The following is a 57,671-nucleotide window of genomic DNA, read 5'->3' as shown; positions in this document are numbered from 1 at the left end:
TCGATCCGTCCGTCCAGCTCGTGCTGTGCGCCGGCGCCGCCGACACCCCCGAGCTCGGTGCCGAGGTCAACCAGCTGATCGACGAGCTCAAGTCCACCCGCGACGGCGTGGTCCTGATCGAGAAGATGCTCCCGCGCCGGGAGGTCATCCAGATCCTCTCCCACGCCACCGCCTTCGCCTGCCCGTCGATCTACGAGCCGCTGGGCATCGTGAACCTCGAGGCCATGGCCTGCGGCTCCGCCGTGGTGGCCACCGCCACCGGCGGCATCCCCGAGGTGGTCGTGGACGGCGAGACCGGCCGCCTGGTCGAGATCGAGCAGGTCGACGACGGCTCCGGCACGCCCCTGGATCCCGAGAAGTTCGTCTCGGACTTCGCCGCCGCGCTGACCGACGTCCTCTCGGATCCCGAGCGCGCCCGGGAGATGGGCCGCGCCGGGCGCAAGCGCGCCGAGGAGCACTTCGCCTGGGAGGCCATCGCCGAGCGCACCCTGGAGGTCTACCGGGCCGCGATCGAGCGCGCTTGATCGTCTTCGCGCTGCGGGCCGTCGACTCCCCGCGGGGGAGTCTGCGGCCCGCTTTCATTCGCGGGCTCCGGTGCTGCGGCGTGATCTGATGCCGAGGGCGTCCTCTGCTGCCGCGTCGTACGTTGGATGCCTGTCCGGCACCGAGAGGACTCGTATGCCGTCCTTCAGCGCCTGAAGGACGGCACAAGCGTCCCGTCGGGGGTGGCATCCAGGGGTCTCGGCGTCGAGGGGACCCACTTGCCGCCTTTCGGGGCGGCGACTTCAGATGGCTAGCGCAACACCTCCACACACAGCTGGAGGTGGCTGCCTTGGCCAAGAAGGTCCCCTGGAAAGCCCGTCAGGAAGTCCTGCACCTGTTCCTCGACGGGCGCACCGGCCCAGAGATCGCCAACGCGACGGGGAACAGCCTGACCACGATCAAGCGGTGGGCCAGGATTGCGGGCATGGAACTGCATCCAGGGCCTCCCGGAGGCCTTGCCGTTGAATTCCCAGAGACTGACCCGGTCGTGGATCCGTCCCGGGCCTACCGGCGTCTGACCTTCTCGGATCGGTCTTACATCCACGCGGCCAGGACTCTGCCCGAGCCGTTGTCGATCCGTCGGATCGCCCGGGAGCTCGGGGTGAGTCCTTCCACGATCTCTCGAGAGATCCGAGCTCACCGCACCAGGTTCTGGGGCAAGGACGAGTACGACGCCCGCCTCGCGCACTATCAGGCGCGCAGCGCACGACGACGACCGCGCCCGGGCAGACTGGAGTCCAATCCGAGGCTGCGTGCTGAGGTCGTGGCCGGGCTGAGTCATCGCTGGTCACCGGTTCAGATCTCGGCCCGGTTGAAGCAGGACTTTCCCGGTCAGGAGGAGATGCAGGTGTCGCACGAGACGATCTATCAGGCGCTCTACGTCCAGGGAAAGACCGGGCTGCGGCACGAGCTGGCGGTCGTGAAGGCCCTGCGTTCCGGGCGCACGACCCGCAAGCCGGTCTCGAAGCTGCCCCGGCGCACGAACCGTCCCTGGCTCGACGGAGCCCGGATCACGGATCGCCCGCCCGAAGTCGAGGACCGGGCGGTGCCCGGGCACTGGGAAGGCGATCTGGTGGTGGGCCCGGCCCAGTCCGGGATCGTGACCCTGGTGGAGCGCTCGACCCGCTACGTGCTGCTGGGGCGGCTGCCCGGGGTGCGAGACAGCACGACGGTGATCGAGGTTCTGCAGCGAATGATCCAGGCCCTGCCGGCCATGTTGCTGCGCACGATCACCTGGGATCAGGGCACAGAGATGGCCCAGCACGCCCGCTTCACGATGGCCACCGACTGCAAGGTGTTCTTCTGTGATCCGCATTCGCCCTGGCAGCGGGGCACGAACGAGAACACGAACGGGCTGATCCGGGACTTCTATCCCAAGCGCACGAACTTCAACGAGATCACGGATGAGGACCTCGCCGAGACACAGGACCTGCTCAATGGGCGGCCTCGTCAGACCCTGGGGTGGGCGACACCGCATGAGAAGCTGACCGAACTCATCACAGGTGTTGCGATAGCCCCTTGAGACCGCCGGCCTGGAATCCGGCGGATGCGTCCCCTCGAGGGCGTTCATGGCGTCGCCATCGCATCCGAGTCGTCTCCGTAGTCCAGCTGCGCCATCACCGCGTCGTCCGCCGGCGGACCACGTCGGGCTGCTGGCTGTGCTAAGGTTGTCCGCGTTGCTCAGCGACCCGGCCGTTTCCTGGCAGGACGTTGGAGTCACCCGCGCGGGTGGCGGAATAGGCAGACGCGCTAGCTTGAGGTGCTAGTCCTCGTATTAGAGGGTGGGGGTTCAAGTCCCCCTCCGCGCACAGTGTGATGTCTCAGTACATCGGAAACACCCCGAACCCTCAGGTTCGGGGTGTTTTTCGTTGTGGCTGGTACTTCCGCGTGGGGTCCAGGGTGAGCTCGCGGAGGATCTCTCCGGTGGCCTTGGCCACGATGGTGATCTCGCGGTCCTCAACGATCAGAACGACGTGGGTTCGGGCGTGGGCTCGGCCGATGCCGATGTGGAAGAGCTGGCCGTCGTAGCGCAGCGTGACTTTGCCCGTGGCGTCGATCTTGTCGGTGCGGAACCGGGTCGTGGCCGGTGCCAGGGGCCCTGGGGTGTCCTTCGGTGCGGCGATGTAGGCGGCGTACGGGGTGGTCTTCTTCGCTGAGTGGATCCGCTGAGTGTTGTAGATCTCGCGGAACTGATCGAGCAGGGCCTGCAGGCCCGGCAGGTCTGCTGGTGGGGGCTGGGCTGCCAGCCACTTCTTCAGGGTCTGCTGGAAGCGCTCGACTTTGCCCTGGGTCTGCGGGTGGCCTCCGCGGCCGTTGCGCTGTTCGATGCTGCGGGAGCGCAGCAGCTTCTCGAAGGCGTTGACTCCGCCGCGGTAGCGGGCAGTGTAGACCAGCCCGTTGTCGGTCAGGGTCGAGGCCGGGGGCCCGTAGATCTTGGTGGTGGCGGTGAAGGTCTCGACCACGATCGCGCCGGTGATGCGCTGGTGAGCCGAGATGTGCAAGGCCATGCGGGAGTAGTCATCCAGCCAGGTGATGATCTCCACGTCGTGCTCGCGCCAGGCCTGCGCTGAGGGTCGAGGTGGTGTTGCCGGAGCTGGGGGCGCTGGTGGGGTCAGGGCGGTGTGGGTGAAGTCGGATTGCCAGCAGGAGTTGGGCAGGTCGGCTTCGAAGCGGTGCAGCGAGGACTTGGGACGCTTGCGGGGTTCGGCGGTGATGAGTCCTTCGCGCTGCAGGATCCGGGCGATCGTGGCTCGGGAGGGGATGGGCAGCTCGGGTCGGGTGGTGGCCAGGGTCGCGGCGATGGTGGCCGGGCCGGCGTCGAGGCCTTGGGTGGTGAGCTCGGTGCGCAGGGCGGTGATCGCGCGGATCGTGGCTGGTGGGGTGGCTGCGGGGTGTCCGTGGGGTGTGGAGGGCTTGGTGTAGTAGGCGGCTGTGCCTTCGCGGGCCCACTGTCTCAATAGCTTGGAAACCATCGAGGGTGAGACGCCGTAGGCCCGTGCTGCTTGGGCTTGGGTGAGGGTTCCGGTGGTCACGGCGGTGATGATCTGGCGGCGACGGGTCATGTCTCATCGTGGGTCCGGTGGTGTTGCTGGGGTATTGAGACATGTGGTGACGAGGTATTGAGACTCAACACCCCTCCGCGCACAGTTGTCCCAGGACATGAGAAGCGCCCCGAACCATTGAGGTTCGGGGCGCTTCTCATTGTGCTCTGCGGGCTATAGGCGAAGGTGGGGTTATAGGCAGGAATGTGTGTATGGCCCGGGCGTGTCCAGGGGCTCAGGGCCGTGATCGTCCGCCCCGGCCGTGCTGGATCCCGTTGCCGTCCTCCCAGCTGAAGCCCAGGTCATAGAGCGCCGGGCACACCGGTTCCTCCGGTGTCGGGGCAGCCGGCTGTGGTGGTTCAGCTAGCTGTGCTCGAGCGATCTCCCATGGATCTCGTGGGTGCTCGGTGGCCGATTCCAGCAGCTAGTCCACTGCGGTGCGGGCATGGGCTTCGGGCATTCCGCGATGGGTGCGCAGCAGCTCTTTGATCGCCTTGTTCGGCCCGCCCTCCAATGGCGAGGTCGTGCGATGCAGGAGGTGGCCGGTCGCGCTGGTCAGGGCGGGGTCCAAGAATGTGAAGAGGTTCTCGTGACCGATCAGAGAGCGGAACAGGCCGCGGACTCGGCGCAGTGAATCGCCCCGGGTTTGTTAGAGGCTGGCAAGTGCCGCGTCGGCGGTCGCCGGCATGGTCTGGTGGTGATGGTCGTTCTCCTCGAGCTCGACGGGCGGGATCATGCCGATCTCGCCGTGGAGCCGGTGATGGTTGAACCAGTCGATGTACTCAGCGGTCGCGATCTCAAGCTCGTCAATGCCCGTCCAGGGCCCGCGGTTGCGGACCAATTCAGCCTTGTAGAGACAGTTGAAGGCCTCGGCCAGGGCATTGTCGTACGAATCGCCGGTCGAACCGACCGAGGCCACGGCCCCAGCCTCGGCGAGGCGCTGCGTGCAGCGCACGGCGACGTACTGGATGCCCTTGTCGCTGTGGTGCCTGAGCCCGCAGACGTCGTGGCCTGCGTGCTCGCGGGTCCCGATGCCCGTCTCCAGCGCGTCCAGGGCGAGGTCGCTGCGGCAGCGACGTCGACAGCTGCCAGCCGTCCACACGGCGGGAGAATACATCGATGACGAACGCGGCATAGACCCAGCCCGCGAAGGTGCGGCAGCAGGTGATGTCCGCGACCGGCAGCTGGTTCGGGGCGGTCGCGGTGAAGTCCCGTTCGACCTGGTCAAGGCGAGTGTCCGGGCCGTCGCCGGCAAGCGTGGTCCGCGGGGCCTTCTCTCGAGTGCTCCCGCGAAGTCCTTCCGCCGGCATCAGTCGTTGCCCGGTGCAGCGCGCGACCATGACGTCTTCTCGGCGCAGCTGAGCGTGGAGCTTCTTCGCGCCGTAGACCCCGAAGTTCTTCGCATGGACACGGCGAATCTGGACCAGCAGCTCCTTGTCCCGAATCGTGCGCTTCGAGGGCGGGCGGGTCTTGAAGGCGTCGTAGGTGCTCGGCGCGATCTTGGTGCCCGCTGCGGTGAGCGTGCGGCAGATCGGTGTGAGCACCGAACTCCTGTTTGTGCTGGTCGATGACCTGAACGATCAACGCGGTGGGCGCTCGAGCTCCGCTGCGAAAAAAGCCGAGGCCGACTTCAGGATCGGCGGATTCAAGCGGTGAGCGCAAGGAACTCTGCGAGCTTCTCTGATGGTGTCAGATAGCCCAATGTCTTCCGAGGGCGTCCGTTGAGACTGTCCTGGATCATGTCGAGTTCCCTGCGGCTGAGGCCGCTGAGGTCGGTGCCTTTGGGGAGGTACTGGCGCAGCAGGCCGTTGGTGTTCTCGTTGCTGCCGCGCTGCCAGGGCGAGTGAGGATCGCAGAAGTAGATCGGAATGCCCGTGGCGGTAGTGAACGCAGCATGCTTGGCCATCTCCGCGCCCTGGTCCCAGGTGATCGTTCGGGCCAAGGAGGACGGCAGCTTGCTGACCGCCTCGCGCATTGCTGCCTCGACCTGCTCGGCGCTCTTGCCATCGGGCAGGTGCAGCAGCAATGTCATCCGTGTCGAGCGCTCGACGAGCGTCCCGACAGCGCTGCGGCTGCCCTGACCAAGGATGAGGTCACCCTCCCAATGCCCGGGCACTGCACGGTCGTCGGCTTCGGCAGGGCGCTGGCTGAGCATCACCATGCCGGGGATGCGGCCACGACCCTCGATGGCCCCGCGAGGCTTGCGAGCCGTCCTTCCGGACCGCAGGCACCGGGCCAGTTCACGGCGCAACTCGCCTCTGCCCTGCACGAACAGCGACTGGTAGATCGTCTCGTGGCTCACACGCATCTGCGGATCATCGGCATGATCCAACCGTAGGCGCACCGCGATCTCGTCGGGCGACCACAACTGCTCCAGCCGACTGGCGACCTCCTCGAGCAGTCGGCCGGGCCTGAGCTTGAACGGCTTCGGCCGACGAGTCTGCTGGCGGGCACGTTCATGTGCGCGCCAAGCCGAGTATTCGCAGCGGCCTCCGCCGCGCTTGACCTCACGGCTGATGGTGGACACCGTTCGCCCCAGCTGCCCGGCGATCGCGGTGAATGTGTCGCCACGATTGATCCCCAGAAGGATCTGCTCGCGCTCATCGATCGTCAGGCAGCCCTGGCGTGGTTTCCAGCCGAGCGGTTTGGCATCGAGGTGCCTGCCGCTCCGGGCCATGACCCCGACCATCGGCGCGCTGCAGCCGATCTCCTTGGCGATATCGACCAGCCGCCAGCCCCTCGCGTGCAACCTGAGCGCCAGCTGCTTCTGCTCCCGGCTGAGATGACCGTGCTTGCCCTGCATCCGGATCCTCCTGTGGTCAGTGACTGTCCCATCTCACAGGAGATGTTGCGCTGACCGCTTGAATCCGCCATCGAGTTCGCTCGACGCGGCTCGCGCACTTCCTTCTCCAGCTCAGCGAGGAGCTGCGCATCGCTGGTCGTGGTCCCGGGCCGGTGGCCCTCGTCGATCTCAGCCTGCCGGACCCATATCCGCAACGTCTCCGGATGGATCCCGAGCTGCTCGCCCACACGGCCGAACGCACCCGGCCTCGCCGGCTGGATCCAGCAGCGCGGCCACAGCCATCCTCGTGGCCCTTTCCCGGAGCTCGTCGGGGTACTACTTCTTCGGTGCTGTCATGGTGCTCATCCTCCCGTGGGATCACAGCCTCCACCAGACCCGGGGCGATTCAGACTATGGTTTGGACTTCAGTTTGTGAGCACCAACGGAACCTGCGGAACCGTCTCCGTCAGCTCCTCCCACGTGGACCCATCCACCACCGCCTCGTACAGCCGGCGCATGGAGGGCTTGTCAGGGATGACGTGCCGTCCCGGAAGATCTGTGGAGATCGTGAGCACTCGGTTCTGCGGATGAAGGGCCTTCAGGAACGGCTCCTGGTGGTTCTCGATATGAAACGTATCGCTGCGGTTCTGCACGTAGACGACGTTCGCTGGGACCGGTCGTGCGAAGGCATCGACCACGCTGTGGTTGAAGGGCATCTGCGCCGGGCTGGGTGCAAGCTTCTTCATGCTCCAGGCGCGGGCCAGGTACTTTCGATACGCGGATTCGAGATAGCGGCTCACGTCCGTCTGCGGATTCATGGCCAGGACAGTGGAGCCCGGCACCCGAGTCGACTGCTCGAGGGCTGCAAAGCCTCCGCCGGAGGCACCGAAGAGAACCACGCGAGTGCCTGCCGCCAGCGAGGTGATGATGTTGGTGAGCTTCATCTGCAGATTGCGCTGCAGACTCGACCCTGCATACCAGGCGAGACTCAGGTCCTTGCTGATCTTGATGGTCGGGTCGGACAGCAGCAGGCGGTTGGCCTTGAGCCCGTCGGTAGTGGTGAATCCGGTGTAGACGGGGACGGTAGTGAATCTGGCATTCACGTTTCCCTGGAAGGTGACGAAGGTGCAGTCCGCCCCGTTGTCCTCCCAGTAGAACTGCAGCGGCAGCCCGTGCTCGATCTGGATGTTGCCCTGCGGCGTCTGCTCGCGCGTGAGGAATTCGCTCAGCGAGCTGAAGATCGTCGGTGCATCGCCGAACGCCCAGCGCACACCGCGTGCTGACGCGGCAGCAGTGACCGTCTTCTTCGCCGCGGCTGCAGGTTTGGCTGCTGGCTTCAGCGCTGCGGTATCGAGTGTCATCTCCGCCACGCGAGAGTTCAGGACTACCTTGTCGGGAGTCTTGACCGCCGCGGTGATCAGCCGCCGGAAGGCTTCTCGGCTGCCAGGAGCATGCCCCGGGCCGAAGTCTGCGCTGCGCTGGATCAGCCGAGTGGACGAGTCGATCGCGGCTAGGAAGGGACGCTGATGATGCGTGATGTGGTGCGCATCCTGGGCGCCCTGCACGTAGATGACGTCGCATTCGACCGGATCGCGATAGGCATCGACCATCGAGATGCTCGGACCGTCAGGACCGGACGGAAGCTGGTCCAGATGCTCGAGATCCGCGTACCAGGCCGTTCGCAGGTATTCGTTGACGGGCGACGGCCAATAGCGGCGCAGATCTGTCTGGGGATTGCTGGCGATCGCGGTGGAGCCCGGCAGTCGCCTGGCCTGATCCAGTGCCGCGTACCCTCCCCCTGAGGAGCCGAACAGCACGATCCTGTCGTCACCGGCGACCGAGCGGATGATGCGGGTGATCAGCTGGGGCAGTTCCGGCTGCGCGAGGCTGCCCTGGTACCAGGCGAGCATCAGGGACCGGTCGAGGATCAGCGTCGGGTCGGAGATCATGAGGATGTTTGCATCGATCCCGCGGGACATCGTGTAGCCGGTGAACGACGGAACATGCTCATGATCCTTGGAGACCGAGCCTGTGAAGGTCACCACAGTGACGTTCGAATCCTTGGGCGTCCAGTGCAGGTGGATCGGCAGTCCCTCGTCGATCTGGATGTTGCCAGGGGGAGTCTCCGTGCGGTCCTCGAAGCTCTCCAGGGACGGGAAGACCATGGGGTCCCCGTCGAATCTCCATCGCATAGTCCGCTCAGTCATGCATGGAAGTGTAGGCGGATCAGTGGACGGCGATGGAAGGGTGAGCACGGGAAGGTCGGTCCGGGCGCATAAGGCCATCAGGTCCGCGATGGCGTCGTGGATGCGGCTGGGCTGCGGCGGGACGAAAGTCGCGGTGTGGGCAGTGGGAGCATGACCGCCGATCCACACGGCGGATTCCCTCCAACGACCTGGGCTGGCATGGGGCTGGTCGTGCATCAGCGCCGCATGAGCAGCCAGAACCGATTCCGGTGCGAGGTCCGAGGCCAAGCGCCCGGCCGCGAGCATCGCCTCCACATTGGCTGCGACCTTGGCGGCGTTCGGCCCAGCGCGCTCGCCCATGCTGGCCAGGGCCAGCGCCTTGGCTCCCGCGGTGATGTCCTCGATCTGCGACGACGACGCGGACTCGGTGCGCAGCAGGATCGTTGAGAGGGGACCCAGCTCCTGCGGCTCCTCTTCCACCCTGGCGCTCGCCCCTGAGCCGCGCCCGGGCGCAGACATCGCGGCCGTGGCGGCAGCATCGAAGCGGGAGATCGCCAGCACGGCATCCTCTGCCGCAGCCGAAACCTCCGGAGGGAGCGTCAGCGGGAGCCGGGCGATCTGGGCGGGGATCGCTGCTCGGTAGGTTCCACGGGCTGCCAATCGAGCCCGATGCGACATCATGGCGTCCCTGGCCGGATCACGCTTCCACTCGACGGATTCCCACCTGACGGCTGTGGACCGCCAAGTCACCGTTTCGGAGGGTTGGTCATATGAGCATCTTCTATAACTTTAGGTGTCTATCGTTATATAGAGAGGATTCAGTTCATGGGTCAGTCCAGATGCGCCTGATGAGCCTCGACCAACGCCAACGGCCGCCGTCTCGCTCGAGGCGAGGCGGCGGCCGTCGTGGTGGCAGAGGACTCAGTTCTGCGTGTCCGGCTCCCGTTCCTGGTCGTCGGTCATGGCGCCGACGCCCTCATCGGCGGGCTCCTGGGCCTCGTCCATCTCCTGGATGTTGCGGGCCTCCTCGACGGCGTCGTCGGCGCCGCCGGTCAGGGCCGGGTCGGAATCCTGGTTGCGAGGGGACATCGTGGTCCTCTCCTTTCGGTTCGCGGGGCAGATCGGGATCAGCTTAGGCCCGCCGCCAGGCGCCAGACAGGGGCCTCAGGCGGATTCTCAGGCATTCTCCGGGGCGAGCACGATGTCGAACCGCGCCCTGGCCCAGGTCTGATCGCCCAGGTCACGGCCGTCCGGACCAGGCGTGCCCGCCGGCTGCTCCACGAAGTCCTTGATCAGCGAGTCCTTCACGCCGAAGACCGAGTCGCCGATCTCCAGCTGAGGGTCCCCGGTCACGAAGATGTGCGTGACCAGCGTGCGCAGCTGCGGTGCGGTGACCATGAAGTGCAGATGCGCCGCCCGCACGGGGGAGCGGCCGACCCTCTCCAGCAGCTGTCCGACCGGACCGTCGTGCGGGATGGGGTACGGGGTGGGCGTCAGGGCCCAGAACGAGTAGCGGCCCTCGTCGTCGGCCTGCAGGTGAGCGCGCCCGGCCACGCGGCCGTCGGTGTACTGGACGTCGTAGAACCCGTCGTCGTCGGCCTCCCAGACCTCGATCCGGGCCCCGGGGACGGGCTGGCCCGACGTGTCTGTGACCGTTCCCTCGACCCAGCAGGGCTGACCCGAGGCACCGCCGGCGATATCGCCGCCGATCGGGATCTCCGGGGCGTCCTCCACGAAGAACGGTCCGAAGACCGTGGCCTCGGTGGCGTTCTCGTAGGCCTCGTTGTTGACCGCGATGGTCTGCATGGAAGCCCCCAGGACATCGGAGAGCAGCACGAACTCCTGGCGTCGGTCATCGGTGATGTGCCCGACGGCGGTGAGGAACTCGATCGTCGCGTTCCACTCGTCCTCGGTGAGGCGCACGTCGCGGATGAACGCGTGCAGGTGCCGGGTCAGCGACTCCATCACGGTCTTCAGGCGCGGATCCTGCGTCTGGGCGAAGGAGGCCAGGACGCGCTCGATCAGGTCCTCCTCGACCGCGGTCTGCTCGGGGCTGATCTCGGGCTGGGTGCTCATGACGGGTCTCCTTCGGTTGCGCCGGTCGCGGAGACCAGCGTGTGCGGGTCGTCGCCGTTCAGGGCGGCGGTGAGCAGCTCGCTCAGGTTCTCCTGCGTGACCGGGCGGGGATTGTCGGCGGGGATGGCTGCCAGGGCGATCTCGACGGCCTCGGGGATCCCCTCGGCTGTGAAGCCCAGATCCGAGAGCCGCTGCGGGGCATCGAGCACCCGTCGCAGCTGCTGCAGGCCCTCGAGCGCGGTGGAGCTGCCGAAGGCCGCCGCGATCCTGTCGGCTGCCTCCGGGGCATGGGACATGTTGACGGCCAGCACGTACGGCAGCACCGTCGCGTGCGTGGGGGCGTGCGGCAGATCGAAGGTCCCGCCCAGGACGTGGCAGATCTTGTGGTGCATGGCCGAGCCGGCCGAGGCGAAGGACACCGCCGCCAGGTAGGCGCCGTAGAGGGTCCGATCGCGTCCGTCGACGTCCTCGCCGTCGGCGGCCACGGCCGGAAGCCCCTGGCTCAGGGCCCGGATCGCCTCCCCTGCCAGCGCGGCGTTGATCGGATCGGCCCGCGGTGCCCACAGGGAGTCGATGCAGTGCGCCAGGGCATTGAGCCCGGAGGCCACGGACAGCTCGGTCGGCATGGACATGGTCAGCTGCGCGTCGTAGATGACCGCCTGCGGCAGCACTCGCTGATCGACGCCGGTGGTCTTGCGGGCGCTCTCCGTCAGCCCCCAGACGTCGGTGGCCTCCGAGCCGGCGTACGTGGTGGGCACCGCGATGATCGGCACGCCGCTGGTCAGCGCGATGGCCTTGGCCAGCCCGGTGGTGGACCCGCCGCCCACGCTGGCCAGCAGGTCGATCCCGTGCTCGGCGGCTGCGGCGCGCCCGCGCTCGGCCACCTCGACGGGCACGTGCATCACGACCTCGTCGTGCCACAGGGCCACGTCGATCCGCGCGGCGATCCCGCGGGCCATCTTGAGCTCGCGCTCACCGGTGATGACCATGACCCGCTGCGCGTCCAGGCGCCGGACCTCGGTCTCCAGGTGCTCGGCCCCGCGACCGGCGCCGAAGAGCACGCGCTGGGGAAGTGTGGTGTGGGTGAACTCCAGGCTCATGCGCCGGCTCCTTCGGTCGTCACGGACAGGATCGAGGCCAGGGCATCACGCAGGGCCGCGGCAGGATCCTCGGGGAGGTTCTGGCTGCGCCAGCCGATGTGCTTGTCGGGCCGGACCAGGACGGCGCCGTCCTCGTCGACGCCGCGCAGGCGCTCCCAGTCGCAGTACAGGTCGGTGACCTCCTGGCCCGGTCCGATGACCACGGTCTCGAGGTCGATCCCCAGCGACGATGCCGCCTCCTGCGCGGCCTCCGCCCACCCCGGGCCGGTCACGCCCGTGAACAGGGTGAAGCGCCGGTAGGGAGCGAGGTCGTGGGTCGAGACCTTGGTCATGGCATCGCCCACCCATGCGTGCGGCAGGCGCACGCCGGGGCGGGTCGAGGGCTCGTAGTACAAGTCGGGATCGCGCGTGGGCTCGGGGGCCGGGGTCCCGTCGCCGAGGACGGCGGAGGACTCGTAGGCCTGACCGAGCTCCACGCCGTGGGCGTTGAACTCGTAGTCCTTCAGCTCCAGGGCCCTGCGCACGGCCTCGCGGGTCGCCCTGCCCTCAGGGGTGGCGTCCTTCCGGGACTCGATCCGAGCGCGCATCTGCTCCTCCGACAGACCCGGCTCGGTGATCCCGAGCGCCTCGAACAGCTGCGCGGACTCGCGTCCGGACTGATTGGCGCGCGTGACGATCTGACGCGCCACGGGGGCGCGCTCGTCGTCGTAGGTCTCGAGCAGGTCCGGGCCGGCCTGCTCGCGCAGCACGGCGGCCAGCTTCCAGGCCAGGTTGTAGGCATCTCCCACCGACGTGTTCGAGCCCAGGCCGTTGTTCGGCGGGTGCTTGTGCACGGCGTCCCCGCCGCAGAAGACCCTGCCCCTGTGCAGCTCGGTGGCGAACTGCTCGTTGTTGCCCCACAGCGAGATCCCGGTGATCTCGACCTCGAGGTCAGGGATGCCCACCAGGGTGCGCACGATCTGGCGGGCGTCGTCCTCGGAGACCTCCGGCGTGCCCTGGGCGATGTCGAAGCCCCACACGATCAGCCACTCGTTCCAGGGCCGGACCATGCGCACCAGGCCGGCGCCGATGCCGCCGACGTTCGCCCCGGGGGAGAGCACCCAGTACAGCGCCGAGGGACGGTGTCCGACCAGTCGCGAGAGATCCGCGGTGAAGGTGATGTTCATGGACCCGGCGATGTCCATCTGCCCCTCGAGCGGCAGGCCGATGTCGGCGGCGACCTGCGAGCGCGCCCCGTCGGCGCCGATCAGGTACTTGGCGCGAATGGTGTGCTCCGTGCCCGTCACGCGGTTGAGCACCTTGGTCGTCACGCCGTCGTCGTCCTGGACGTGGGAGACGTACTGCACGGAGAACTGCATCTGCGTGCCGCGGCGCGTGGCATGGCTGACCATGATCGGCTCGAGCAGGGTCTGCGGGATATCGCAGTTCAGCTCGGGGGAGGCCAGCTCGTAGTCGGCGTGCCGGGAGGGATGCGTGCCCCAGGAGGGGACGCGCCCGATCTCGTCGCCGGCGATCGAGGTGCAGAACACGGTGTCGCCGATCATCTCGTGCGGCACGGCCTGCGCCTTGACCTCGGAGACGATCCCGACGTCGCGGAAGATCTCCATGGTGCGCTGGTTGGTGATGTGCGCTCGCGGCGTGTTCGCCGTCCAGCGGTACTTGGTGACCATGATGTTGCGGACCCCGAGCTCCGAGAGGAACAGGGCCATGGAGGCCCCGAACGGCCCGGAGCCGATGATCAGCACATCGGTCTCGATGTCCTTGCTCACGGGCGTCTGGGTCACGGCGACCCCGTCGTTGAAGATGACCATCTCAGCTCCTCGCTGCTGGCGGTGCACCGGCTCAGCCGCCGGTGCCTCATGTGGAGCCAGCCTGCGATGTGAGCGGCGTCACGGGAATCTTAGTTGGCAGAGATGGCGGAAATCCGCAAGAACGACGACGTCCTCCTCAGCTCTGGAGCAGGTCCCGACGCAGGCGCAGCGGCGTGGTCCCGAAGCGCCCCCGCACGGCACGCTGGTGCCCGCCGCGCCCAGCACGCGGGAGAGCTGCCGGGTCGAGATCCCGGCGGCCTCGGCGATCCGCGCGGCATCCAGCGCGGGGTCGGCGCATCGGTCCTCGATGGCCCGCGTGATGATCGCCAGGTGGTCCGCAGCCGGGGCCTCGACCGCCAGCAGCGCACTCAGATGCTGCATCAGCCCGTCCTCGAGCGCTTCCGGATCCGTGGGAATGCCATGCATCGCAGCGCCCATCCGCTCGGCCACGGCGCGGGTCGCCGACGACTTGCCCGCAGCATCGCCGGGCGTGCGCGCGAAGCCGAGCACCCGCGGCTGCGCGAGAGGCCCGAGTGCCCCCAGCTCGGGAGCGACTCGGCCTGGTGCCGCTCCCAGCTGCTCAGCGGATCTTCACCGGCGGCCGAGGCCGTGGAGAACCGCAGGATGCCCGGGGCGCGCGGCGCGCTGATCACGGACGGCCCCTCCGAGCACCGTGATGAGAGGTGCGCGATCGCTGCCGGGGGATCATCTGCTCACCACGCGCGAGCCGCCCCTCCGCCTCCGCGCACCGTCTCGGCGGCCGCTACCAGCCAGATCGCCTCCCGGCTGATCCCGGAGGCGTTGCCGATCCAGTCCTTCTCCTCGCGCGGGGCCAGGTGGTGCCCCAGTCCGGTGAGTCCGCGCCCGGCGGGGGATCCGGCCAGACCCAGGTCGGTGTCCTCGCCGTCCTCGTCATTGCGCGAGCTCAGTCGCGGGGCGGCGATCGCGTCTACGAGCGGTAGCCCCCGCTCGAAGTGACCCGCGATGATCTGGGCCACCGAGGTGATGATCGTGGCCCCGCCGGGGGTGCCGACCACCAGGCGCAGCCCCGTGGCGTCGGTGATGATCGTGGGTGCCATGGACGAGCGGGGCCGCTTGCCGGGCCCCGGGAGGTTCGGATCCGGAACCCCCGGAGTCACCGGCACGAAGTTGAAGTCCGTCAGCTCGTTGTTCAACAGGAACCCGTGGCCGGGCACCGTGATGCCGGAGCCGCCCGTCTGCTCGATCGTCAGCGTGTAGGACACCGCGTTGCCCCACTGATCCACGACGTTGAGATGCGTGGTCGACTGCCCCTCGTACGGCTCCGGCTGCGCTGCGCCGGCCGGCGGGGCCGTCGTGTAGTCGCCGTCGGGCCAGCCGAACGGGATCGGACGGGGCCGGGCCGACGACGGCCGCATGATCTCGGCGCGCTCGGCAGCGAAGCCGTCGCCGAGCAGCTCGGCGTACGGCACGTCCGCGACATCGCCCACCCAGCGGTTGCGATCTGCGAAGGCCGTGGCGCAGGCCTCCGAGAAGCGGTGCAGGTAGTCGGTCTCGCCGAGCTGGGCCAGGCCGACCCCGGTGCGCAGCTCGTAGTGCTCGAGCAGGTTCAGGATCTCGCCCACGGCCACGCCTCCCGAGCTCGGCGCCGGCATCCCGAAAACGGTCATCCCGCGGTACGCGCTGACCGTGGGCGCTCGCAGGACGGGGGAGTAGCAGGCCAGATCCGCCGCCGTCATGGGGCTGCCCTGAACCTCCTGACCGGACACGGCCGAGGGTGCGTTCGCCTCCGCGAGGATCGCGGCCCCGATGTCGCCGCGGTAGAAGACGTCGATGCCCTCGGTGCGCAGCCGCCGGTAGACCTCGGCCAGATCGGGATTGGCGAACGTGCTCCCGACCTCGGGGGCGCTGCCGTCGCGCAGGAAGACGCGGGCGGTCTCCGGGAACCGGGAGAAGCGCTCGGCGTTCTCGTCGGTCTGGGAGTGGAAGTGCTGGTCCACCACGAAGCCGCGCCGGGCCAGCTGCTCGGCCGGCTCCAGCAGCGCACCCAGCGGAAGCGTCCCGAAGCGCTCGGCGGCAAGGGCCCACATGGCCGGGGTGCCTGGCACCCCGATGGACAGACCGGAGTTCACGACGGCGTCGAAGTCCAGCTCGGCGCCCGAGGCGTCGGTGAACTGGGTCTCGGTATAGCTCATGGGGGCCGTCTCGCGGCCGTCGATCGTGTGCACCAGGCCGGTGGCGGCATCGCGGTAGAGCAGGAAGCCGCCGCCGCCGATCCCGCACGAGTACGGCTCGGTGACCCCGAGCGCGGCTGCCATGGCCACGGCGGCATCCATCGCGCTGCCGCCGCCCTGCAGGATGCTCAGGCCGATGTCGCTGGCGTACGGGTCCACGCAGGACACGGCAGCGGTGGTGCCGACCGCCTCGTTGAGCTTCAGCGGCTCGGGCGCGGAGCCCAGCCCGGGATCCGACGGGACTGGTGCCTCAGGCCCTGGAGCTGCCGCCATCGCCTGACTCGCACCCAGGGCACCGGCCCCCAGTGCCGCCCCGGCTGCGAGGGCCGATCGTCGGGTGATCCGTCCGGTGCTGTGCTGCGTCATCTCCGCCTCCGCTGAGCACTCGTTCCTCGGGTGTGATGCAGAACACCCTACGCTCCGACGGCGAGCAGGGCGGAGGACGGCTCAGCGCGAGCGCTCCTGCCGCGCCAGCACCAGGGCGCAGGCCAGGCCCAGGACGATCCACACGCCCATCATCCCCAGGACCCCGAACCAGCCGCCGGCGCTCCAGATGTGGGTGGACAGCGTCCCGGAGACCGAGCTGCCGGCGTAGTAGAAGATCAGGTACAGGCTCGAGGCGCGCGCGGTGTCCAGACCTGCGCGGTGCGCGCCGTCCACCGCCCATCCGCTGGCCACGGAGTGGGCGGAGAAGAACGCGAAGGTCAGCAGGCCCAGTCCCAGCAGGATGGGCAGCACGGCATCCGGGGTCGTGAGCGCGGTGCCTGCGGCCATGGCCGCGATGCCGAGCATGACCGCCACAGGCCGCCCCGTGCGCTCGGCCAGACGCCGGGAGAAGGCGGGTGCCAGCAGACCGGCCGGGTAGGCCAGGTAGAGCACTGCCGCCTGCTCGGGGCTCATGGCGAAAGGCTCGGCCTCCAGCCGCAGCGACACCGCGTTGTAGACCCCCACGAACACGGCCATGGAGGAGAAGCCGAGGCCGCACACCAGGGCGATCCGTCCGCTGCGCAGCAGGCTGAACGTCCCCGTGGCGATATCGACCACCGAGAAGGGGAACCGCGTGGGTCGATCACCCGGCAGCAGGACCACCACGGCCACTCCGACGAGCACCGAGAACACCCCGAGCACCAGGCTCACCAGCTGCCAGCCGCCGAGCCCGGACAGCGGTCCCGGCAGCAGCCGGCCGGCCGCTCCGCCGAGGCCCGTGCCCATGATGTAGATGGCGTTGGCCTTGGCGTGGGCGGAGGCGGCCACCTTCTCGCGCAGATACGCCAGCGCGATCGCAGGCAGCCCGGCCAGGGCGATGCCCGCGGCGGCGCGCAGGATCAGGAAGACCTCCCAGCTCGGGGCCACCGCGCACAGGGCGCTGAGCGCCCCGGAGAGGATCAGCGACCCGGCCATCACCCAGATGCGCCCCAGATGATCGGCCAGCGGCCCCGCCATGAGCAGTCCCAGGATCATCGCCAGGGTCGTGGCGGACAGCGCGGCCCCCGTGGCGCCCTCCTCGACGCCGAACACGCGCGCGAACTCGGGAAGCAGCGGCTGCACGAAGTAGATCAGCGCGAAGTTCGCCAGACCGCCCAGCGCGAGCACTGCGAGCACTCGGCGATAGCCCGACGACCCCGCCGCGAACCCCTCCTCAGGTCGGCTCACCGACATGCGAGCTCCCCTCCCTGCCTCGTGTCCTCCTCCGGCAGAGGCCGGAGATCGATACGCCTGATCGAATCAGTGCTGGCGACTGTGTCAATTGCTGGTCTCAGTGTGACGCAGGGCATGGACAGGCATAAGGTGAACCTTAGACACATGCTCGGCAGTGCGGCCGCGAGCCGGCCGCCCCAGCACCCACAGCACCGTACGCCCCTCACGGCGAGATCAGGATGACCTTCGACGATGACCGAATCGACCTCCGGAGCAGACCCCCACGGCACGGCGCAGGACCATGCGCTGGCCACCGCCCGTCGGCAGGTCGCTCTGGTCCGGGACGAGAAGCGCAATCTGGACCGGCAGCTGGCCACGGCCGGCGATCAGAACCAGAAGCTGCGCACCGCCCTGGAGTCCGCCCGCGGCCAGATCGAGCAGCTCAAGAAGTTCCTGGCCAACGAGGTCGAGGTCCCGCTGACGATCGCCACTCTGGTGCGCGTGGTCCCGCCGTCCACCACGGTGGGCTCGGCGACCCTGACCGCTGACGTCCACATCTCCGGGCGGCTCGTGCGCTGCCCCGTCTCGCCGCTGATCGCCACGGCGGGACAGCTGGAGCCCGGTCGCCAGGTGCTCATGAACGAGAACTCGACCGTGGTCGCCGTGCTGGGCTACGAGCAGTCGGGCGAGCTGGCACCGGTCCAGGAGGTCCTTGACGCCACCCGGCTGGTCGTGGGCGGACGCTCCGGCGACGACCGCGTCCTGCGCATGTCCGGCGCCCTGCGCAAGGCCAAGCCGCGCCCGGGCCAGATGGTCTCGATCGACTCCCGCAACGGGATGGCCTTGGAGCTCGTCGAGCGCCAGGAGATGGAGCAGCTGGTCCTGGAGGAGGTCCCGAACATCCGCTACACGGACATCGGCGGCCTGGGCCCGCAGATCGAGGCGATCCAGGACGCGGTGGAGCTGCCCTTCCTGCACCCCGAGCTCTACCGCCAGCATCAGCTGACCCCGCCCAAGGGCATCCTGCTCTACGGGCCTCCCGGCAACGGCAAGACCATGATCGCCAAGGCCGTGGCCCGCTCCCTGGCCGAGCGCGCCGCCGAGCAGTCGGGGCGCAAGGAGGCCAAGGGGTACTTCCTGAACATCAAGGGCCCGGAGCTGCTGGACAAGTACGTGGGCGAGACCGAGCGCCAGATCCGCCAGATCTTCTCCCGCGCCCGCGAGCAGGCCGCTTCCGGCGTGCCCGTCGTGGTGTTCTTCGACGAGATGGAGTCGCTGTTCCGCACGCGCGGCTCGGGGGTCTCCTCGGACGTGGAGACCACGATCGTCCCGCAGCTGCTCACGGAGATGGACGGCGTCGAGAAGCTCGACAACGTGATCATCGTGGGCGCCACCAACCGCGAGGACATGATCGACCCGGCCGTGCTGCGCCCCGGCCGACTCGACGCCAAGATCCGCATCGACCGCCCCACCGCCGAAGGCGCCCGGGAGATCTTCGGGCTCTACCTCACGGAGACGCTGCCGCTGCGCCAGGAGGAGGTCATCGCCGCAGGCTCCCGCGAGGCGGCCCTGGAGCAGCTCATCGAGGTGGGCGTGTCGTCCATGTACGCCCAGGACGACTCCACGCGCTTCCTGGAGATCACCTACCGGGACGGCTCGCGCGAGACCCTGTGGTTCTCGGACTTCACCTCGGGCGCGGTCATCCGCAACGTGGTGGACCGCGCCAAGAAGATGGCGATCAAGGACCTGCTCACCGATCAGGTGCGCGGCCTGTCCCAGGAGCACCTGCGTCGAGCGGTGGCCGAGGAGTTCCTGGAGCAGCAGGACCTGCCGGATACCTCCGATCCGGAGGAGTGGGCCCGGATCTCCGGGCGCCGCAAGGACACCATCGCGGACCTGCGCTTCGTGCTGCACCGCGGCTCGCGCGCTGCAGCCGCTTCCGCACCGACCGCCCGGGCAGGAGAGCAGTCATGACCGTGCGCCGCATCATGGGGGCCGAGACCGAGTTCGGGATCCTGGCACCGGGCAACCCCAAGGCCAACTCGACCCTGCTCTCCACGCGGGCAGTGACGGCATACGCAGCCCTGGTGGCCCGCGAGCTCGGCTCGCGCGCGGACCGGACCGTGGACTTCGACTACAGCTCGGAGACGCCGCTGCGCGATGCCCGCGGCTTCGAGATGTCCCGGGCAGAGGCTCACCCCACCCAGCTCACGGACGTGGCCCCGGTGCTGACCTCGGAGGAGATCGCGGCCGAGGCGCTGACCGAGTCCGGGCTGTGGTCCGAGCAGACGCCGCAGGTCGTGATGAACACGGTCCTGCCCAACGGCGCCCGGCTCTACGTGGACCACTCGCATCCCGAGTACTCCTCGCCCGAGGTCCTCACCCCGCGCGATGCAGCCCTCTACGATCTCGCCGGAGACCGTGTGGCGGCCGAGATCGTGGCCACGCTGCAGGCCACCGCCGAGGTCGGCGACCAGGAGCAGGTGCTGCTGCACAAGAACAACACCGACGGCAAGTCGTCGTCGTACGGAACGCACGAGAACTACACCGTGCCCCGCGACATCGACGACGACGCCCTGACCGCCGCCCTGCTGCCCTTCTTCGCCTCCCGCCAGGTCATGTGCGGCGCCGGGCGCGTGGGGCTGGGCCCCGGCAGCGAGCGGGCGGGCTTCCAGATCAGCCAGCGCGCGGACTTCTTCGAGCGGATGGTGGGCCTGGAGACCACGGTGCGCCGGCCCATCGTCAACACCCGCGACGAGCCGCACGCGGATCAGAAGCGCTACCGTCGTCTGCACGTCATCATCGGCGACGCCAACCTGTCCCACTGGGCGCAGGTGCTCAAGTTCGGCACCACCTCGCTCGTGCTGCGCCTGGTGGAGCAGGGCCTGCAGCCCAGGATCGAGCTCACCGAGCCCGTGCTCGCGCTGCACCGGATCAGCCACGATCCGTCGCTGCAGGCCGCGGTGGGCCGTCGTGACGGCGAGCCACTGACCGGGATCCAGATCCAGCGGATGTACCTCGAGGCAGCCGAGGCCATGGAGAGCGCCGACGGAGCGAGCCCCGATCCGGAGACCGCCGAGATCCTGCAGATGTGGCGCGAGACCCTCGATACGCTGGAGACCGACCCCATGGCCATGGCGGACCGCCTGGACTGGCTGGCCAAGCTCAAGCTGCTGCTGGGCTACCGCGAGCGCGGCGGCCTGCGCTGGGACGACGCCAAGCTGGCCATGATCGACCTGCAGTACCACGACGTCCGCCCGGACAAAAGCCTGTACGGCAAGCTCGAGGCGGCCGGGCGGATGCGGCGCCTCTTCGACGAGCAGGAGATCCGCCAGGCCATGTGGACCCCGCCGGCCGACACTCGCGCGGACTTCCGCGGCCGCCTCGTGGCGCGCTTCCCCGACGACGTCATCGCCGCCGGCTGGGAGACCATCGCCGTGGAGCTCCCCGGACTGCGCCGCGGTGCGCGGATCACCATGCCCGAGCCGACCGAGCTGACCCGGGAGCAGACGCAGGACTGGTGGGCCGCAGCCGACATCGAGGAGTTCATCGAGCGGGTGCAGCGGGATCGACCCGATCTGGTGGAGGTCTCCGCCCGCATCGGCTGACACAGCCTCCGTGGTCCTTGGCCTCAGCCGGGGCGCATGGCACCGCACACGCAGCGACCGCCCGACGGCCGCGCACAGCAGCGAACATCGAAGGAGAACGAACATGGCAGAGCGCATCCAGCACAACGAGCCGCAGCGTCGCGACGAGGACGTCGAGCCCACGGGCCCGGCCCCCAGCGGCGGCGGGGCGCCCTCGGAGGCCGCCCAGGCCCGCAGCAGCCAGGCCGATGACTTCCTGGCGGACATCGACTCGATCCTCGAGGCCAATGCCGAGGAGTTCGTGAAGGGCTTCGTCCAGAAGGGCGGTCAGTGATCCGATGGATCAGCGGATCATCGGCGTCGAGACCGAGTTCGGGATCATCCACACGCCGCGCGGCGACGCCCCCTCCGGGGAGCCTGCGCGCACGCTGAGCCCGGATGATGCGGCCCGACTGCTCTTCCACCCGATCGTGGAGTGGGGCAGGTCCTCGAACCTGTTCCTGCCCAACGGCGCCCGGCTCTACCTGGATGTCGGCGCGCACCCCGAGTATGCCAGCGCCGAGTGCGCGAACCTCCAGGACATCGTGGCGCAGGACCGCGCCGGCGAGCTGATCGTCGACCGGATGCGCCAGGCGCTGGAGGCCAAGCTGGCCGCCGACGGCACCGGGGGATCGGTCTACCTGTTCAAGACCAACGTGGACAGCTCCGGCAACTCGTTCGGCTCCCACGAGAACTACATGATTGGGCGCGACACCCGCTTCGCCCGCCTCGTGGCCAGCCTGATCCCGTTCCTGGTCACCCGGCAGCTCTACTCGGGCACCGGGCGCATCCACCCGAACGGGCCCGTCGGCTTCGGCGAGGGCCAGACGTTCGGCGGCGGGCAGGGCGAGGCCTCGTACTCGTTCTCGCAGCGCGCCGATCACATCTGGGAGGACGCGTCGTCCTCGACCACGCGCGCCCGGCCGCTGATCAACACCCGCGACGAGCCGCACGGGGACTCCGAGCGCTTCCGCCGCCTGCACGTGATCGTGGGGGACTCGACCATGTCGACGACCACTACGGCGCTGCGCCTGGGCGTGACGGATCTGATGCTGCGGGTGATCGAGTCCGGTCAGCCGCTGCAGGACCGCACGCTGAACTCGCCGGCCATGGCGCTGCGTCAGATCTCGCATGATCTGACCGGCACCTTCCAGGTGGCCATGCGCGAGGGCGGCACCCGCTCGGCGCTGGACCTGCAGCGCGAGTACTGGGAGGTGGTCTCCCGCTTCGTGCAGGCCAACGGCGCGCACCACGACCGAGTGGACTGGCTGCTGGAACTGTGGGCGCGGTCCCTGGAGGCCGTCGAGAGCGGGGACCATTCGCTCATCGACACCGAGATCGACTGGGCCATCAAGAAGAAGCTCATCGACTCGTGGGCCGAGCGAGCCGGTGCGGACTACAGCCACCCGCGCGCCGCCCAGCTGGATCTGACCTACCACGACATCGCCCCGGGCCGCGGCCTGTTCCGCATGCTGGAGGAACGGGGCATGGCAGCCAGGCTGCCGGGCACCGACGGATCCGAGGCCGAGGCGGCGGTCGACCAGCCCCCGGCCACGCGCGCGGCCCTGCGCGGTGCGCTCGTGCAGGCGGGCATGGAGGCCGGCGTCCACTTCACGGCCGACTGGGTCAACATGAAGGTCAACGGGCCGGCCCAGCGCGTGGTGACCCTGCGGGACCCGTTCGCCACGCACGACGAGGCCGCCGAGCAGCTGCTCGAGCGGCTGCGCGCAGAGCGCACCACCGCGGTCACGTCCTCGCCGCTGCCGCCGGCCGTCTGAGCCGAGCGGCCGATCCTGGGCCACCGCCGCCCGGGCTGGACACCTGCTCCGGCCCGGGCGGACGATGACCTCAGGTCCCTCACGTCCCTCGAACCCCTCAGGAGCTCTCCGTGAACACCCCGAACCCCTCGACCACCCCCGCCGGCTCAGCGGGCACGGCCCATGACGAGGCCGCCGAGATCTGCCGGAACCTGATCCGGATCGACACCTCCAACTACGGGCGCGGCGAGTCCAAGGGGGAGCGCCGTGCCGCGGAGTACGTGGCCGGGCTGCTCGACGAGGTCGGGCTGGCGGCCACCATGGTGGAATCCGCCCCGGGACGCACGAGCGTCTTCGCGCGCATGGAGGGCACGGACCCGTCGGCCGATGCCCTGCTGGTGCACGGACACCTGGACGTGGTTCCTGCAGTGGCCGAGGACTGGAGCGTGGACCCCTTCGCCGCCGAGATCCGCGACGGCATGATCTGGGGCCGCGGCGCCGTGGACATGAAGGACATGGACGCCATGATCCTCTCGGTCGTGCGGCACATGGTGCGCACCGGCCAGAAGCCCAAGCGGGACATCATGCTGGGCTTCTTCGCCGATGAGGAGGCCGGGATGGAGTACGGCTCCAAGTGGGTCGTGCGCAACCACCCGGAGCTCTTCGAGGGCGTGACGGACGCGATCTCGGAGGTCGGCGGCTACTCGGCGACCATCGGCGGCCAGCGCGCCTACCTGCTGCAGACCGCGGAGAAGGGGCTCATGTGGATGCGCCTGTTCGCCGACGGCACCGCCGGGCACGGCTCCCAGGTCAACACCGACAATCCGGTCACGCGGCTGTCCCGGGCCATGGCGAACATCGGCGAGTACCAGTGGCCGATCGAGCTGACCAAGACCACGCGCCAGTTCCTGGACACCGTGACGGAGCTGACCGGCGTGGAGTTCGATCCGCAGAACCCGCAGCGGATGCTCGACGAGCTGGGCTCGGTGGCCCGCTTCGTCGGTGCCACGCTGCAGAACACGGCCAACCCCTCCATGCTCAGCTCCGGCTACAAGGTCAACGTCATCCCCGGCACCGCCGAGGCCGGGCTGGACGTGCGCTTCCTGCCGGAGCAGCGCGAGATCGTGCTGGAGAAGCTGCGCGAGCTGGCGGGGGAGGGCATCCGCTTCGAGTTCGAGGCCGACGACATCGGGCTCGAGGTCCCGTTCTCCGGCAACGTGGTCGATGCCATGGTCGCCTCGCTGAAGCAGCACGACCCGGAGGCCGTGGTCCTGCCGTACATGCTCTCGGCGGGCACGGACAACAAGGCGCTGGATCCGCTGGGGATCACCGGCTACGGCTTCGTGCCGCTGCGCCTGCCCGATGAGCTCGACTTCCCGGCCATGTTCCACGGGGTCGACGAGCGAGTGCCGATCGCTTCGCTCGAGTTCGGCGCCGACGTCCTGCACACGCTGCTCACCGGCTACTGAGCCGCTCCCTCGAGCGGCCGAATCCGGCCCGTCCAGCCATCGAGCGGCCGAGTTGTCACCGGTTCATGGCTGAGACGGTGGCGAATCGGCCACTCGATGGAGATGGGGTGGGAATGGGGCTGATGCCGTGTCGTCGACGCGCTGGCTGACTGCTCTCAGAGGGTGCGCTCGACGCGCATGACCCGGCGGCGCAGCCAGTGCTTGCGGGCCCCGCTGTAGAGGTGGACCACTCGGTGCAGCTCCCACTTGCCGTATTCGGCGTGCTCGACGACTCTCGCGCGGGCGCCGGCGAGGCGCTCTCCGGGCCCGACGGTCAGCACCAGGTACTCGAAGCGCGGGTCGAGCATGGGCTGGCCCACCCCGGGGTCGCGAGGGGAACTCTGGATGACTTGCTCTCTCATCGCTCCCATTCTGCTCCTCGGGGCGGTAACGTCGAGTCCATGAGCAACGATCCGCGCGTCGCACTCCAGTCCCTCGTCTCCGCCCTCGAAGAGCACCTGGCCGCCCTGTCCAATCGCCGCGGGGAGGACGACCCCTCGGTGGATGCCGCCTACGTGGCGATCGCCGATGCCTTCGACGCCTACGAGGAGTCCCTCTACGAGAACTACGACGAGGTCACGCCTCTGACCGTCTTCGCAGACGATGAGGATGATGAGGACGACGACGACTTCGAGGATGACGAGGACGACCTCGAGGACTTCGACGACGACGCGGAGGACGACTCCGACGACGAGCGCGGAGCCTGATCCCGCCGCCGGCTGACGTCCGGCATCCGAAGCCCCCGGTGATCCCGATCACCGGGGGCTTCGTCGTCGTGGGGTGGGTGTCGGCGCATGTGTGCCGGGAATCGCACGGCGTCCCTCGGGGGCAGTCGCAGGGCCGTGCCATAGGGTGAACGGCGTGAATTGGCTTGAATCGATCATCCTCGGCCTGGTCCAGGGCCTGACGGAGTTCCTCCCCGTGTCCTCGTCCGCCCATCTGCGCATCGTGGGGGAGTTCCTCCCGGGCTCCGCGGACCCCGGTGCGGCCTTCACGGCGATCACGCAGCTCGGCACCGAGACCGCCGTGATCCTCTACTTCTGGCGGGACATCGTCCGGATCATCAAGCACTGGGCGCTGTCGCTCGTGGGAAAGATGGATCGCTCCGATCCGGATGCCCGCATGGGATGGCTGATCATCGCTGGCTCGCTGCCCATCGGCATCCTGGGACTGCTGTTCGAGGACCAGATCGACACCACGCTGCGCAGCCTGTGGATCACGGCCACCATGCTGATCGTCTTCGGCGTGATCCTGGGCATCGCCGATCACATCGGCAAGCAGGTCCGCGACCTCGAGGACCTCAACGTCAAGCACGGCGTGCTCTACGGCTTCGCCCAGGCCATGGCCCTGATCCCGGGGGTCTCGCGCTCCGGCGGCACGATCACCGCGGGCCTGCTCATGGGCTACAAGCGCGAGGCCGCCGCCCGCTACGCCTTCCTGCTGGCCATCCCGGCGGTGTTCGCCTCGGGGCTCTACAAGCTGGCCTCGGAGATCGTCGATCCGTCGCCCCAGCCGTACTCGATGGCCCAGACCGCCCTGGCCACGATCGTCGCCTTCGTGATCGGCTACGTGATCATCGGCTGGTTCATGCACTACATCTCGAACCGCTCCTACTCGCTGTTCGTGTGGTACCGGATCATCCTGGGCATCGTGCTGTTCATCCTCCTGGGCACCGGCGTGATCTCCGCGGTGCCGGAGCTGACCGCCGGCGGCTGATCCGCCGCTGCGAGGCCCCGTCCGGACCCCGTCGATCCGACCCCGTGGGCCCCGGCCGTCCGCCGCGGCAGGCGGAGCCGAGTGCGGCGGGGTCCTTGGCACTCGGCCGACGTGGGAGACTGGACGAGACGTGCGCTCGCCCCGCCGAGCGAGCGCACCCCGCGCGGGCAGGTCTCCGCGCCCCATCTTCAGTACGACCGTCCCCAGAGGTGACAATGCAGTCCTGGTCCGCACGCCCCGTCCCCGAGCTTCCCGGTCAGGCAGCCCCGCCCGCGGTCTTCGACTCCCGGACCCGGCAGGTGGAGCAGCTGCCGCAGCAGGAGCGAGCCTCGCTGTACGTCTGCGGCATCACCCCGTACGACGCCACCCACCTGGGCCACGCCAGCACCTACGTGGCCTTCGACCTGCTGCATCGGGCCTGGCTCGATGCCGGGATGCCGGTCGACTACGTCCAGAACGTGACCGACGTGGACGACCCCCTGCTCGAGCGCGCCGATCGCGACGGCGTGGACTGGCGCGATCTGGCCCGTGAGCAGACCGACCTGTTCCGCGAGGACATGACCGCGCTGAATGTCATCCCGCCGCAGCACTACGTGGGCGCCACGGAGACGCTCGAGTGGATCGTCCCGGCCGTCGAGGGGCTTCTGGCCCAGGGCCTGGCCTATCGGGTCCAGGGGGAGGACGGCGAGCCGGACGGCGACGTCTACTTCGACGTCCGCGCTGTCGCCGAGGCCGGCGACAGCACCATCCCGGTGCTGCAGCCGAAGGTGCAGGGCGACGAGGACGGCGCGCCCGGCCCCTGGAGCCTCGGACAGATCTCCGGGCTCACCCGCGACGAGATGCTCGAGGTCTTCGGCGAGCGCGGCGGGGACCCGGAGCGCCCCGGCAAGCGCGACATCTTCGATCCGCTGCTGTGGCGCGTGCACCGCGAGGGCGAGCCGTCCTGGGACGGCGGCGAGCTGGGCGTGGGGCGTCCCGGCTGGCACATCGAGTGCTCGCTGATCTCCCTCAAGCTGCTGCCGGCGCCGTTCACCGTCCAGGGCGGCGGCTCGGACCTGGTCTTCCCGCACCACGAGATGGGAGCCGGTCACAGTTGGGCGCTGTCCGGTCGGCCCATGGCCCGGAACTTCGTGCACACCGGGATGGTCGGCCTGGACGGGCAGAAGATGTCCAAGTCGCTGGGCAACCTGGAGCTCGTCTCGCGGCTGCGCGAGCGCGGCGTCGAGCCTGCCGCTGTCCGCCTGGCGATCCTGGCCCAGCACTACCGCGAGGACTGGGCCTGGAGCCAGGACGTCCTCACCCGCGCCGAGGCGCGTCTCACGCGCTGGCGCATGGCCGCCGACGTCGCCGTGGAGGGCTCCTTCGCCGATGCTCTCGACTCGGTGCGCGACGCCCTGGCGGATGACCTCGATTCGCCCCGGGCGATCGAGGCGATCGACGTCTGGGCCGAGGGCGTGCTGGTCGGCGGACAGCGCGGCTCCGGAGACGACCTCGTACTGCAGGCCATCGAGGCACGGCTGGGCGTCGTCCTCTAGGAGCTGCTGCAGGACATGAGGAAGGGGCCCGTGCGCGAGATGCGCACGGGCCCCTTGCCGGTTCAGCGGCTGTCTCAGCCCTGGTCGCGGCGGCGCAGGAAGCGCTCGAACTCCTGGGCGATCGCGTCGCCGCTGGCCTCGGGGAGATCGGCGGTGTCCTTGGCCTCCTCGAGCTTGGCCACGTAGGCGGCGATCTCCGGGTCCTCCTCGGCCAGATCGTCCACCCCTCGCTCCCACGCCTCGGAGTCCTCGACCAGCGCGTCCATGGGCACCGTGATCCTCAGGAGGTCCTCGAGCCGGCGCAGCACGGCCAGCTGCGCCTTGGGGGAGGGAGACTGGGCCACGTAGTGCGGCACGGCGGCCCACAGGCTCAGCGAGGGGATCCCGGACATCGAGGCCAGGTGGCTGAGCACTCCGACCACGCCGGTGGGGCCGTCGTAGTCCGAGCCGGTGATCTCGAGCTCCTGCTGCAGCTCCTCGGTCTCCGAGGTGACGGTGATGGGAATCGGGCGGGTGTGCGGCACATCGGCCAGCAGCGCCCCCACCATCACCACGAAGTCCACCTCGAGCTGGGTCGCGTGCTCCAGGATCTCGGCGGCGAAGCTGGACCACCGGTACGACGGCTCCCAGCCGTGCAGCAGGATCAGATCCAGGTTGGTCCCGGGCACCGAGGCCCGCAGCATCCGCGTGGTCGGCCACACGATCCTGGACTCGCCGGTGGCGGAGCGGACGATGCGCGGACGCGAGTACTGGTAGTCGTAGTACTCATCGGGGCTGACCTCGAAGTCCTCGACCGCGCCGAAGGCCTCGGCCAGCAGCTTCACGGCATCCGTGGCCGCATCGCCGGCGTCGTTCCAGCCTTCGAAGGCACCGATCAGCACCCGAACGCGCTCGCCCGATCCGGCCTCCTGCACGATGCCGAACGGGCCCGCCTCGGGCTGGGGGAAGGTCTCGTCGAATCCGCTCACGCGACTCACTGTACGCGCGGGGCCTGCGGTCCGCCCGGCCGGGGAGCCCGCTGCTCGCCGTGAGCGCACACGCTCACTTCACAGGCGCGGTACCGGTACGGGCCAGGGCGAGCCGATAGGATCCCAGCATGCTTCCGACGAGTCCCGATCCCGCGACAGAGACCGCTTCCGCCGCCGCGGCCTCCGCGCGCCCCCACGCCGTCCTGTGGGACATGGACGGAACTCTCGTGGACACCGAGCCGCACTGGTTCGCCGCCGAGGCCGACCTCATGGGCTCCCACGGCCTCGTCTGGACGGATGAGGACTCCCTGAGCGTGGTCGGCGGAGACCTCGAGGAGACCGGGCGGATCATGGTCCGCGCCGGGATCCCGCTGAGCGTGCGCGAGGTCGTCGACGCCCTGTGCGAGCGCGTGGCCGCAGGCGTGCGCCGCGAGCTCGAGCTGCGCCCCGGGGCCCTCGAGCTGCTCGTGGCCCTTCGGCGCGAGGGCATTCCCACAGCGCTGGTGACCAACTCCGAGTCCCCGGTGGCCGATGTGGTCGTGGAGAAGCTCGGCGCGATCGCCGCCTCCGGCGAGGACCCCGCCACCAGCTGGGACGGCCCGCTGTTCGATCTGATCGTCACGGGCAACATCGGTCTGCCGGTCAAGCCGGATCCGGCCCCCTACGTCTTCGCCGCCCGTCGGCTCTCCGCCCTGGTCTCCGAGCGCCAGGAGAACCCCGAAGAGCTGAGCATCCGCCGGATGGTCGCCATCGAGGACTCGCTGACCGGCATCCGCTCTGCCATCGGCTCCGGGGCCTTCGTCCTCGGGGTGTCCAACCTGATCGACATCTCGGATGTGGGTCTGGACCGGGAGGTCGGCTCCCTGAGCGAGGTCACCCCGGCAGCGCTCGGGACCTGGGTCGACGAGCGCGAGCGGCGCCGCCCGTGACGAGGGCGCCTTCCGGCAGCGCAGCGCCGGCGTCCCAGCCGCGGCGGCGGAGGGGCCCGCGCGGGTCCGTGCCCCTGGGGCGCATCGCCGGGATGCCGCTGCACCTGCAGTCCTCCTGGCTGATCATCAGCTTCCTGGTCGTGCTCCTCTACGGCCCCGTCCTGCGCCGGTCGATGCCCGAGCTCGGCCTCGGCGCCTACGCGGTGGCCCTCGGTTTCTGCCTTCTGCTCGGAGTCTCCGTGCTGCTGCATGAGCTGGCCCATGCCGGTGCCGCCCGGGCCTTCTGCTGGCCCGTGGATCGGATCGTGCTCTCGATCGCCGGCGGGCACACGGCCTTCGGGCGCACGAATCCGCGCTGGTGGGCGTCCACGGTCGTGTCGGTCGTGGGTCCGATCGTGAACCTGCTGATCGCGGCGGTCGGATTCGCGCTGCTGCCCGGGCTGGGGGAGGCCGCGCAGGTCGACGGCGCCATGGTTGCCCGCATCGGCTGGTCAGTGCTGTCGCTGACCTCGACCGCCAACCTCCTGGTGGGCTTGTTCAACCTCGTCCCGGGCCTTCCGCTGGACGGCGGCAGGGTGGTCGAGGGCCTGGTGTGGGGACTGACCGGCAGCGAGCGGATGGGCACCGTGGCCGCGGCCTGGACGGGTCGGCTGTGCGCCGTGGCGATCGTGACCGCAGTGCTGCTGCTGGGGATGTGGCAGCGTCCCCTGAGCCTGATCGTGGCGGGTCTGCTCGTGTGGATGCTGGTCTCCGGCGCCGCGGATGGCCTGCGGCGCTCGAAGGCCTCGGCGGCCATGGAGGGCCGCACCGCCCTGGGCCTGAGCCAGCCGGCGGTCGGCATCCCCGCCGGGCAGAGCCTGCGCGCCGTCGAGCAGACCGCAGCCCAGCTCGAGCCCGGCACCTCGGTCGTCGGGATGGAGGACGGCATCCCCGTGGGCGTGCTCGACGGCGGCCGGCTCAGCGCCGTGCCGTCCCACGAGCGCGCGGCCTCCCCGCTGAGCCGCGCCCTGCTGCCGATCCGCCCGTCGGCGATCCTGCCCGAGGAGCTCTCCGGCCACGACCTGCTCGAGGCTGCGGTGCGCTGCGCCAGCCCGGTGATGGTCGTCGTCGATGCCGAGGGCACCGTGATCGGCACCCTGTCGGCGGCGCGTCTGAATGCCGAGCTCGAGCGATCCGGGCTGATCCGCCCGGACGGCTCGGCACGCTGAGCACGAGGCACCCGGCTGACGCCAGGCAAGCGACGCAGCCGCACCCCTCTTCCAGGAGCCTGAGAACTGCCGACGCCCGTCGGTCCCGAGCCTGAGACCTGTGGGCGCCGGTCGCGGTCGGCCGGTCGAGCGCGGTGATGCGACAATGTCCGTCGCCGAAGCCCCGCAGGGCCTCGGCCCCGAATCCTCGACGCCGCCACCGGCGCACCCGTCCCGTGCTCGTGCAGTGAGCTCTCCCGCCAGCGAAAGGCAGTCCATGACCGAGGCCAGCACCCCCACCAGCTCCCCGCAGACCTCCAGCGAGCGCGCGCACGGCCCTTCCGGGGCGATCAACCGCCGCGGGCCCATGCGCGAGGGCGAGCGCATCCAGATCATGGACGACCGGGGCAAGCTGACCACGATCACGCTCACGGCCGGGCAGGAGTACCAGACCCACAAGGGCGTCCTGCCGCACGATCTGCTGATCGGGCAGCCCGAGGGCACCGTGGTCGAGAACTCCGTGGGCATCGCCTACCAGGCCCTTCGCCCGCTGATGAAGGACTTCGTGCTGTCCATGCCGCGCGGTGCCGCGGTGGTCTACCCCAAGGACGCCGGGCAGATCGTCACGATGGGCGACATCTTCCCGGGCGCCCGCGTGGTCGAGGCCGGCGTGGGCTCGGGAGCCCTGTCGATCGCGCTGCTGCGCGCGATCGGCGACGAGGGCAGCCTGCACTCCTTCGAGCGCCGCGAGGAGTTCGCGGAGGTCGCCCAGGGCAACATCGAGACGTTCTTCGGCGGAGCCCACCCCGCCTGGCGGCTGAGCATCGGCGATCTGGCCGAGGAGCTCGGCCGGCGCGAGGAGCCCTGCAGCGTGGACCGCGTGGTGCTCGACATGCTGGCGCCGTGGGAGTGCCTGGATGCCGTCGCGGGGGTGCTCGTCCCCGGCGGCGTGGTGATCTGCTACGTGGCCACGGTGACGCAGCTGTCGCGGGTGGCCGAGGCCATGCGCGCCGACGGGCGCTACACCGAGCCCGACGCGCACGAGACTATGGTCCGCGGCTGGCACGTGGAGGGCCTGGCCGTGCGCCCGGACCACCGCATGGTCGCCCACACCGGTTTCCTGATCACCGCCCGCCGCCTGGCCGACGGCGCCCGCCGGCTGGCGCCCAAGCGGCGTGCGTCGAAGTCCGAGTACACCCAGGAGGACCTGCAGGCCTGGACCCCGCTGACGCTGGGGGAGCGCGAGGTCACGGACAAGAAGGCCCGCCGCGCCAGTCGCGACGCCCGCCACCTGGCCGATCGCGCCGCGCAGGCGGATGCCCAGGCGCGTCAGGATCCGCAGGAGCAGACTCCGCAGGACTGAGCTCCGGCCAACTGCGCCGCCAGTGTCGGCACAGGCGGCATTCAGCCCCGACCGATAGCCTGTGCGCCGACCACCGGTCCGTCCTGGGAAGCCGCCTCGCTTCCGGGATGACCCCACCGAGATGCCGCCCCTGGTCGCGGCCTGGAGGAACACGTGCGCAAGCCCCTGCTCGTCACCGGAACCGCGATGTCCGCAGCCCTGCTCCTGGTGGGCTGCTCGGGAGGCGGAGGACTGCGCTCCGTCGAGATGACGGATGAGGACCGCGCCGCCGGTGAGGCCCCCTCGATCGACTACGAGACCCCCATCAAGGTCGAGGGCAACGAGACCAAGGTCCTGGACGAGGGCGACGGCGAGGACATCGACCCCGGCGACACCCTGATGGTCCAGATGTCGATCTACAGCGGCGGCGACAAGTCGGAGCTGGGGGAGTCCTACTCCCAGCGCGCCGGTCAGGTCCTCACCTTCGACGATGACCTCAAGGAGCGGGTCCCGGAGCTCTACGAGGCCATGGAGGGCATGAAGGTCGGCGGCGTCGTGGCCTACTCCTCGGACGCCACGGCCGGGCAGAGCGGCACCGAGGGCGATGACTCCACCGCAGTGGAGGTCTACGAGATCATCGACGAGGTGCCCAGCGGCATCGACGGCGAGATGAAGGAGTCTCCCGACGGGCTGCCGGCGGTCACCGAGGGGGAGGACGGAGCCCCGCAGATCGCCAAGCCCGAGGGCAAGGCCCCGTCCGAAGTCACCTCCGAGTACCTCATCGAGGGCGACGGCGAGGAGATCGGCGAGGGCGACACCGTCGTGGCCGACTATGTCGGCGTGCGCTGGGAGGACGGAGAGGTCTTCGACTCCTCCTACGAGTCCGGCTCCCCGGCGGCTCTTCCGCTGGACACCATGATCCCGGGCTGGGCCGAGGCCCTCGAGGGCAAGAAGGTCGGCTCGCGGGTCATCATGTCGATCCCCGCCGAGAAGGCCTACGGCACCGCTGAAGAGCTCGGCGAGGACTCCGAGTACCCGGCCGGCGACCTCGTGTTCGTGGTTGACCTGCTGGCCTCCTACGACACCCCCGAGCCGGAGCCCCTGCCCGATCCCACCGCCTCCGTGGTCAACGAGGGCGACGGCGCGGAGGTCGAGGACGGCGACACCCTGCTGGTGCGCACCTCGCCGGTCGCGGACGGCGAGCCGCAGCAGGAGCAGGAGCAGGACCAGGTCATGCGCATCGACGACGACCTGGCAGAGAACGATCAGTTCCTCCACGACCAGCTCGCCGACGCCAGGGTCGGGACCTCCGTGGACATCACCTCCAGCGCCGACGACGGCACCGGGCAGGTCCAGGAGACCACCGTGCGCTACACCGTCCAGGAGATCCTGCCGGACTCGCCCGAGGGCGAGATGGCCGCCAGCACCGACGGCCTGCCGCAGGTCTCGGAGGGCGAGAGCGGCACCCCGCAGATCGAGAAGCCGTCGGGCGAGGCGCCGGATGACGTCGTCACCCAGACGCTGATCGCAGGCGACGGCGCCGAGGTCAAGGCCGAGGACACCGTGGCGGTGGACTACGTCGGCGTGCGCTGGGAGGACGGCGAGGTCTTCGACTCCTCCTACGAGCGAGGCGTCCCCACCGCGTTCCCGCTCTCGGCCGTGATCCCGGGCTGGTCGGAGGGTCTGGAGGGCCAGAAGGTCGGCTCGCGCGTACTGATCTCGATCCCCGCCGACAAGGCCTACGGCACCCAGGAGGAGGTCGATGCCGACGGCAGCGGCAGCCCCGCCGGCGACCTGCTGTTCGTCGTGGACATCCTCGGCGCCACCGAATCCGCCGAGCAGCCGGAGGCGCCGGCGACCGGCGACGCGACGGACGGTGCGGAGGATTCCGCGACCGCCGGCGACCAGGCGTCCGCCGAGGGCTGATCCGCAGGCCGCTGATGGTCAGGTCCGGCTATCCTGGTCGAACAGTCCGCGTCGCATCGGTCCAGGCCGTGCGACCGTCGATCTCCCACCCCAGAGATCCCCCATCCGAACCCCCAGGAGGAAACCGTGTCCTTCGGACAGCGAAATCTCGACCGCTCCAAGCCCGAGGTGGACTTCCCCGAGGGCGATGCCCCCACCGAGCTCGTGTCGATCGACCTGGTCGAGGGCAAGGGCGCTGTGGCGGAGCCCGGCAAGCAGGTCTCCTGCCACTACGTCGGCGTGGCCCACTCGACCGGCGAGGAGTTCGACGCCTCGTGGAACCGCGGCCAGCCGCTGGACTTCACGGTCGGCATCGGCCAGGTCATCGAGGGATGGGACCAGGGTCTGCTGGGCATGCGCGTGGGCGGACGCCGTCGTCTCGAGATCCCGTCGTCCATGGCCTACGGGGAGCGCGGCGCAGGCGGCGCCATCGGCCCGAACGAGGCCCTGATCTTCGTCGTCGACCTCGTCGACGTGCGCTGACGCAGCAGTGCCTGCCGACCAGCGCCGACGCGCTACGGAGCGTCGGCTGAATCTGATGCTCGCGCTGCTGTACCGCGAGCGGGGCTACACCCGCGCGGAGCTGCGCGGGGTCGTGCCCGACTACCAGGAGGCCACGACCGACAGCGGCTTCGAGCGGATGTTCGAGCGCGACAAGCAGGAGCTGCGCGCCCTGGGCTTCCCGATCGAGGAGGTCCCGGAGTCGCTGCTCTTCGAGGACGATGCCACCTTCCGCTACCGGATCCCGCGCGGCTCCTTCACGCTGCCTCCGCTGCGATTCACCGCAGAGGAGACGGCTGTGCTCGGCCTGGCCGCCAACGCCTGGACCGAGGCGTCGCTGGGCACCGTGGCCAGGCGCGCCCTGCGCAAGCTCGAGCCCGTGCTGGAGGCCTCGGCCGTCCAGGACGAGCCCTCGCCCATGATCCAGCCCACCGTCACGGTCCAGGAACCGGCCTTCGCTCCGCTCATGGAGGCCGTGCTGCGTCACCGCCAGGTGCGCTTCGACTATCTGGCGGCCTCGACCGATGAGCAGACGCATCGTCGGCTCGAGCCGTGGGGCGTCGGCTCCCGGTTCGGCTCGTGGTACGTGACGGGCTGGGACCTGGACCGCCAGGCCGAGCGCACGTTCAGGCTCTCGCGCATCGTCTCCGAGGTCCGAGCCACCGCCCAGACCTTCGAGCCCCCGGCCGGGTTCTCCATGAACGACCGCCTGGATGCGCTCGAGGCCTCACCGGCACTGGGATCGGTCGCCGTCGACGTGGCCCCGGGCCGAGGCCAGATGCTGCGACGCATGGCCTCTGCCGAGTCGCTGGGCGCCGGGACCGATGGCCGAGACCGCCTGCTGGTGCCCGTCACCGAGCCGGAGCGCGTGGCCGACGAGGTCGCCGCCGTGGGCCCGGACGCCTTCATGCCGTCGCCGGAGCTCGCGGACCTGCCGGAGGCCGACCCGCTGGACGCCGAGCTCGGCGCCGCAGATCCGCTGGAGGCCCTGCTGCAGCCGGGCCAGCCCGAGCCGCGGCTGCAGACCCGCGTGCGCGCCAGCGTGCTGCGCCGCCTGCGCGGGGCGGCTCAGTTCCAGCAGCGCCTGCGAGGAGCCGAGGTCGACTGGAACCGCCCCTCGCGGCGCTCCCGGCGCACCTCCACGTCGTCGTCGGAGCACCTGGCGCGGCTGCTCGAGATCGTGCGCTACGTCTACGGGCACCAGGGCGTGGACATCAGCGAGGTCGCCGAGCACGTCGAGGTCGACGTCGACCAGGTGGTCGAGGACCTTGGCCTGCTCTTCGTGTGCGGACGTCCCGGGCACACCCCGGATCAGCTCATCGAGGCCTCCTGGGACGGCGGGCCGGTCAACGTCTCGAACGCCGAGGAGATCTCGGACCCGGTGCGCCTGACCCAGCCCGAGGCCGCCGCGCTGATGATCGGGCTGCAGACGCTGCGCTCCCTGCCCGGCGAGCAGACCCCGGCCATCGACTCTGCGCTGCGCAAGGTCGCGGAGGCGGCGGGGGAGCCGGCCACGGTCGTGGACGCCGTCGGAGCACGTGCTGACACCGCCCTGGCCGCGGCCTCCCTGGAGGCGGCCGGCCACGACGAGCCCGAGCCGCTGCCGGAGATCACTGCGTGGTCGGCCGCCCAGGACCCGATCGACTCGCTCGTGGATCTGGTCCGCGGGGCGATCGACGACCGACGCCGTGTGCGGATCCAGTACATCGTGGCCTCGCGCGACGAAGTCACGGAGCGGGAGATCGACCCCCTGCACCTGACCTCGTCCAACACCTACTGGTACGTGATCGCGTGGTGCACCAAGGCGCAGGCGCTGCGCGAGTTCCGCCTGGACCGCGTGCGCTCGGCCCTGGTGGTCGGCGATGCCGAGGTCCACGAGGACCCCGCCTCGCGTCCGCAGTTGCGCCCCCGGGACCCAGCGCTGTCCGCCGAGACGGAGATCGCCCTGGTCACCGACCGCCGCAGCCGTTGGATCGCCGATCAGTACCGGGCCACGCGCACCGCGGTCGTCGAGCTGCCGCCGCTGGAGGGGGTGGCCGCGGAGGAGGCTGCCGTCGAGGAGGCCCCCGCCGCTCGAGGGCGAGGCGGGCGCCCGCCGGTCGAGTTCGAGGCCGCGCAGATCTCCTTCACCACGGCGGAGCAGGCCTTCTCGCTGGTCACCCGCTACGGCGGGCAGCTCGGCGCGCTGGCCCCGCCGCCGGTCGTCCAGGCCGGGGAACAGTGGGTGAACACCGCCATGGCCCCCTATCTGGAGGCGGTCGATGATCAGGAATCGGAACTAGGGTGAGCGTCATGTCCTGGTGGATGTGGCTCCTGCTGTGGACCGGGCTCGTGCTCGTCGCGGCAGTGTTCCTGGCGGCACTGCTGTGGTTCGCCTGGCGGCGGCTTCTGGCCGCACTGGGCGAGCTCGACAGGCTGGGGGCCGTGATCGAGCGGGTGGGGTCGCAGCATCCCTCTGGGTCCGCCGGGTGGACCCGGAGCCTGGCGGTGCGGGGCGCGTCGGACGTGTTCACGCCGGTGCGCGAGGCCAGGCTGAAGTATCGTGAAGACAGTCACAGACGACGCTCCGAGCGCGTCGAGCGCCGCATCGCGCGGCGGGCGCTGAGAGCTCAGCCGCAGAGGGTCCAGGACCTGCACGCGGCACGAGGAAAGGAACTCCCGAATGGGTAAGCTCTTCGACAATCCGATGTTCATCGTCCTGATCCTGCTGGTCATCGTCCTGCTCTTCGGGGCTCCCAAGCTGCCCGGAATGGCCCGCAGCCTCGGCCAGTCCATGCGCATCTTCAAGTCCGAGGTCAAGGAGATGAAGGACGACGGCAAGGACTCCAAGGGGGAGAACGAGTCCACGATCGTCGACGGCGAGACCGTGCGCGAGTCCGGGACCAGTACCAGCACGGGAACGAACGGCTCCACGGCGGCGGACAGCGCCTCGAACTCGGACGGCACCGTCCGATGACCCCGGGGCTCACCGCCCCGTCAGCTGACCTCCGGGCCGAAGTCCCTGCGGACTCCGGCCCGGTTCGCCTGCCGCGGCGAGTCCGTCGCCGCGGCCCCCAGGGAGATCGACGATGACCGAGATGCAGCCGGAGAAGCCCGCCGGGAGGCCCTCAGCAGCGGATCGGCGCGAGCAGCGCCGCGTGCGCAGCCGCCGCCGCAACCCCCAGGCGCAGATGGCGCTCACCGAGCACCTGCGCGAGCTGCGCAACCGCCTGATCAAGGCGGCCATCGGACTGGTGGTCGGCATGATCCTGGGCTTCGTGGTCTACAACCCGTTCATGTCCTACATCACCGAGCCGCTCACGGCGGTCGCGGAGGCCCAGGGACAGGAAGCGGCCGTCAACTACAACTCGGTCGGCGGTCCGTTCAACCAGATGGTCCAGGTCGCGCTGACCCTGGGCGTCATCATCTCCAGCCCCGTCTGGCTCTACCAGATCTGGGCGTTCATCATGCCTGCGCTGCAGAAGAAGGAGAAGCGCTACGCCTACGGCTTCCTGCTCGCGGCGGTCCCGCTGTTCCTGACAGGCTGCGCCGTGGCTGTGCTCGTGCTGCCCACCGCAGTCATCGCGCTGACATCGTTCACGCCCACCGGCGGCACCAACCTGATCGGCGCCGACGTCTACGTCACGTTCTTCATGCAGCTGATCCTGACCTTCGGCATCTCGTTCGTGCTGCCGGTGCTGCTCGTGGGCCTGAACATGCTCGGTCTGCTCAAGGGCCGGACCATCCTGCGCTCATGGCGCTGGGTCGTGATCATCGTGCTGATCATCTCGGCCATGGCGGCGCCGGGGCCGGACATGATGACCATGTTCTACCTGGCCGTGCCGCTGCTGCTGCTGTTCTTCCTGGCGGTGGCGCTGTGCCTGCTGCTCGACCGCCGCAAGGCCAAGCGGGCGGCGGCCCGGGAGGCCGAGACGGGTCTCGGCGCAGACAGCGCGACCTCTGCTGAGGACCTCAGCGCCATGGGGCGCACCGACGAGAAGACCTGACCCGATCCGATCGGTCTGCCTCAGCGCCGCGTGCCTGCCGGCGGCCGCAGCACCCGACAGCCCCGCACCCGCACCGGCGGGCGCGGGGCTGTCGTCGTCGGGTCGTAGGGTGGGGGCATGTCCAGTCCAGCCGAGCGATACATGGCAGCCAAGGCCCGCACCTCCGAGGCCAGGACCTACCGCAGCCGCTTCGCGGCCAGCCTGGACTTCGAGCTCGACGACTTCCAGATCGAGGGCTGCCGTGCGCTCGAGGAGGGCCGCGGCGTCCTGGTCGCAGCACCCACCGGCGCCGGCAAGACCGTCGTGGGGGAGTTCGCCGTCGACCTGGCGCTGCATCGCGGGCAGAAGGCGTTCTACACCACGCCCATCAAGGCGCTGAGCAACCAGAAGCACTCGGACTTCGTCCGCCGCTTCGGTGCCGAGCGCGTGGGGCTGCTCACCGGCGACACCTCGATCAACTCCGAGGCGGACGTGGTGGTGATGACCACCGAGGTCCTGCGCAACATGCTCTACGCGGACTCGCCCACCCTGAGCAACCTCGGCTTCGTGGTCATGGACGAGGTCCACTACCTGGCCGATCGCTTCCGCGGCGCCGTGTGGGAGGAGGTCATCATCCACCTGCCGCCGCACGTGCAGATGGCCTGCCTGTCCGCCACGGTCTCCAACGCGGAGGAGTTCGGCGATTGGCTGGGCACCGTGCGCGGGGAGACGGACGTGGTGGTCTCCGAGCACCGTCCGGTGCCCCTGTGGCAGCACATGCAGGTCGGCACCGAGCTGATGGACCTGTTCGTCACGGACACGGTCGAGCAGGCCGCCGAGAAGGCCGAACGGCTCGAGCGAGCGCGAGAGGCCGGGCTCGAGGCCCGGATCGAGCCGCCGGCGGTGAACCCCGAGCTGCTGCATCTGGCCCGCTCCCAGGCCTCCGGACGGCGTGGTCCGGGCGGGCGGTCCCGAGAGCGCATGCGCCAGAAGAACGGCCGAGGGCGCGGCGGGCACGGACGAGACGACCGCGGACGCGGCTCCGGGCGCGACGACCGCGGCGGCTCCATCCCGCGCATCAGCCGCCCCCACCTTCTCCGACAGCTGCAGAGCGAGGGCCTGCTGCCGGCGATCACGTTCATCTTCTCCCGAGCCGGCTGCGACGACGCCGTGACCCAGTGCCTGGCCGCCGACCTGCAGCTGACTACCGAGGCCGAGCGGCGCACCATCCGCGCTGTGACCGCGGAGACGGCCGCCGCGCTCAACGACGCCGATCTGGACGTCCTCGGCTTCCGACAGTGGCGGGACGGCCTGCTGCACGGCGTGGCGGCCCACCACGCGGGGCTGCTGCCGCTGTTCAAGGAGGTCGTGGAGGAGCTGTTCACCCAGGGGCTGATCAAAGCCGTGTTCGCCACCGAGACCCTGGCGCTGGGCATCAACATGCCGGCGCGCTCCGTGGTGCTCGAGCGCCTGGACAAGTTCAACGGCGAGGCCCGCGTGGACATCACGCCGGGGGAGTACACCCAGCTCACCGGACGCGCGGGGCGCCGAGGGATCGACGTGGAGGGCCACGCGGTCGTGCTGTGGCGGCCCGGCACGGACCCCCAGGCCGTGGCCGGGCTGGCCTCCAAGCGCACGTACCCGTTGAACTCGAGCTTCCGGCCGACCTACAACATGTCGGTCAACCTGATCGCACAGTTCGGCGCCCAGCGCACCCGCGGGATCCTGGAGTCGTCGTTCGCCCAGTTCCAGGCCGATCGCTCGGTCGTGGGCATCGCCCGGGAAGTGCGCCGCAATCAGGAGGCGCTGGCCGGCTACGAGGAGTCCATGACCTGCCACCTGGGCGACTTCACGGAGTACGCGGCGCTGCGCCGGGAGCTCAAGGACACCGAGAAGTCGGCCGAGAAGGCCCGCTCGCACGCCCGGCGCACGGAGGCCGCGGCATCGCTGCAGGACCTGCTGCCCGGCGATGTGGTGGACATCCCCACTGGCCGCAACCGGGGCTTCGCCGTGGTGGTCTCCCCGGATCCGCACTCGCCGCAGCCGCGGCCGTCGATCGTCACCCACGACGCCCACCTGCGACGCCTGGGCGCTCAGGATCTCGAGGGTCCGCTCGAGCCGATCTCGCGCATCCGTCTGCCCAAGCGGATCGCGGTCTCCTCGCTGAAGGAGCGCAAGGTCATCTCCGGAGCCATGCGCTCCGCGCTGCAGGAGGGCGTGCCTCCGCGGACGGGAGGCCGCAGTGATCAGCCGCGCTTCGCCCGCGGCGGCTCGGGCTCGGAGGCGCGCATCACGGAGCTGCGCCGGCGCCTGCGCGAGCACCCCTGCCACGGCTGCAGCGACCGCGAGCAGCACGCCCGCTGGGCCGAGCGCTGGGAGCGGCTGCGCCGCGAGACCGACCGCCTCATGCGCCAGCTCGACGGACGCACGAACGCGGTGGCCGCCCGCTTCGACCGCATCACCTCGGTGCTGCACGAGCTCGACTACCTCGAGCGCCGCGACGACGAGCTGCGGCTGACCCCGGCCGGGCAGAGCCTGCGGCGGATCTACGGCGATCGCGATCTCCTGCTGGCCATGGGGCTGCGCGACGGCATCCTGGACGGGCTGGACCCGGCGTCCATCGCCGCTGTGGCCACGGTCTTCACGTATCAGGCCAAGCGCCAGGACGCCGGTGCGCGGCCGCGACTGCCCTCCGCCAAGATCGAGCAGGCCGTCGCCACCGCCGTGACGCACTGGACCCGGCTGACCGATCTGGAGGAGCAGCACCGCGTCGATCAGACGGCCGAGCCCGAGCTCGGCATGGTCGGACCCATGCACCGCTGGGCCCGCGGCGGCTCCCTGCGCGCCACGCTCGAGGACACCGAGCTGGCGGCCGGCGACTTCGTGCGCTGGACCAAGCAGGTGATCGACCTTCTCGATCAGGTGGCCTCGATCCGCGGCCTCGACGCCCAGACACGCACCGGCTGCCAGCGCGCCGTCGACCTGATCAGACGCGGCGTGGTCGTCCAATCCGTCCTCGAGGACCCTGAGCCCTGAGCCGCCCCGAGCACCGACCGGCCCCCGCACCGATCTGCAGGAGCGCTGACCGGCTCGCAGCAGTGACCGGCACGGAGCACTGAGCCGTCCGCCGGGCGTGCCGAGTCCCCTTTCGACTTCCCGGACCTCCCGAAGGAGCACCATGTCCCAGCAGTCCACCGAGCGAAGCCCCCTCGAGGGTCCTGTCCTCTACCGCCGAGGCTCCGTCTACACGACGGTGGATCCGGGAGCCTCGGCGCTGATCGCCGAGGGGGATCAGGTGGTCTGGGTCGGATCGGAGCAGGCCGCTGACTCGCTGCAGGACGAGCGGATGCAGGTCGTCGAGCTGGACGGCCGGCTGATCACCCCGGCCTTCGTCGACAGCTCCGCGGATCTGAGCCGCAGCGCGCACCCGAGCGCAGCGGCGGCGCTCGGGCTCGGAGCCGTGGTGCACACCGGCGGTCTGCAGGATGCCGAGGCGCTGCAGAACTGGGTCGAGGCGGCGCAGCAGGGCCGTGCCGCGCGCGTCCTGCTGTGGCCGAGCCTCGATCCGCAGGATGACGTCGCCTCGGTCGTCGAGCAGGTCCGTGAGCGCTTCAGCGCTGCGCTGGTCGGCCTCCGGCTGCCGGTGGCGGACGCTGACGCCCAGGCCGTGGCGTCGTTCTGCACGGCCGTGTCGCAGGAGTCTCTGGCCCCGGCGCTGGCCGTCAGCCGCGCCGACGAGTTGGCGATCGCGCTGGAGGGCCTCGAGCTCGTGGCGAGCAGCGCGGGGGAGCGCACCGCCCACGCCATGGGCGTGCGCGTGGACCTCGTGGGTGCGGTGGAGCTGACCCAGCGCGACCTCGAGCGCCTCGCCGCCGCTTCCGTCACGCTGTGCCTGGATCCCTCGGTCGAGGCGCCGGTGGCCGAGCTCTACCGGCAGGGCATCCCGGTGGTCTGGGGCACGGGCGCCGCTCTGCTCGACGGCTGGGAGGCCGTGCGAGCCCTGCTGCACCACCCCGATCCGCAGCAGCGCATCTCCGCGAGGGCCGCCTTCGTGGCCGCGACCCGCGGCGCCTGGCGGGCTCTGGGCGGAGGACATCCAATGGCCGGGCAGCTGGCCTCCGGAACACCGGCCACCTACGCCGTGTGGGAGGTCGAGGCGCTGATGGTCCAGCCAGCCGAGGGCACCGGCGCCTCCTGGAGCACCGACCCCCGGGCCCGCACCCCGCTGCTGCCGGCGCTCGAGGACGAGGCGAGCCCGCGCTGCACGCAGACCGTCGTGGACGGACGCATCCTCCCGCTGAGCTGAGGCATTCCGACGACCCGTCACCTACCCTGGGAAGACGCTCGGTGATCCTGTGCCGGGCCTGTCGATGCCGGGGCCCTGCGCCTGGTCGTGGCAGAGTCGGAGCACAGCGGCCTGATCAACGGCTGCGTCGAGACCTGTCGTCGCATTCGAGGGTCCTGGCGCGTCCGCGACTAGACTGACCGTCTTGCACCGGCTCGTCGCCTCCCGGCCCGGCACTGCACCCAGCAGGGCTCGAGGAGGCGCACCATGCCCGGTCGGTGCGGGGGCCTCCCGCAGGATCGGCCCTCGATGTCCTGCTCGGTGCACTTCGGCGAAAGGATGCGCGCAGCGTGCGTTCCCTCATCATCATCCCCACCTACAACGAGCGCGAGTCGCTGCCGACCGTCATGGACCGACTGCGTCGCGCCGTCCCGCAGGGCGATGTCCTCGTCGTGGACGACAACAGCCCCGACGGAACGGGCGAGATGGCAGATCGCATGGCCGAGGCCGATGCGCAGATCCACGTCCTGCACCGCACCGAGAAGAACGGCCTGGGCCAGGCCTACATCGCCGGGTTCCGCTGGGGGCTGGAGCAGGGCTACGAGATCCTCGTGGAGATGGACGCGGACTGCTCCCACCAGCCAGAGGAGCTGCCCAAGCTGCTGCAGGCCGTCGAGAACGGCGCCGACCTGGCGATCGGCTCGCGCTACGTGCCGGGCGGCTCGACGGTGAACTGGCCGTGGATCCGCAAGTTCATCTCCCGCGGCGGCGGGATCTACGCCCGCTTCTTCCTGGGCTCGAACATCCGGGACATCACGGCCGGCTTCCGCGCCTTCCGCGCCGAGACTCTGCGAGCCATCGACTTCACCTCGGTGACCTCGCGCGGCTACTGCTTCCAGATCGACCTGGGCTGGCGCACCGAGCTCGCCGGCCTGCAGGTCGTCGAGGTCCCCATCACCTTCGTGGAGCGCGCCGAGGGCGATTCCAAGATGAGCGCCGACATCACTCGCGAGGCCATCGTCAACGTGGCCAAGTGGGGCGTCACCGCTCGCGCCAAGGTGCTGCGGGACAAGGCCCAGGGCCTGCTCGGACGCTGAAGCCCCCGCGCGGGAGGCTCAGTAGCCCCCGCGCCTATGACGAAGGCCGCCCCCGATTCGGGGGCGGCCTTCGTCATAGGCGCACTGATCGGTCCACGGCGGACCTGTCAGAGGCTGCGGCTCAGAGAGCGTGCAGCTCCCGGTAGTGCTCGAGGCGCTGCTGGAGGATCTCCTCGAGCTCCTCCGTGGTGCGCCGCTCCATGAGCATGTCCCAGTGGGTCCGCTGGTGCTTCTCGTTGGGGTTCTCCGGCTTCTCGCCGTCGACGATGATGGCCTCCTGGCCGGTCTTGGTGTACCAGACCTGCGGGATCTCCGCCTCCATGGCGAAGGTCACGAAGACCGACTCGCCGGACGTGGTGCGGTACTCCACGCGCTGACGCGAGGCGGGCTCGACGCCGGCCTCCGACTCCATGGACTGCGAACCGAGGCGCATGCCGCGAAGGCTGCGATCGCTCATCGGATGTTTCTCCTGTCGGTGGGGGTGTCGGTGGGAAGACCTCTGCTGGAAGACACAGCACCGCGACGCTCGAGTCTATTCCCGAGACGTCGCGGTGCTGATGCCTCCCACGCGCTCTCGGCGCGTCCTCTTCCGTGGTCTGCGGCCGCTGGGGTCAGCGCTGCGGGGGCTGACCGTATCCGTCGTGCCCGCTCGGGCGGTAGGGATCGCGGCCGTGCTGCTGAGGGCGCTGCTGGCCCTGGTAGCCCTGCTGAGCCTGCGGGTGGGGCTGCTGGCCCTGCTGATCGAACGGCTGGTCCCGGCCCTGAGGGGCGGCCGCCTGGCGAGGGCGCTGGGCGCCGGCGCGGGTGTCTTCGCCGGGCAGCTTGGCGTTGAGGTCGACCGGGGCGCTCGGGTCGATGGTCTCGGGGCCGGGGACCTCGTAGTCATCGGGGTCGGTGAAGCGCTTGGAGGGGTTGAGGTCCTCGTCGGTGACCTTGACCAGGCCCTCGTCCTCCTTGGCGCGGCGACGAGCCTCGGCCTCCTGCTCGTCCTCCTCCTCCATGACCTCGCCCCAGTCCGGTCCGGCGTCGGGACGGCCCAGGAACTCGCCCACGCCGCGCAGGGCATCGCCGAGCTCAGCGGGGATCATCCACACCTTGTTCGCGGAGCCCTCGGCGACCTTGGGCAGGGTCTGGATGTACTGATACGCCAGCAGCTTCTGCGTGGGCTTGGCGCGGTGGATCGAGTCGAAGACCTTCTGGATCGCCTGGGCCTCGCCGTCGGCGCGCAGGATCGCGGCCTTGGCATCGCCCTCTGCGGAGAGCACGGAGGCCTGGCGCTGACCCTCGGCCGTGAGGATCTGGGACTGCTTCTCGCCCTCGGCCGTGAGGATGGCCGCGCGACGGTCGCGCTCGGCGCGCATCTGCTTCTCCATCGAGTCCTGGATGGAGGCCGGGGGAGTGATCTCCTTGATGTCCACGCGCGAGACCCGCAGGCCCCAGCGGCCGGTCGTGGAGTCGAGCACGCCGCGCAGCTCCGCATTGATCTTGTCGCGGGAGGTCAGCGTCTCCTCGAGGTTCAGACCGCCGACCACGTTGCGCAGCGTCGCGGAGGTGAGCTCGTCGACCGCATGGATGTAGTTGGTGATCTCGTAGGTGGCCGAGCGGGGGTCCGTCACCTGGAAGTAGACGACGGTGTCGATGCCGACCACGAGGTTGTCCTCGGTGATCACCGACTGCGCCGGGAAGGACACGACCTGCTCGCGCAGATCGATCATGGGCAGCAGCCGGTCGATGAACGGGACCAGGATGTGCAGGCCGGGGGACAGGGTGGACTGGTACTTGCCCAGTCGCTCGACGATGCCTGCGCGGGCCTGCGGAATGATCCGCACCGCCTTCAGCAGGATCACCACAGCGACCACGACAAGGATGACCAGCAGGATGATCGTGGCGATCATGGGGCTCTCCTCGTGACGTCGGTGTTCGGGGGGGGGGGGGGGGGCGTTCGGATCATTGGCGATCGACGGGCCGGCCGCGGCGGCTCAGGCCCGGTGCACCGCGGGATCGATGGCGGGGGCGCTGCGTTCGACCCTCACGGTCGCGCCGTCGACGCGATGCACGTAGGCGGTCTCGCCCACCGGGATCTCCGGACCCGAAGTCCGGGCGGTCCAGACATCTCCGTCGAGACGGACCAGGCCGGTGGCCGAGGTGACGGGCTCCAGGACGGTGCACTCGGAGCCGGGCAGACGGTCGGCGTTGGAGAGACCGTCGCGGCCCGGGCCTCGGTGTAGCCGGGCGAGGATGCGCGGGCGCACGAGGAAGAGCAGCAGCAGGGACACGGCGACGAAGACGAGCACCTGGACGACCACGCCTCCGCCCAGGGCAGAGGCACCGGCGGAGGCCAGGGCGCCGACTCCCAGCATCAGGAAGGTCAGGTCGAGGCTCAGGATCTCGATCACGATCAGCACGACCGCGAGGATCAGCCACACGATCCATCCGCTGTCGGCGAGCATCTCAAGCATCGGGCGGCCTTCCGTCGTCGGTGATCCGGGTCTCCATCCTGCCAGAATTCGCATTCGAGAACAGGCAGGTCCATGCGTGTGTCGTCGATTCCCCGAGATCGCATCGTCCAGCAGGGGAGTAGCGTCACCCTCTGTTCATCTGGCGTTCATCCGCTTAGGATCTGGGGATTCCGTTCGACGTCCGCACAGGAGTGACCATGAGACCCATCGCCTCGATCGCAGCTTCGGCTGTGGGTGCCGGCGTGACCGGCATGGCGGCGGGTCTGATCACGCTGTCGGCGGTGCAGTCCAACATGCCTGCACTCATGGCGCATCTGATGAAACCGGTGCCGGATCTGGCGGGCCGACGGGTGCTGCTGTGCACGGGGGAGACGGATCACCGCACCCGCGGCACGGCTGCGGACGAGGCCCAGCAGTGGCGTCGGGCACTGGAAGCCGAGCACGACGCCCCGGCGATCCTGGTGGACCTGCGCACGGACGCCCGCTGCTCGGCGCGCCGACGGGCGCAGGTGCGAGCGCTGGCAGAATCCGTCCCGGCGGATCACCAGCGGGAGTTCGTTCTCGGCGACTCGGTGTCTGCGCAGGCACGCTCTGTGCAGGCGCGCACCGGGGCCTCGTCGGCCGAAGCTCTCGGCTGAGGCCGGCCGCTCAGGAACCCTGCGAGTCCTCGTCGGAGTCCGACTGCTGCGGCTGATCGCCGATCATTTCCCCGAGAGGATCGACGCGCGGCGGGCGCAGGATGCTGCGGGAGACGTTGCGGTAGTCGTAGCGCCCGAGGAGCTGGGCTGCTTCCTCGTCCGCGAGGTCGTAGGCATGCGCGAGCATGCGGACGTTCTCCGTGTAGAAGGCGTGCAGCTTGTCCACGCCCTTCAGGAACTCGATTTCCTTGCTCATGGTCGGTGTGCGGCCTCTCCGGAAGATCTGCGGCTGGATCCGAGGCGTAAGCGCCGATCGGACCGTGACCACCGTAGTCCGAACGCCGCAGAAACTCCCGTCCCGGAGCATGGTTCGCCCGAAGACGGAGACGTCCTGCGGGTGCGGTGCCGGGGATCCAGAGGGTCGTTCGATCCTGCACCTCGTTCGCCGATAATATACATTATGTAAAGTGAGGCTGAGCGGAGGGCTCGACGCCGACCGGATGGCCCCTCCCTCGCAGGCGGTGGGCATTCACTCGAGGCGTGCCTCGGAGTGCACGGCTTGTGCGCGGGGCGACGACCTCGCCGCGGGCCGCCTCACGCCGGATCTCTCCGCGCGGTGCTCGACGCCGCCGGGCGGTCTCGGCTCCGCCCTGCAGTCTTTCCCCGACGATCTCCTGCGATTGCGCCTGTGTGGCTCCATGCTCCCGACCTGCCACGAGTGCTCGCCGCCAGCTGTGTCACCCCAGGCGGCAGACGGCATTGCGTGCGGGCTGCCGCACCGCAAAGGCCATGAAGGCTTCGCATCACCCGCTCGGAAATATCCTCCGCATGGTGCGCGCTCTGCGCGCGGGAAATCGGATATTCCGCTGCCGCGGCGCACTGTCCGGCCCGTGAGGGCTCCTGGAAGATTTCACCTGGAGCTCGTCTTGGCTATTCTTCTGTCTGTCGGGATATCCTTGTCGCTCCTGGCCTGACAGTCATGCGGCGCCGCATCTGCCGTCGCAGGATCTCGCCCGCGTCGATTCCGTGTCGTAGTAGACAAATAGAACGACACGAGATGGCGGAGGCAATCCCTGGTGCTCGTCAGCATTCGATAGACCAGCACCGCCGACTCCCCCGGTATCGATTCCCGAAGATTCCGGGGAGATGCCCGACGCTCCCCCGCAGGCCCATTCTTCCGTCGCGCTTTTCGATAGTATGTTCGAGTCGCCGATCGAGTGATCGATCCGCTGATCGACTCCCCCGGTCTCGGCGACCCGCCCGTCGTCGCCGACCCGAAGGACTCCGCCGCCATGGCTCTGCCTCCCCCGCCCGTCGAGATCCCGCTGCAGGAGGCCGTCGCGCGCTTCCTGGCCTCGGTGGATCGACGGGCGCGTGTGCAGTCGCTGTCGGCGGCCACGGCCAAGAACTATCGCGTGGATCTCGAGCGCTTCCTGGAGCTGCTCCCCCGCGCGAGCGAGCACACCGCGGAATCCGTCACCGGCCAGGACGTGGACGAGGCCCTGCTGCTGTTCGCCGGCACCGCGGATCACCGGCGCAAGCCGGGGCTCGGCGAGCAGAGCGGGGATGTCCGCCGCCGGATGGCCGCCACCGCGCGGGAGGCCAAGTCGGCCGGGTCGACCCTGCGGATGCGACGCTCCCTGTCGCGGTTCTTCGCGTACTGCACGGAGCAGTCCTGGGCCACCGTCTCCCCCATGGCCGCCTCCGAGCTGATACCCCAGGGCGAGGATCCCCTGCGCGTCGAGCGGACCTCCCTGGACATCGAGGAGGCCCAGGCTCTGCTGCGCCACGGTCCAGGCACTCGGGAGTCGAACCGGCACTGGGACCGGGACGCCATCGCGCTGGGGCTCATGATGGTCGTCGGGCTGCGCGCCGGGGAGATCGTGCGGCTGGATGCGGATCACCACTCGCCTGCCGGTCCGGCGGGCCCGGCTCGGGTGACGGTCTACGGGAAGGGCCGCAGCACGCGGGTGGTCCCGATCGCGGCCTGGATCGACGAGCTGATCTCGTCGTATCGAGCCCGCCTGGGTCCGGAGGCGCCTGCGCCGCTGCTGCTCTCGGCCACCGGGCGCCGCCTGGCGGTGCGCGATATCGAGCGCCTGCTCGAGCGCGCCGTGCAGCGCACCCGAGCCGCCGAGCCGCGCCTGGCCCGCGGCGTGGTCCCCCACGGGCTGCGCCACACCGCGGCCACGCTGATGCTCGCCGACGGCTGGGACGTCAAGGTCGTCGCCCGGCTGCTCGGGCACAGCTCCGTGTCCACCACCAGCCGCTACCTGGACGAGCTGCCCGGAGAGCTCTCGGCCGCGATCGACGCCCACCCGCTGCGGCCCTGACGGACCGGCGGCCCCGATCGCCGTGAGGGACCGGGGCCGCCGTCGACGGGGGCACGTGCGAGATGCGAGTGCAGCCACTCAGGGCTCGCACGTGCCGGTGTCCGGAGGACTCAGGCCAGCCTGCCGGTGGTCGGGAAGCGGTCCCATACGCGATGGCGCGTCAGTGCCTCCTTCACGCCGGTGAGCACGCCCTGGGGCGTCTGCGCCACGGTCACGCCGGCGCCGTCGGCCAGGCCCAGGGCCCCCAGGGTGTCGATGCCGGTGCCCCACGCGCCCATGGGCTTGGCCTGGCGCCAGACCTCCTGCAGGAGCAGACTCGCACGCGGATCCACCTCCTGGGGGCTGGGCACCGCGGCCTTGGCGTCCAGGCCCTGGGCGGCATCGGGTCCGGGCAGGGGGTCCGAAGCCACCAGAACCGCATCGAATTCGACCGAGCGAGCCGTGAGCAGCGTGCGCTGGGCGACCACATCCCCGGCTGCGGCGCCTCCGGTGGGGGCGATCACCAGCGGCACCATGCCGGCGCCGTCGATCTCGCGGATCACCTGCGCCAGGGAGTCGCCGTCCACGCGGCTCCCGACCAGGATGCCGATCTGGCGCCCGTCGACCGGCCAGGTCCTCCCCAGCTGCGACAGCGCCGGGGATGGCTGGACGTCCTGGGCGGGCGCCGTCGTGGGTTCCTGCTCGGGCAGGCCGAGGCCCTCAGCCACCGTGCGGCCCAGCTCCGCATCGATCGCCGACAGATGCTGCAGCTGGCGGATGCGCACGTTCTCATCCCAGCACTTGCCGAGCTCGAACATGTATCCCTGCGCGGTGTGCTCGCGCTCGATCTCGCTGAGCGAGAGCCAGAACATCCGGGCCTGACTGAAGTGATCCTCGAAGGACTGCGGGCGGCGACGCTCCTTGACCGATTCCTCGATCGGCTGCGCCACGTCGATGAACGGCCGCTGCGAGTCGGGCGTCTCGAACGGATTGCCCCCGTCCAGCGAATTCGGGCGGTAGGGCGCGACCCCGGAGTGCACGGCGGACTGGTGCATGCCGTCGCGCAGCATGTCGTTGACCGGGGCATGCGGGCGGTTGATCGGCAGCTGGGTCCAGTTCGGCCCGCCCAGCCGTGTGATCTGCGTGTCCAGATAGGAGAACAGCCGCCCCTGCAGGAGCGGGTCGTTCGTCACATCGATGCCTGGGACCAGGTTGTTTGGGTTGAAGGCGACCTGCTCCGTCTCGGCGAAGTAGTTCGAGGGATTGGCCGTGAGCGTCATCAGCCCGACCGCCTCGACGGGGGCAAGCTCCTCCGGCACGAGCTTGGTGGGGTCCAGCAGGTCGATCCCCTGGAAGGTCTCGTCCTCGGTGTCCGGGAAGACCTGGACGCCCAGCTCCCACTGTGGATGTGCTCCGGCCTCGATCGCATCGGCCAGGTCGCGTCGGTGCATGTCGGGATCGGCCCCGTTGATCAGCTGCGCCTCCTCCCACAGCACGGAGTGCACGCCCAGCCTGGGCTTCCAGTGGAACTTCACGAGCGAGGTGGAGCCATCGGCGGCCACGAGGCGGAACGTGTGGACCCCGAAGCCCTCCATCATCCGCAGGGAGCGCGGGATGCCGCGGTCGGCCATGTTCCAGATCGTGTGATGCTGCGCCTCCGTATGGAGGGAGACGAAGTCCCAGAAGGTGTCGTGGGCGGACTGCGCCTGCGGGATCTCCCGATCCGGATGGGGCTTGGCCGCGTGGATGACATCGGGGAACTTGATCGGATCCTGGATGAAGAACACCGGGATGTTGTTTCCCACCAGGTCCCAGGTGCCCTCATCGGTGTAGAACTTCGTGGCGAATCCGCGGGTGTCACGGGCCAGATCCCCCGAGCCGCGTGAGCCGAGCACGGTGGAGAACCGCACGAAGACGGGAGTCTGCTTCCCCTCGGCGAACACCCCGGCGCTGGACAGGCGGGAGGCCGTCCCGTAGGACTCGAAGACGCCGTGGGCACCGGCACCGCGAGCATGGACCACCCGCTCGGGGATGCGCTCGTGATCGAAGTGCGAGACCTTCTCGCGAAAGTGATGGTCCTGCAGGAGCGCGGGTCCGCGGCGCCCCGCCCTCAGGGAGTCCTCGGAGGTGCTCAGGCGGGTCCCGTGCGCGGTGGTGAGGAACTCGCCCTGCTGGGCTCGGGCGCCCTCGGGAGCGCCGGTCTGCTCTCCGGTGGCCGTGCGAGTCTGCGGGGCGGACTGATCGGGCTTGGGAGGCAGCGGGCTGCGCGGCTGGACGGGCTCCTGCGCGGATGCCGGTTCGGAGCCAGGGACCCCTGGCACCTGAGGAAGCTCGGGGCGGTGATCTGACATGGCGGATCCTCCTGACATCGTCGCTGTGCCGGCCGGGGCTGTCGGCCGCCGGCCCGCCTCCTGTCTATCCGTCCGCAGCCTGATAAGTAAGGAGACTGACTGGATTGCCAGGGAATCCGGAGCTGTGGGTGAGGTGCGCCACATAGCCCCCGTGTCGCATGGACTCCGCCTGCGGTCCGTGCCCTTATTGAGAAGTAGTCAGAATAAGCGACGCGCAAGAGGAGCAGAACCATGCATGTCCCTGATCAACACCCAGATCCTTCCCTTCACCACGCAGGCCTTCCACAACGGCGAGTTCGTCGAGGTCAGCCAGGACGACGTCCCGGGCAAGTGGGCGATCTTCTTCATCTACCCCGGTGACTTCACCTTCGTGTGCCCCACCGAGCTGGGCGATCTGGCCGATCACTACGAGCAGCTGCAGGAGATGGGCGTCGAGGTCTACTCGGTGTCCACCGACTCGCACTTCGTGCACAAGGCCTGGCAGGAGACCTCCGAGCACGTCGGCAAGGTCCGCTACTACATGCTCGGCGATTCCACCGGAGACATCACCCGCAACTTTCAGAACATGCGCGAGGGCGTCGGCCAGGCCGACCGCGCCACATTCCTGGTGGACCCCGAGGGCACCATCCAGTACATCGAGCAGACCGCCGAGGGCATCGGCCGCGACGCCTCCGTCCCGCCGGGCCGTAGCCTGGCGGGCGGTCTGCCGCGGGAGGCGACGATGCCCCCGCCGAGCACCGAGGAGAGGAACTTCTGTGATGGTCGCCAACGAGCAAGCTGCCAGGCCCACCCCTGTGGTCGTCGTGATGGGGGTCTCCGGCTCCGGGAAGACGACGATCGGCGCCCTGGTGGCCGATGCCAAGTCCGTGCCGTTCGTGGATGCCGATGACCTGCACCCGATCGACAACGTCAAGAAGATGGCTGCGGGCACGCCCCTGGACGACGAGGACCGCTGGCCCTGGCTCGACATCGTCGGTCGCCGCCTGCAGGAGGCCGAGGAGTCCGGCGAGGGCGTGGTCTTGGCGTGCTCGGCGCTGCGCCGCGTCTACCGCGATCGCATCCGCGCCACCGCTCCCAGCACGATCTTCCTGCACCTGCACGGGTCGCTGGAGGTGCTCACCGCCCGCATCGAGGGCCGCAGCGGGCACTTCATGCCCCCGGCGCTGCTGAGCTCGCAGATGGAGACCCTCGAGGCGCTCACGGACGACGAGACCGGCTACGTCCTGGACATCGGCCAGAGCGTCGAGCAGATGATCGACGAGGCCCTTCCCGCCCTGCAGTCGATCCGCGACGAGATGCCCCGCGGCTGAGCGGATCCGCCTCCGGGCGGCGTCTGCGGCGGCCGCTGGTGCGGTGCAGAACCCGGAGCGTCGTCAGCCGACGCGGCGACGCGGACGGCCCGGCTCCGAGCCGCCTCCCTTCTCGCTGCGCTCCCGAGCGGCAGCCACCTGCTGCTCCAGGTCCGGTCGGGTCAGGGCCCAGGCCTGCAGCGCGGTGATGCTGATCCCCCGCGGGCCGGTGCGTCGGGTGGTCCCGCGCACCAGCAGCAGTCGCGTGCCGAAGAGCACCGGCCCGGACAGACGCTGCGCCTCGTCGAAGAACGCGCAGTCGGCCGTCCCGCTGCCGTCGTCCAGGCTGATGAACACCACGCGGTTCCCGCCGCGCATGGGCGGGGTCATGGTGGAGACCCGCACCCCGGCCACGAGCACCTCGGTCTGCGAGCGCAGCTCCAGCAGGGAGCCGGCGGCGGTGGCGCCCAGGCGGCGCAGCAGCGGGGCGTAGCTGTCGACCAGGTGGGCGGAGACGTCCAGGGCCATGTGGTCGAGCTCGGCGCGCACGGTCTGCTCCGTGCTGGGGTGCGGCAGTCCCGGGACCAGGCTCTTCAGCTCGGGATCCCCCAGAGGCAGCTCGAGCTGCCCGGAGACCTCGCGGCGGACGGCGGACGGGCGGGCGTCGGCTCGGTGGCGCATGGCCTGGACCAGGTCCGCGCGGTTGGCCGCGCTGCCGGAGCTCTCGAGCAGCCCGTCCAGCGCGCCCACCGAGGCCAGGCGCTCGAGCGAGCGCCTGGTCGGTCGGGCCCTGGCGCGCAGGTCCCCGAGCGAGGCATAGGGCTGCCCGGCGACCAGGCGAGCGATCTCGGCCTCCGAGACGCCGCTGAGCTCGCGCAGGGACAGCCGGAGGCCCAGCCGGCGGCGCCCCTGAGCGTCCAGGCCCTCCTCCGGGGCCAGCTCCTCCACGCGGTGGTGGTCATCGGAGCGGTTCACGTCCACGGGCAGCACGGGGATGCCCATGCGTCGGGCCTCCCCCACGAGCAGGCGCTTGGGGTACATGCCGGGGTCGTGCTCCCACACCCCGGCCAGGAAGGCCTCCGGGTGGTGGGCCTTCAGCCACGCGGATTCGTAGGTGGGCACGGCGAAGGCCGCGCCGTGGGCCTTGCAGAAGCCGAACGAGCCGAAGGCCGAGAGGATCTCCCAGACCTGATCGAGCACCGCGGGCTTCCAGTCCCCCTGCGCGCGGGCGGACTCGCGCACGAAGCGCTCCACGGCCGGCTCCTCGGGGCCGCCGAGCTTGCGACGCAGCTCGTCGGCCCGGGCCAGACCGCAGCCGGTCACGGTGTCGAGGATGCGCAGGATCTGCTCGTGGAAGACCGTCACGCCGTGGGTCTCGGCCAGGATCGGGTCCAGGCGCGGGTCGATCGAGGGCACCGTGGCGAAGCCGTGGCGCTGATCCAGGTACGGCCGCACCATGTTCGACTGCATGGGCCCGGGGCGGAACAGGGAGATGTCCACGATCAGGTCGTCGAAGCTCTCCGGGGCCATCTTGCCGATCAGCTCCCGCTGGCCCGGCGACTCGATCTGGAAGCAGCCCAGGGTGTGCGTGGAGCGGATCAGCTCGAAGGTCGCCGGGTCGTCCCGCGGCACCGCCTCCAGATCGATGCGCGGCGGGACGACGGCGGCCTCATCCTCCTCATCGCGACGACGGGCGCGGATCAGCTCGAGACGCTGGATCTCGTCGAGCGCGTAGGTCAGCGTGGACTGCATGCGCACCCCCAGGACGTCGAGCTTGAGCATGCCCATGGGGTCCATGTCGTGCTTGTCGAACTGGCTCATGGGCAGCCCCAGCCCGGAGGCCTGCACGGGAGTGCGCTCCAGCAGGGACTGATCGGAGAGGATCACCCCGCACGGGTGCATGGAGATGTGCCGCGGCAGCCGGTCCAGGCGCTCGGCGACGTCCACCAGCAGGTCCAGCTGCTTGTCCTGGGCGACCTGCTGGGCGAACTCGGCGAGCTCGGGCTTCTCCTCGAGGGCCTCCCGGAACGACGAGGCCGAGAAGCGCCACAGCTGCTTGGCGATCGTGTCCACCTGCCCCGGCTCCATGCCCAGGGCCAGACCGGCGTCGCGGACGGCTCCGCGAGCGCGGTAGGCGTTCTGCATGCTCATCAGCGAGACCCGCTCAGGCCCGAAGCGCTCGAAGATGCGGTCGTAGACCTCGTGGCGCCGGGCGGATTCGACGTCGATGTCGATGTCCGGAAGGGTCGAGCGGTCCCGGGAGAGGAAGCGCTCGAAGATCAGCCCGTGCTCGAGCGGATCCGGCTGGGAGACGCCCAGCAGGTGGTTGACCAGCGAGGAGACGCCCGAGCCGCGGGCGGCCCGACGCACCCCCATCTGCCCGATCATGTCCGAGACCTCGGCGACGGTGAGGAAGTAGGACGCGAAGCCCAGGTGCTCGATGATCGCCAGCTCGTGCTCCAGACGCTCCTGCACCCTCTGCCAGGTCGGTGAGCCGGGGGCGGCCTGCGGGTAGCAGCGGGCCACGGCCGCCTGGCAGCGCTGGCGCAGCTCCCGGGGTGCCGGGGAGCTCAGGCCCAGCACCGAGGCCTCCGGCACGACCGGTCTGCCCCAGCCGCAGTCGGCGACGGCGTCCAGGCGGGTGAGGTCGGCGACCTCGGCGGTGCCGCCCAGCAGCGCCTTCACCCCTGCCGCGCCGAGGTCCGCGCTGCGGGCTGTGTCGCGGGCCAGGTCCTCCATCTGCGCGGCGGGCTTGAGCCAGGCCTGGCCGTTGGGCTGCAGGGACTCGCTGTCAGCCTCCCCCGCTGCCAGCTGGGCCAGCGGGGTCAGGGTGCGGGCGGCGTCCAGGACGTCGGCGGTGGCCGCGTCCTGCGGATCGAGATAGCGCACGGCATTGGAGAGCACGCAGCGCACTCCGGACTCGACGCCCATCCGCAGGGTCCGGGCGGCGTGGCCCGCGCTCCCCGAGGCGCCGGGCTCCGCCAGGTGGTGCACGACCTCCAGGGCCAGCGCCTGCGGGGGCAGCAGCTGCTTCCAGCGAGCCAGGGCCTGCCGAGCGCTGCGATAGCGACGGGCCGCCAGCAGCCTGCCCACATCCGAATCCGGGCCCAGCAGCACGACCAGCCGGACGGGGGCTCCCGCCCTCGCCTCTGTGGCCGTGTCCTCTGCCCCCGGCTCTGCGCTGTGCTTCGTGGACGAGAGGCCGCCACCTGAGGAGCCGGTCCCGGGGTCCCCCAAGGCCCCCGGGACCGCCCGCCGACGCAGCTGCTGCCTGGTGATCCCGGGCAGGAACGAGGCGCTCGGCCCCGACCCGAGCCGCGAGCGCAGCCGCGCAGCGCCTGTCCGGGCGCCTCCGCCGGAGCATCCCCGTGCACTCGCCCCAGCCGCACCGTCACCGGCTGCACCGTCACCGCGCTCACCAGCCGCGGCCCCGCAGGTCTGCTCCGCCCCCTCCACCCGGTGCGCGTCCGAGATCAGCCGGCACAGCGCGGCGTAGCCCTCCCCCGGCGCTGCTCCGGCCCCGGCTCCGGCGGCGAGCACCACCACGCGGTGGAAGCGCTCGCCGTCCGGCTCGCCCACCCGCAGATCGACGCCCAGGATGGGGTCGATGCCCGCAGCCCGGCAGGCGCCCAGATGCTTGACCGCCCCGTAGAGGCCGTCGCGATCCGTGCACCCCAGGGCGTCGGCTCCGTCGGCCGCGGCGGCGGCCACGAGGGCCTCCGGGCGGGCGACGCCGTAGTGCGCGCTGAAGGCCGTGCGCACATGCAGATGGGTGAAGGTCACCCCCGTATTCGAAACTATGTTCGAATCAGAGTCAACTCACCGCAGGCGTCTCACGGGCGTGGGGCTCACGAGGCGGAGTCGAGGGCCCGCAGCTCGCCGATCCTGTCCTCGACCCCGGAGGGCCCCGCCGCCTGCTGAGCGAGGGCCTCCTGGCGCCGCAGGGGCAGATCGATCACCCCGCCTCCGGTCTCTGTGGTGGCCCGCAGCAGACGCCAGCGCCCGGTCTCCATGGTGTGCACGAGCTCCAGGGTGATCAGTGCCGCGCGCGGGCTCAGCCGCACCTGCACGCGCCACATCTCCTGATCGACCACCTCGGTGTCCCGCGGGGCGCGATGTCCATCCACCCACCACGAGCGACGCCGATGCCAGCGCACCGGCTCCTCCGCGACGCTGTGCACCCGCCCCTCCCAGAGCACCCGCACAGGGGCCCCCGACCTCCCGCACTCGACCTCCACGCCCTGCGTCAGCAGCCCCATGATGTCCTCCGCTCTCCCGCGTCCCGCCTGTCCCGATCGCCGTCCGATCGATGCTTCGAAACTAGAAGAGGTGTACGACAGCACAAGACGAATATGACGCTCATGGGAACATCAGTTCCCAGGGCGAGGATGGGGTGCTCGCGCCTCAGGCCTCCCCGTCGGCCGCATCATTGAGCTCGAAGGAGCCCCTCCCGTCCAGCGTCTCCCGGAGAAGGTCCGCGTGCCCCGCATGACGGGCGACCTCGGCCGCGATGTGAGCCAGGCACCACCGCACCTCCCAGTGCGTGACGTCCTCGGGGATCCAGGGCGAGGTCGGGACGGGCACGAGCGCATCCAGCTCGGCGGCCTCGTCGAGGTTCTGCGCGGTGAGGGCCACGTGACGGTCGAACTGCTCCAGGACCTCGCTCAGGGGCCGGGCGTCTGCGATGAGTGAGTCCAAGGACGGGTCCTCCGACAGATCCTCCGGAAGGACGGGCGCCCCGGGCGCCGCAGCCGCGAGCGCGGACCAGTACACCCCCACGGCCGAGGTGTGCAGCAGCAGGCCGGTGAGGTTCAGGACCGAGGCGTTGGGTGCGGCATGGGCCTGCTCATC

49 protein-coding genes, 1 tRNA gene and 2 pseudogenes (2 of these 52 cut by a window edge) are annotated in these 57,671 nt (G+C 70.0%); 28 read left to right on the top strand and 24 right to left on the bottom strand.

Annotation, left to right across the window (positions count from 1 at the left end):
- From glgA to JOE55_RS01500, 3 genes are all read left to right on the top strand, one after another.
- A protein-coding gene (gene glgA / locus JOE55_RS01510; protein ID WP_204781795.1) for a glycogen synthase crosses the window boundary here: on the top strand, positions 1-524 show its end. 679 nt of this gene lie to the left of the window's left edge; 524 of the gene's 1,203 nt are visible here — the last part of the coding sequence; the start codon falls outside the window, past its left edge; the stop codon is at positions 522-524.
- A gap of 308 nt (positions 525-832) precedes the next feature.
- On the top strand, positions 833-2,065 hold the full coding sequence (locus tag JOE55_RS01505; protein ID WP_204781794.1) for an IS30 family transposase: 1,233 nt from the start codon (positions 833-835) through the stop codon (positions 2,063-2,065).
- Between the two features lie 200 nt (positions 2,066-2,265).
- Positions 2,266-2,351: transfer RNA gene (locus tag JOE55_RS01500), tRNA-Leu, on the top strand.
- A 39-nt stretch (positions 2,352-2,390) separates the two neighbouring features.
- Here the strand turns inward: JOE55_RS01500 and JOE55_RS01495 are convergent.
- The 4 genes and pseudogenes from JOE55_RS01495 to JOE55_RS13515 form a co-directional block, all read right to left on the bottom strand.
- Positions 2,391-3,605, bottom strand: a complete 1,215-nt coding sequence (locus JOE55_RS01495; RefSeq protein ID WP_204781793.1) for an integrase core domain-containing protein — start codon at positions 3,603-3,605, stop codon at positions 2,391-2,393.
- A 214-nt stretch (positions 3,606-3,819) separates the two neighbouring features.
- Positions 3,820-4,215 (bottom strand): annotated as a pseudogene (locus JOE55_RS12980) (IS256 family transposase); the annotation flags it as partial.
- A gap of 18 nt (positions 4,216-4,233) precedes the next feature.
- Complete coding sequence (locus JOE55_RS12975) at positions 4,234-4,701, bottom strand: integrase core domain-containing protein (protein WP_239546368.1); 468 nt, start codon at positions 4,699-4,701, stop codon at positions 4,234-4,236.
- Positions 4,702-4,867: 166 nt separating this feature from the next.
- A pseudogene (locus JOE55_RS13515) lies at positions 4,868-5,128 on the bottom strand (IS3 family transposase); the annotation flags it as partial.
- Here JOE55_RS13515 and JOE55_RS01480 point away from each other — a divergent pair.
- A complete protein-coding gene (locus tag JOE55_RS01480) occupies positions 5,070-5,240 on the top strand; it encodes a hypothetical protein (RefSeq protein WP_204783311.1) in 171 nt (56 codons plus the stop codon). The pseudogene JOE55_RS13515 and the gene JOE55_RS01480 overlap by 59 nt on opposite strands.
- Here the strand turns inward: JOE55_RS01480 and JOE55_RS01475 are convergent.
- The 10 genes from JOE55_RS01475 to JOE55_RS01435 all read right to left on the bottom strand — a co-directional run bounded on the left by JOE55_RS01475 (position 5,230) and on the right by JOE55_RS01435 (position 17,411).
- Positions 5,230-6,303: an IS30 family transposase gene (locus JOE55_RS01475; RefSeq protein WP_420870999.1), complete on the bottom strand. Its 1,074-nt coding sequence runs from the start codon at positions 6,301-6,303 to the stop codon at positions 5,230-5,232. The two genes, JOE55_RS01480 and JOE55_RS01475, sit on opposite strands and share 11 nt — an antisense overlap.
- Complete coding sequence (locus JOE55_RS13510; protein WP_420870971.1) at positions 6,195-6,614, bottom strand: transposase; 420 nt, start codon at positions 6,612-6,614, stop codon at positions 6,195-6,197. Before JOE55_RS13510 ends, JOE55_RS01475 begins: the two co-directional genes overlap by 109 nt.
- Positions 6,615-6,791: 177 nt before the next feature.
- Positions 6,792-8,912, bottom strand: coding sequence for a Fic family protein (locus JOE55_RS01470; protein WP_204781790.1), 2,121 nt, complete (start codon positions 8,910-8,912; stop codon positions 6,792-6,794).
- Positions 8,913-9,473: 561 nt separating this feature from the next.
- Positions 9,474-9,641, bottom strand: a complete 168-nt coding sequence (locus tag JOE55_RS01465; RefSeq protein WP_006215736.1) for a hypothetical protein — start codon at positions 9,639-9,641, stop codon at positions 9,474-9,476.
- A gap of 87 nt (positions 9,642-9,728) precedes the next feature.
- Positions 9,729-10,628: a dioxygenase family protein gene (locus tag JOE55_RS01460; protein WP_204781789.1), complete on the bottom strand. Its 900-nt coding sequence runs from the start codon at positions 10,626-10,628 to the stop codon at positions 9,729-9,731.
- Positions 10,625-11,728 carry a maleylacetate reductase gene (locus tag JOE55_RS01455; RefSeq protein ID WP_204781788.1) on the bottom strand — a complete coding sequence of 368 codons (1,104 nt, stop codon included), beginning with the start codon at positions 11,726-11,728 and terminating at the stop codon, positions 10,625-10,627. Before JOE55_RS01455 ends, JOE55_RS01460 begins: the two co-directional genes overlap by 4 nt.
- Positions 11,725-13,539 carry an FAD-dependent oxidoreductase gene (locus JOE55_RS01450; RefSeq protein ID WP_204781787.1) on the bottom strand — a complete coding sequence of 605 codons (1,815 nt, stop codon included), beginning with the start codon at positions 13,537-13,539 and terminating at the stop codon, positions 11,725-11,727. The genes JOE55_RS01455 and JOE55_RS01450 overlap by 4 nt, the downstream gene beginning before the upstream one ends.
- Before the next feature lie 78 nt (positions 13,540-13,617).
- On the bottom strand, positions 13,618-13,920 hold the full coding sequence (locus tag JOE55_RS01445) for a hypothetical protein (protein ID WP_204781786.1): 303 nt from the start codon (positions 13,918-13,920) through the stop codon (positions 13,618-13,620).
- A 332-nt stretch (positions 13,921-14,252) separates the two neighbouring features.
- Positions 14,253-16,118: a gamma-glutamyltransferase gene (ggt, locus tag JOE55_RS01440; RefSeq protein WP_204781785.1), complete on the bottom strand. Its 1,866-nt coding sequence runs from the start codon at positions 16,116-16,118 to the stop codon at positions 14,253-14,255.
- 81 nt (positions 16,119-16,199) lie between these two features.
- Positions 16,200-17,411 (bottom strand): MFS transporter, encoded by a 1,212-nt coding sequence (locus JOE55_RS01435; RefSeq protein ID WP_204781784.1) that lies wholly within the window; start codon positions 17,409-17,411, stop codon positions 16,200-16,202.
- A gap of 231 nt (positions 17,412-17,642) precedes the next feature.
- Here JOE55_RS01435 and arc point away from each other — a divergent pair, with 231 nt between their 5' ends.
- From arc to JOE55_RS01410, 5 genes are all read left to right on the top strand, one after another.
- Positions 17,643-19,364: a proteasome ATPase gene (arc, locus tag JOE55_RS01430; RefSeq protein ID WP_204781783.1), complete on the top strand. Its 1,722-nt coding sequence runs from the start codon at positions 17,643-17,645 to the stop codon at positions 19,362-19,364.
- A complete protein-coding gene (gene dop, locus JOE55_RS01425) occupies positions 19,361-20,998 on the top strand; it encodes a depupylase/deamidase Dop (protein ID WP_204781782.1) in 1,638 nt (545 codons plus the stop codon). The genes arc and dop overlap by 4 nt, the downstream gene beginning before the upstream one ends.
- Positions 20,999-21,101: 103 nt before the next feature.
- Positions 21,102-21,311, top strand: a complete 210-nt coding sequence (locus JOE55_RS01420; protein ID WP_006215727.1) for a ubiquitin-like protein Pup — start codon at positions 21,102-21,104, stop codon at positions 21,309-21,311.
- A 4-nt stretch (positions 21,312-21,315) separates the two neighbouring features.
- Positions 21,316-22,794: a Pup--protein ligase gene (gene pafA / locus JOE55_RS01415; protein WP_204781781.1), complete on the top strand. Its 1,479-nt coding sequence runs from the start codon at positions 21,316-21,318 to the stop codon at positions 22,792-22,794.
- A 110-nt stretch (positions 22,795-22,904) separates the two neighbouring features.
- Positions 22,905-24,242 (top strand): M20/M25/M40 family metallo-hydrolase, encoded by a 1,338-nt coding sequence (locus JOE55_RS01410; RefSeq protein WP_204781780.1) that lies wholly within the window; start codon positions 22,905-22,907, stop codon positions 24,240-24,242.
- Positions 24,243-24,397: 155 nt separating this feature from the next.
- On the opposite strand, the gene JOE55_RS01405 is transcribed toward JOE55_RS01410, so the two are convergent.
- Positions 24,398-24,589, bottom strand: coding sequence for a DUF5703 family protein (locus JOE55_RS01405; RefSeq protein ID WP_420870998.1), 192 nt, complete (start codon positions 24,587-24,589; stop codon positions 24,398-24,400).
- A 93-nt stretch (positions 24,590-24,682) separates the two neighbouring features.
- On the opposite strand from JOE55_RS01405, the gene JOE55_RS01400 reads away from it, so the two are divergent.
- From JOE55_RS01400 to mshC, 3 genes are all read left to right on the top strand, one after another.
- A complete protein-coding gene (locus tag JOE55_RS01400) occupies positions 24,683-24,988 on the top strand; it encodes a hypothetical protein (protein WP_053447417.1) in 306 nt (101 codons plus the stop codon).
- 154 nt (positions 24,989-25,142) lie between these two features.
- The gene (locus tag JOE55_RS01395) at positions 25,143-25,997 is read left to right on the top strand and encodes an undecaprenyl-diphosphate phosphatase (protein ID WP_024290403.1); all 855 of its coding nucleotides are present in this window, start codon (positions 25,143-25,145) and stop codon (positions 25,995-25,997) included.
- Positions 25,998-26,212: 215 nt separating this feature from the next.
- Positions 26,213-27,532, top strand: a complete 1,320-nt coding sequence (mshC, locus tag JOE55_RS01390; RefSeq protein ID WP_204781778.1) for a cysteine--1-D-myo-inosityl 2-amino-2-deoxy-alpha-D-glucopyranoside ligase — start codon at positions 26,213-26,215, stop codon at positions 27,530-27,532.
- A 74-nt stretch (positions 27,533-27,606) separates the two neighbouring features.
- Here the strand turns inward: mshC and JOE55_RS01385 are convergent, their stop codons facing one another.
- A complete protein-coding gene (locus JOE55_RS01385) occupies positions 27,607-28,500 on the bottom strand; it encodes a PAC2 family protein (RefSeq protein ID WP_006215720.1) in 894 nt (297 codons plus the stop codon).
- A 128-nt stretch (positions 28,501-28,628) separates the two neighbouring features.
- Between JOE55_RS01385 and JOE55_RS01380 the strand changes: the two genes are divergently transcribed.
- The 12 genes from JOE55_RS01380 (at position 28,629) to JOE55_RS01325 (ending at position 43,771) form a co-directional block, all read left to right on the top strand.
- Positions 28,629-29,429 (top strand): HAD family hydrolase, encoded by an 801-nt coding sequence (locus tag JOE55_RS01380; RefSeq protein ID WP_024290405.1) that lies wholly within the window; start codon positions 28,629-28,631, stop codon positions 29,427-29,429.
- 68 nt (positions 29,430-29,497) lie between these two features.
- On the top strand, positions 29,498-30,637 hold the full coding sequence (locus tag JOE55_RS01375; protein ID WP_204781777.1) for a site-2 protease family protein: 1,140 nt from the start codon (positions 29,498-29,500) through the stop codon (positions 30,635-30,637).
- 256 nt (positions 30,638-30,893) lie between these two features.
- Positions 30,894-31,979: a tRNA (adenine-N1)-methyltransferase gene (locus JOE55_RS01370; protein WP_239546366.1), complete on the top strand. Its 1,086-nt coding sequence runs from the start codon at positions 30,894-30,896 to the stop codon at positions 31,977-31,979.
- Between the two features lie 153 nt (positions 31,980-32,132).
- The gene (locus tag JOE55_RS01365; RefSeq protein ID WP_204781776.1) at positions 32,133-33,884 is read left to right on the top strand and encodes an FKBP-type peptidyl-prolyl cis-trans isomerase; all 1,752 of its coding nucleotides are present in this window, start codon (positions 32,133-32,135) and stop codon (positions 33,882-33,884) included.
- Between the two features lie 126 nt (positions 33,885-34,010).
- Positions 34,011-34,406 carry an FKBP-type peptidyl-prolyl cis-trans isomerase gene (locus JOE55_RS01360; RefSeq protein ID WP_006215715.1) on the top strand — a complete coding sequence of 132 codons (396 nt, stop codon included), beginning with the start codon at positions 34,011-34,013 and terminating at the stop codon, positions 34,404-34,406.
- 55 nt (positions 34,407-34,461) lie between these two features.
- On the top strand, positions 34,462-36,711 hold the full coding sequence (locus JOE55_RS01355; protein WP_024290409.1) for a WYL domain-containing transcriptional regulator: 2,250 nt from the start codon (positions 34,462-34,464) through the stop codon (positions 36,709-36,711).
- The gene (locus tag JOE55_RS01350; protein WP_204781775.1) at positions 36,708-37,094 is read left to right on the top strand and encodes a hypothetical protein; all 387 of its coding nucleotides are present in this window, start codon (positions 36,708-36,710) and stop codon (positions 37,092-37,094) included. Before JOE55_RS01355 ends, JOE55_RS01350 begins: the two co-directional genes overlap by 4 nt.
- Positions 37,087-37,380, top strand: a complete 294-nt coding sequence (gene tatA, locus JOE55_RS01345; RefSeq protein ID WP_006215712.1) for a Sec-independent protein translocase subunit TatA — start codon at positions 37,087-37,089, stop codon at positions 37,378-37,380. The genes JOE55_RS01350 and tatA overlap by 8 nt, the downstream gene beginning before the upstream one ends.
- Positions 37,381-37,492: 112 nt before the next feature.
- Positions 37,493-38,410, top strand: a complete 918-nt coding sequence (gene tatC, locus JOE55_RS01340) for a twin-arginine translocase subunit TatC (RefSeq protein WP_082676863.1) — start codon at positions 37,493-37,495, stop codon at positions 38,408-38,410.
- A 117-nt stretch (positions 38,411-38,527) separates the two neighbouring features.
- The gene (locus tag JOE55_RS01335; RefSeq protein WP_204781774.1) at positions 38,528-41,425 is read left to right on the top strand and encodes a DEAD/DEAH box helicase; all 2,898 of its coding nucleotides are present in this window, start codon (positions 38,528-38,530) and stop codon (positions 41,423-41,425) included.
- Between the two features lie 142 nt (positions 41,426-41,567).
- A complete protein-coding gene (locus JOE55_RS01330) occupies positions 41,568-42,695 on the top strand; it encodes an amidohydrolase family protein (RefSeq protein ID WP_204781773.1) in 1,128 nt (375 codons plus the stop codon).
- Between the two features lie 329 nt (positions 42,696-43,024).
- The gene (locus JOE55_RS01325; RefSeq protein ID WP_006215708.1) at positions 43,025-43,771 is read left to right on the top strand and encodes a polyprenol monophosphomannose synthase; all 747 of its coding nucleotides are present in this window, start codon (positions 43,025-43,027) and stop codon (positions 43,769-43,771) included.
- A gap of 121 nt (positions 43,772-43,892) precedes the next feature.
- Here JOE55_RS01325 and JOE55_RS01320 read toward each other — a convergent pair whose 3' ends face one another.
- From JOE55_RS01320 to JOE55_RS01310, 3 genes are all read right to left on the bottom strand, one after another.
- Positions 43,893-44,228 carry an RNA polymerase-binding protein RbpA gene (locus JOE55_RS01320; protein ID WP_204781772.1) on the bottom strand — a complete coding sequence of 112 codons (336 nt, stop codon included), beginning with the start codon at positions 44,226-44,228 and terminating at the stop codon, positions 43,893-43,895.
- Positions 44,229-44,382: 154 nt separating this feature from the next.
- Positions 44,383-45,666 (bottom strand): SPFH domain-containing protein, encoded by a 1,284-nt coding sequence (locus tag JOE55_RS01315; protein ID WP_204781771.1) that lies wholly within the window; start codon positions 45,664-45,666, stop codon positions 44,383-44,385.
- 84 nt (positions 45,667-45,750) lie between these two features.
- Positions 45,751-46,230 carry an NfeD family protein gene (locus JOE55_RS01310; RefSeq protein WP_204781770.1) on the bottom strand — a complete coding sequence of 160 codons (480 nt, stop codon included), beginning with the start codon at positions 46,228-46,230 and terminating at the stop codon, positions 45,751-45,753.
- Positions 46,231-46,427: 197 nt separating this feature from the next.
- Here JOE55_RS01310 and JOE55_RS01305 point away from each other — a divergent pair, with 197 nt between their 5' ends.
- Positions 46,428-46,868 (top strand): hypothetical protein, encoded by a 441-nt coding sequence (locus tag JOE55_RS01305; RefSeq protein ID WP_204781769.1) that lies wholly within the window; start codon positions 46,428-46,430, stop codon positions 46,866-46,868.
- Between the two features lie 10 nt (positions 46,869-46,878).
- On the opposite strand, the gene JOE55_RS01300 is transcribed toward JOE55_RS01305, so the two are convergent.
- Positions 46,879-47,124, bottom strand: coding sequence for a hypothetical protein (locus JOE55_RS01300; protein ID WP_204781768.1), 246 nt, complete (start codon positions 47,122-47,124; stop codon positions 46,879-46,881).
- Positions 47,125-48,085: 961 nt separating this feature from the next.
- Here JOE55_RS01300 and JOE55_RS01295 point away from each other — a divergent pair.
- The gene (locus JOE55_RS01295; RefSeq protein ID WP_006215702.1) at positions 48,086-49,201 is read left to right on the top strand and encodes a tyrosine-type recombinase/integrase; all 1,116 of its coding nucleotides are present in this window, start codon (positions 48,086-48,088) and stop codon (positions 49,199-49,201) included.
- A gap of 110 nt (positions 49,202-49,311) precedes the next feature.
- On the opposite strand, the gene JOE55_RS01290 is transcribed toward JOE55_RS01295, so the two are convergent.
- Entirely contained in the window at positions 49,312-51,531 is a 2,220-nt protein-coding gene (locus JOE55_RS01290; RefSeq protein ID WP_204781767.1) for a catalase, read from the bottom strand.
- Between the two features lie 235 nt (positions 51,532-51,766).
- On the opposite strand from JOE55_RS01290, the gene JOE55_RS01285 reads away from it, so the two are divergent.
- Positions 51,767-52,420, top strand: coding sequence for a redoxin domain-containing protein (locus tag JOE55_RS01285; RefSeq protein WP_343884007.1), 654 nt, complete (start codon positions 51,767-51,769; stop codon positions 52,418-52,420).
- Complete coding sequence (locus JOE55_RS01280; RefSeq protein ID WP_239546364.1) at positions 52,338-52,841, top strand: gluconokinase; 504 nt, start codon at positions 52,338-52,340, stop codon at positions 52,839-52,841. Before JOE55_RS01285 ends, JOE55_RS01280 begins: the two co-directional genes overlap by 83 nt.
- A 63-nt stretch (positions 52,842-52,904) precedes the next feature.
- Here the strand turns inward: JOE55_RS01280 and dnaE are convergent, their stop codons facing one another.
- The 3 genes from dnaE to JOE55_RS01265 all read right to left on the bottom strand — a co-directional run.
- Positions 52,905-56,603 carry a DNA polymerase III subunit alpha gene (dnaE, locus tag JOE55_RS01275; protein ID WP_204781765.1) on the bottom strand — a complete coding sequence of 1,233 codons (3,699 nt, stop codon included), beginning with the start codon at positions 56,601-56,603 and terminating at the stop codon, positions 52,905-52,907.
- A 65-nt stretch (positions 56,604-56,668) separates the two neighbouring features.
- Positions 56,669-57,079, bottom strand: a complete 411-nt coding sequence (locus JOE55_RS01270) for a hypothetical protein (protein WP_024290424.1) — start codon at positions 57,077-57,079, stop codon at positions 56,669-56,671.
- Positions 57,080-57,224: 145 nt separating this feature from the next.
- Positions 57,225-57,671 carry the 3' portion of a mycothiol transferase gene (locus JOE55_RS01265; protein ID WP_204781764.1) on the bottom strand. Its footprint extends 102 nt past the window's final position, so 447 of the gene's 549 nt are visible here — the last part of the coding sequence; the start codon falls outside the window, past its right edge; it ends in the stop codon at positions 57,225-57,227.

The sequence above is a fragment of the Kocuria palustris genome (assembly GCF_016907795.1).
GTDB classification, from domain to species: Bacteria; Actinomycetota; Actinomycetes; order Actinomycetales; family Micrococcaceae; genus Kocuria; species Kocuria palustris.
The sequence above is the reverse complement of the archived record's forward strand: the minus strand, read 5'-3'. Positions and strand labels throughout refer to the sequence as shown.

Coding starts and splice junctions, on each gene's coding strand:
- JOE55_RS01435 (WP_204781784.1), bottom strand. CDS start 17,411: ATGTCGGTGAGCCGACCTGAGGAGGGGTTCGCGGCGGGGTCGTCGGGC.
- tatA (WP_006215712.1), top strand. CDS start 37,087: ATGGGTAAGCTCTTCGACAATCCGATGTTCATCGTCCTGATCCTGCTG.
- JOE55_RS01445 (WP_204781786.1), bottom strand. CDS start 13,920: ATGCAGCATCTGAGTGCGCTGCTGGCGGTCGAGGCCCCGGCTGCGGAC.
- JOE55_RS01495 (WP_204781793.1), bottom strand. CDS start 3,605: ATGACCCGTCGCCGCCAGATCATCACCGCCGTGACCACCGGAACCCTC.
- JOE55_RS01300 (WP_204781768.1), bottom strand. CDS start 47,124: ATGAGCAAGGAAATCGAGTTCCTGAAGGGCGTGGACAAGCTGCACGCC.
- JOE55_RS01470 (WP_204781790.1), bottom strand. CDS start 8,912: ATGGGCGAGCGCGCTGGGCCGAACGCCGCCAAGGTCGCAGCCAATGTG.
- JOE55_RS12975 (WP_239546368.1), bottom strand. CDS start 4,701: ATGTATTCTCCCGCCGTGTGGACGGCTGGCAGCTGTCGACGTCGCTGC.
- JOE55_RS01465 (WP_006215736.1), bottom strand. CDS start 9,641: ATGTCCCCTCGCAACCAGGATTCCGACCCGGCCCTGACCGGCGGCGCC.
- JOE55_RS01330 (WP_204781773.1), top strand. CDS start 41,568: ATGTCCCAGCAGTCCACCGAGCGAAGCCCCCTCGAGGGTCCTGTCCTC.
- JOE55_RS01370 (WP_239546366.1), top strand. CDS start 30,894: ATGACCGAGGCCAGCACCCCCACCAGCTCCCCGCAGACCTCCAGCGAG.
- pafA (WP_204781781.1), top strand. CDS start 21,316: ATGGATCAGCGGATCATCGGCGTCGAGACCGAGTTCGGGATCATCCAC.
- JOE55_RS01355 (WP_024290409.1), top strand. CDS start 34,462: ATGCTCGCGCTGCTGTACCGCGAGCGGGGCTACACCCGCGCGGAGCTG.
- JOE55_RS01270 (WP_024290424.1), bottom strand. CDS start 57,079: ATGGGGCTGCTGACGCAGGGCGTGGAGGTCGAGTGCGGGAGGTCGGGG.
- tatC (WP_082676863.1), top strand. CDS start 37,493: ATGACCGAGATGCAGCCGGAGAAGCCCGCCGGGAGGCCCTCAGCAGCG.
- JOE55_RS01460 (WP_204781789.1), bottom strand. CDS start 10,628: ATGAGCACCCAGCCCGAGATCAGCCCCGAGCAGACCGCGGTCGAGGAG.
- arc (WP_204781783.1), top strand. CDS start 17,643: ATGACCGAATCGACCTCCGGAGCAGACCCCCACGGCACGGCGCAGGAC.
- JOE55_RS01285 (WP_343884007.1), top strand. CDS start 51,767: ATGTCCCTGATCAACACCCAGATCCTTCCCTTCACCACGCAGGCCTTC.
- ggt (WP_204781785.1), bottom strand. CDS start 16,118: ATGACGCAGCACAGCACCGGACGGATCACCCGACGATCGGCCCTCGCA.
- JOE55_RS01420 (WP_006215727.1), top strand. CDS start 21,102: ATGGCAGAGCGCATCCAGCACAACGAGCCGCAGCGTCGCGACGAGGAC.
- JOE55_RS01455 (WP_204781788.1), bottom strand. CDS start 11,728: ATGAGCCTGGAGTTCACCCACACCACACTTCCCCAGCGCGTGCTCTTC.
- JOE55_RS01305 (WP_204781769.1), top strand. CDS start 46,428: ATGAGACCCATCGCCTCGATCGCAGCTTCGGCTGTGGGTGCCGGCGTG.
- JOE55_RS01400 (WP_053447417.1), top strand. CDS start 24,683: ATGAGCAACGATCCGCGCGTCGCACTCCAGTCCCTCGTCTCCGCCCTC.
- JOE55_RS01310 (WP_204781770.1), bottom strand. CDS start 46,230: ATGCTTGAGATGCTCGCCGACAGCGGATGGATCGTGTGGCTGATCCTC.
- mshC (WP_204781778.1), top strand. CDS start 26,213: ATGCAGTCCTGGTCCGCACGCCCCGTCCCCGAGCTTCCCGGTCAGGCA.
- JOE55_RS01405 (WP_420870998.1), bottom strand. CDS start 24,589: ATGCTCGACCCGCGCTTCGAGTACCTGGTGCTGACCGTCGGGCCCGGA.
- JOE55_RS01335 (WP_204781774.1), top strand. CDS start 38,528: ATGTCCAGTCCAGCCGAGCGATACATGGCAGCCAAGGCCCGCACCTCC.
- JOE55_RS01280 (WP_239546364.1), top strand. CDS start 52,338: ATGGGGGTCTCCGGCTCCGGGAAGACGACGATCGGCGCCCTGGTGGCC.
- JOE55_RS01315 (WP_204781771.1), bottom strand. CDS start 45,666: ATGATCGCCACGATCATCCTGCTGGTCATCCTTGTCGTGGTCGCTGTG.
- JOE55_RS01320 (WP_204781772.1), bottom strand. CDS start 44,228: ATGAGCGATCGCAGCCTTCGCGGCATGCGCCTCGGTTCGCAGTCCATG.
- JOE55_RS01290 (WP_204781767.1), bottom strand. CDS start 51,531: ATGTCAGATCACCGCCCCGAGCTTCCTCAGGTGCCAGGGGTCCCTGGC.
- JOE55_RS01380 (WP_024290405.1), top strand. CDS start 28,629: ATGCTTCCGACGAGTCCCGATCCCGCGACAGAGACCGCTTCCGCCGCC.
- JOE55_RS01450 (WP_204781787.1), bottom strand. CDS start 13,539: ATGGTCATCTTCAACGACGGGGTCGCCGTGACCCAGACGCCCGTGAGC.
- dop (WP_204781782.1), top strand. CDS start 19,361: ATGACCGTGCGCCGCATCATGGGGGCCGAGACCGAGTTCGGGATCCTG.